The organism is Paenibacillus oenotherae, assembly GCF_019443105.1.
In the GTDB taxonomy this organism is placed as follows: Bacteria; Bacillota; Bacilli; order Paenibacillales; family Paenibacillaceae; genus Paenibacillus_Z; species Paenibacillus_Z oenotherae.
Map to the genome: position 1 here is coordinate 115,343 of NZ_JAHZIJ010000012.1, position 44,628 is coordinate 159,970.

A 44,628-nucleotide genomic window follows, 5' to 3' on the forward strand; every position below is an offset into this window, starting at 1 on the left:
AGTCTTCTCATGGCCATGGTATATTACTATTTGAATCGTCCTCTGGATGAACATACTAATTTGTAGCCCGTTAAACGGGGAAAGGAGTGCCCATAATGGACACAAACAAAGCAAAAAAGACAAGAGTTGTCGTCATCGGTATCGGTGCAGTCGGATCAACAACAGCGTATACGCTGCTGCTAAGAGAACGAATGGATGAGCTTGTACTAATTGATGCCAATCAGGCCAAAGCTGTCGGCGATGCGCTGGATATGAATCACGGGCTGCCTTTTCTCGGCAGAGTTCGTGTATGGGCCGGCACCTACGAAGATTGCCGGGAGGCGGATATCATTATCATTACGGCAGGCGCCGCGCAGAAGCCGGGTGAATCCCGCATCGACCTGCTCAAGCGGAATGTCGCTATATATGAAAGTATTATTGCAGAAGTGCTGAAAGTGAATGATCACGGTATTCTGCTGATCGCCTCCAATCCGGTAGACATCATGAGTTACTTCTCGCTTAAGAAATCGGGCTGGCCCGTCAACCGTGTCATCGGTTCGGGAACGCTGCTTGACAGTGCGAGGTTCCGTTACCTGATCGGGGAGAAGCTGAATCTGGACCCGCGCAGCGTACACGCTCATATTGTCGGGGAACATGGCGATTCCGAGCTTCCGCTGTGGAGTCTGGCGAATGTGGCGGGTACGGAGCTGGTGCTGGATGATGCGGACAAGGAAGAGATTTTTACCGGGACTAGAGATGCCGCTTACCAGATTATCGAAGCCAAGGGAGCGACCTATTATGCAATTGCGCTGGCGCTCGACCGGATATGTACGGCTATTCTGCGCAACGAAGGCGCTGTCCTGAATGTATCAACGATGCTGGATAATTACCATGGGGTCAGCGATGTATACCTGGGTGTGCCTTGTATCGTTGACAGAACTGGCGTGCGCGAGATTATGAAGGTGAACATCAGCGATTCCGAGCGCGAGCTTCTCCATCGGTCGGCTGATAAATTGAAGAATCTGATCCAGTCGCTCTCGGTTCAGTAATAATAGCTATCATCATAGAGGCCTTTCCTGTCAAGCTGCAGCTTTCAGGGAAGGCCTTTATTGTCGAACAAAGGCTGGATCACAAATTTCGTTTGTTATATGTGATTTATTTCACATTCAAATGATCCACCTGGAGGTATACTTGAGTCATAGAAAACGAAGAAGGTGATTCCGATGGAAAACATACGATCCGCAGCATCGGTGGCTGTGTCGTTCCTTTAATCAGACGTCCCGATTACTAAACGTTGAGGAGTGAACCGTCATGATGAAATTTTGGAGAGAGAATGTATGGGCAGCAGGTGTTGTGACCTTGATCAGGCTTTTGGTAGGCTATCAATGGCTTACCGCAGGATGGCACAAGATAACGGGCGAGAAGGCATTCGACGCTACGGGCTTCTTGAATGGCGCACTGGCCAAACCGGTTATAGACAAGGCGACAGGCGAAGCGGTCTATCCGACCTTCAACGCTTTCCTGGAACATTTCGCACTGCCGAATGTGAAGATCATTAATATTTTGATACCGTGGGGTGAATTCCTGGTTGGTCTTGGCCTTATCGTCGGAGCACTGACATTGACGGCCGCATTCTTCGGCTTGCTGATGAACTTCATGTTCATGTTCGCCGGAACGGTAAGCACGAATCCTTGGCTGCTGCTGCTGGGCATTGTAGTTGTTCTCGGGGGAGCCAACGCTGGACGCTTCGGATTGGATCGCTATGTTCTACCGTGGCTGCGCAAAGGCTTTGACCGCTTGATCAAGCGAAAAGCTGAGCATCCTGCGGCAGGCGCGAAACTCCAGCAATAGCAGCTGATGATGTTATCGATAGCGAATCAGCCCTCACTTATAACGGCCGGACTGTTCTCCTGTATGAGGCAGTCCGGTTATGCTCTCCGCGCAAGTGGTATCGCTTCCATTCCGCCATCGTACAGGAAGCGCGGCGGCATCCCGCAGCATTATGCGTCATGGTTAATGGCAGCTGGAGATGACAATATTCAGTGTATGTATAGAGGAGGTTGGATGATTGATGCACAAGGCAATCGATAGACGAATGGGAGAAGTGCTGGGGCCATCGCAGCTCGCAGCTATATTGGGACAGCTCAGGAAGGAGCATGTTGAACTGCGGCTTCATATGGAGCGCATCGAGTGGGCGGCTGATCAGGTGGAACGAATGGCCGATGCAGCAGCAGCTGTGAAGGAAATACAGGGCATCAAGGAGCTGCTGCGCCATTTCATGGAATCCTTGGAGCAGCATGCTGCTTGGGAGGAAGAGAGTCTAATTCCGGTGATAGAGGAGTACTTTCGGCGCTCCTACTCCAACAGGATCGACGACTCGATATGGACAATGGAAAAGGATCATGAGATGGGATGCATGTATTTGCGGCTCTTCCTCCAAAAAGAAACTGAACTGGATGCTCAGCCCGATGCCGACAAGGTGGCAGAGGCGGTACGGTGCCTGCTGCAGGGCTGCATTCTGCTCCGAGAGCATCTTCGCATAGAGGAGCAAATTGTGTTCCCGCTTATTGAGGAAGTACTTGCGATGGACCTGCACAGGGGATGATGCAGCTGAGGGTAAACGTTGTATAATGGGAGATAATGCTGCAGGGCAGCAGCGAGAGGTGCGCTTACTGGCCAATCTGGCGGAGGGCACTCCGCAGTTTATTCAATCCATCTATGTCTAGGGGTTGTTATCGAATATGAACAAAACAGATCGTCAGTTGGCCATTATCCTCGAACTGCAGCGTATGACCCTGCTTCGGGCAGAGGATTTGGCTGCAACGTTCGAGACCAGCGTACGGACGATCTATCGCGATATTGGGGCTCTCTGTGAAGCCGGAGTGCCGATCATTGGCGCTCCTGGTCAAGGTTATTGCCTCGTGGAGGGCTACTTTCTGCCCCCTGTCAGCTTCACAGCGGAAGAAGCGGTTACTCTGCTGCTAGGCATGGATTTCATAGAGCAGCAATTCGATGCCGCTTATCGATCCAAGGCAAGCTCTTCCCGGGGCAAGCTGGAAGTGATTCTGCCCGAAGCTGTGCGCAAGGAAGCGGACAAAGTGCGTGCTGGCATGCGGCTGATCACAGGAGGGGCCCTGCGCAACGGGCGGAGGGCGGAGGAACTGGCTTTGCTGCGCCAGGCGATTGTGGAGGAGCGAACGATTTATTTTCGCTACGAGGGAAGGGCGCCCGGTGCCAATGGAGAACGGATAACGAGCCGGGAGGCGGATCCGTACGGAATGGTTTTCGTGAGGGGAGCATGGATGCTGATTGCGTACTGCCATTTGCGCCGGGAGCTCCGACACTTTCTCTTAACCCGCATGAAAGATATCGAGCTGCTGGATGCAGTCTTTAGCCGGCCATCGGATTTTAACCTGCAGACCTATGCCCCGCCTGATGACCGCAATACGCTCGTACGCGTTCTGTTCCGGCAAGAGCTGGCGCTGAAGGTGAAGGAGTACAATTATTACTATGCCGATATGATGGAGGATACAGCGGAAGGGCTGCTCGTTACACTCCGAGTTCGTAAGCCTGAGGAGGTGCTCCATTGGGTGCTTGGCTGGGGGGAGGGAGCCGTAATTCTGTCACCCGATTCGTTGCGCATACGAGCCCGTGAAGAAATTGAAAGCATGCTGAAACGCTACTGACACACTGTTGTCAGTGGCGTTTTTGTATAGTTGGAATAACCAACGACGATAAGGGAGTGTGCTATCATGAATCAAAATATTGGCTTTGTACTGCTGCATGGCGCCGGACTGGGAGCCTGGATATGGCAGGATACGGTTTTGGCGCAGCCATTCCTGCTGCGAATGGCTCGTTTCTGTCCTGTTTTCCCGGTGTCCAAGGCATGTTCCTGAGACTTATGCTCACGCTTGCTGGCACAAAGCCGCCTGCAGCTGCTATTCGCAGCGGATTATGCAGCGAACTGGATGAAGTGCTGGCAGCGAAAGTCGTAGAGTCGTTCGTGCCGGAGTCGAAACGGCTGTACATGGATAAGCGGCGGCATTCAGAGCTTCCCCGCCATGCGCTGTATGTCCAGCTGAAGCAGGATCGCGAGTTTAATGCCGGAATGCAGCAGCGTATGATGGAGAATCTGCAAGCAGCGCAAGCCGCTGTGATGGATTCGGGCCATCTGCCTATGCTGAGTAAGCCGGATGAACTAGCCCGCATCTGCATGCAATATGCCGATACGCTGTCAAGCCAGCCGTTTCTACTGCAGTGGAACTAGAGTATTAATGATTTTTAATGGGAGCTTTAACAAGATCATGAAGGAATGATTCGGAATTTGTCGAATATGCTCTTAATGACCCATTAGGAGGCCTGCAATGATCCCGCTTGTAATGATTACAGCTGTTGTTCTCTTTTTGGCCGGATCGTTTTTACGGTTTTATTTGCCGCTATTTTGGAATAAGCTGCTGCTTTGTGTATGCTCGTTTGCACTTATGGAAGTGATTCTGAAAAACGATTTTGGCGATTTTTCATTATTTATATATGGAGCGTTCGTGCTGCTCGCCTCCTACAGCTTCTCATGGTACGGTGTGTGCGGCTCCGTTATTCTGATTGCGGCATTCTCTTCCGGCGGAACCGACATCCAGTGGTATCCGATGCCTTTGATTACGCTTCTGCTCACTGGTGTTGTAGGTACCATATTCCATCGCCAACTGAGAAGGAAGCTGGCTTTAGAGACAGTATGGCAGACGCAAATGTACAAGCAGTCGCGACATCTGTCTATTCTCAAAGAGATTGGGATTGCCATTCAAAGTACGATGGAACCGGGCAAGCTGCTCCATATTATTCTGACCGCTATTACGGCCGGATATGGTTTGGGCTTTAACCGTGCGCTTCTCTTCCTGATGGATGAAAGCGATTCCCGTTTGAAGGGTGAGCTTGGAATCGGCTCCATGAACGAGCAGGAAGGCATGTGCATCTGGAATGCTGTCGTTAGCGACCGGATGAATTTGGGTGATTTCATTGCGATGAAGGATAATACGCATGTCCGTGATTATGAGCTGAATGATTTGCTTAGGGCAACCGTTATTACGCTTTCTTCCAATCATTTTATACAACGGGCGATTACAGAGCAGAAGCCGTATCTGGTTCGCAGTATCGATCCGACAGACTATGTGCAGATCATGTTGTCCAAAATATTCCATATGAATTCATTCGCTGTTGTGCCTATGCTGAATCAGGGCAAAGCGGTCGGCATCATTGTCGTGGACAACAACATTAACCATGAGCCGATTGATATTGAGGAAGTGGACAGCATCATTCCTCTGGCGGCTCAAGCCTCTATTGCAATTGAGAACTCGCGGTTATACAAGCGAACGCAGCAGATGTCGATTACAGATGGTTTAACAGGCTTGTACAATCAGCGTTATATGCAGGAGACGCTTCATAATCTTGCTGTGCAGGCGGACAGCAAGGGCAGTCCGCTGAGCCTGATCATTCTGGATATTGATTTCTTCAAGCATTATAATGATACGAATGGACATCTGGAGGGCAACAAGGTATTGATTGAGCTTGCGGATATTATTACGGGCTCAGTTGGGAAGCTTCATGTGCCATGCCGGTTCGGCGGGGAAGAATTTGTGGTCCTGCTGCCGGAGACATCGAGAGATGAGGCACAGCGCGTTGCCGAGCTGATTCGTTCCAAGGTGGAGCGGCATCCCTTTCATAATGCGAAGGCTCAGCCTGATGAGAGGGTGACGGTCAGTGTCGGGTTGGCCGCCTATCGCCATGGCATGAGTATTCAGCAGCTGCAGGACAGAGCGGATACAGCACTCTATGAAGCGAAGCGAAGCGGCAAGAATCAGGTCGTCGTGTTTCGGGAAGGAGCGTGAGTGCAATCGGAACAGCATTGCAATCCGGAATTCTATTGCTGATTGCTGCGTTTGCTCTATTAAGCAGCAGATACGGATATTCATTGAATCTCCGTATGTTCGCCAAGAGGCAGATGAAGCGCTTTGGCTATAAGTCCTTAAAGGATCTGAAATTTTCATTTGATCGAATGATCTATGCCATTCCGCTTCCAACGAATCAACCATCCATTAAACAGGCCAAGATGGAAAGCTACCGCATCGTTGAAGATTTCGATTCCTGGATCTATCCGCAATTGAATGGCATTCGGGTGCTGTTAACGCCCAAGCAAGGGGAAGAGCTGCTTATTGCCTACGTATCTACAGAGCAATTCCGGATGCCGAGCCTTGATCAATTATTAATAGAGGGTAAAATTAATAGAACAACTTATCGTCGAATCAGCGCAACCAAGCTAACGATGCTCTCGACGAAGACTGAGATTATCGAGGAGGTATACTCCCAGATCCAGAATAAGCGATTCTCGTAATCTGTCACATGATCGGAGAAGGAAACATCATGAATTTACAGCTGCACACCTTCCTGTCTTTGGCTGATGCTGTTATTATCACCGATGAAACACATACGATATTGGCAGTCAATGAAGCCTATGAAAAGGTTACAGGGTACTCTGAAAGCATTATTGTCGGCAAGAAGGCAGGTGTTCTGCGAACCCCGGCTACTCCGCCGGAAACTTATGTCAGCATGAAAAAAGCGATTCATTCCGGCCGACCCTGGTCGGGTGTATTCACGAATCACAAGCAAAATAAAGAGCTGTGGCATTCCTCCATTACGATCACCCCCTTTAATATCGAAGGGGGGTCTACTTTGTCGGTGTATTCCGGGAGCTGGAACGGCTTGCCCGAGGCTACTATCTGGATGAAGCCAGGGTCAGGCAAATTCAAGGTTCATTGCTGAAGGTGCTGGCTATTTCCTGTGAAATTCGTGATCCGGGCATCGAATCGCATCTGTTGCGGGTGCAGGATCTGACGGGGAAGCTTGTTGCAAGGCATCATGCAAGGCTCGGCATTGGCATGTCGGATGAAGAGATGAACCGTATTGCCTATTCCAGCATTCTTCACGATATCGGGAAGTCGTCGATTCCGGAAGGCATCCTTTACAAACCTGGGCCGCTTGCCCATTATGAGCGGACTATCATTGAAATGCATACGCTGATCGGAGTAGATATTGTAGACAAAATCTACTCCGAGCTTGATGATGAATTGTTCGAGAGCGAGCTGTCCGTGGCCAAAAACATTATTCTCCATCATCATGAGAGATGGGACGGAACCGGATACCCGCACCGCCTCCAGGGGCAGGGCATTCCACTGGAAGCACGCATCGTCAGCGTCGTCGATGTATTCGATGCGCTGACCAGCAAGAGAGCTTATAAGGAAAAATGGAGCGTGGAGCGCTCTATCCAATATCTCGTGGAGCAGCGGGGCAAGCAGTTCGATTGGGACATCGTCGATTCCTTCGTAACGCTGTTCGAGGACGGGCAGTTCGATATTTAAGCGAGGCATGCATGTCGATGGTGGTTATGAACAAGCCCGTACATGCTGGATCGCAGAATTAATGCTCTATCGCGGCACCCGATTGTTTCTCGTAATTGACGAGAAGCAACAGGGTGTTTTTTGTTATGGAGCTGCAGTGAGACCGGGAGTAGGCGGCGCTATTGGTGCTTCAACCTTTTGTACAATACGGGTACTAGGCAAGGTTGGTACTGTGCGTTTTTCGTCAGGGAGAATATAGTGAAGGAAAGCTTGAAGGGAGATTATAGGCGTACTCCGCGCCAGAGGACGATCCGTCATTCAAAGGCGCCGGGAGACGCTCGGTACGGAAAAAAGAGCTGCGAGCTGCGAGCCAGGCAAAACATGCGAAACGGCATCTATTTTCTAGATTCGGGCCCCGTGAAGGTGAAATGCCTGCCAGACCGCAGGTATTTCACCTTCGTTTCTCCTTAACGGCCGATTTTTCCGAAAATTCATGCATGATCGCAGGAATTTAACCATTATGGCGCCTTGTAGTCAAAATTCATGCACATTCGCAGGCTTCTTACTCCGTCACTCTGCCTTCAAAACTTGGAGAATGGGTTGTCCAGTAAGTTGTTTGATGAACAACGTATTCAACACAGCTGCCCGTTGGATTAATGAGTTGTGTTATAATTTTTCGTAAATTTGAACATAAGCCTATTTCATTTGCTCTCGCAGTACTTTATTTTCTTCTGACACTAGTAAGTGTGCGGTAAAGGAGGTGACGGATACGAGTACGTTGGATGCCTTCTGTTAGGATGTTTCTCACCTCAATGAGCGGGGAAATATACGAACAGAATGCGAGGAGTTTAATATGATTAACGAGCTGCAAATCCAGCATTATGCTGCAATCCGCCCCTTGCTAAAGGGAATAGGCATCAATCCGGTTATAGAAGGCGTTGTTGACGGCACCAACCTTGGTAAAATCTATGCGGATGATGCCGTATCGCCATCAGCTGCTCTCATCTGGGCGAAGAATGAGATGTTCTATCTCGTAGGGGATGATAGCAACAAGGCATTTTATCAACAGCTGGAGAGTTTTATTGTTCGTGTTATTAAGCCTGAAGCGCTCGCTGCTGGCGAAAATGTAATGAATCTGGAAATTCCAGCCTATCATCAATGGCAATCGACGATTGAGAGCTATTTCAACAATAAGCTTAACAGGGGAGAACGGGTTCCTTTTACCTTTCGCAGGGAGACGTTCCAATCAAGGCGGAGCCAGGATTCGGGGGTTGTGTCTGTCAGCGGCTGCGAACTTAGAGCAATCGACGATAAGGTTATTGAGGCGGATACAGAGCAGACAATAACAACAGAAATTCTGAAGTTCTGGGAATCGATTGAGAAGTTTATGGATAAGGGCATCGGATATTGTGTGATGAAGGGGCATGAGGTGATCGGCACTTGCATCTCCGTGTTTGCAAGCTGTAATGATTATGAGATCGGCATTCATACTTACAGTACTGAATATCGTGGCAAAGGCCTTGCAACTGCGATGGCCGTTCAATTCATTAAAGCCTGTATTGCTAGAGGCGGCGTGCCGCATTGGACGACAGAGAGCTTTCGGGAGGATTCTATCGCGATCGCGAACAAGCTGGGGTTCGAGCAGGGAGCCAATTATCCGGTATACTATCATTCGTTTGAGGAATTGCTATAAGTAGTGGCATGGATCGCCGCCTGGATGACAGCCCCCCAAGTATATCATTTCTGGTATACTAATCCTATTCCATTAATTGAGCAGGTTAACACTCTTGTTGCTTGCGAAGGGGCAGTATGATGAGAATATTGGTTGTTTCTGATGAGGAATCCAAGTATATATGGGATCATTATGATCCTGAACGGTTTAAAGATGTGGAGCTTATTATCTCTTGCGGTGATCTGAAGCAGGAGTATCTATCCTTTCTTGTAACGATGCTCCCTGTTCCTCTCTTCTACGTACCGGGCAATCATGATACTACATATAAGTCAAAGCCGCCCGAGGGCTGTGTCAGCATTGACGGCAAACTGATTGAGTATAAAGGCATACGCATCATGGGATTGGGCGGGAGCAACAAGTACAGTTCAGGGGATTACCAGTACACAGAGAGCCAGATGAGAAGAAGGCTGCGCAAATTTAGATTCAAGTTGTGGAGAAATAAGGGAATCGATATTCTGGTTACCCATGCCCCAGCCTATCAGCTTGGAGATGGAGAGGATCTCTGTCATCGGGGTTTTAACTGCTTTGTCGATTTCATGGAACAGTATGCACCTAAGTATTTGCTCCACGGACATCAGCATTTGAATTATGGACGGGGCCAGCGCATCCATCAATACAAGAATACGAGAATAATTAATGGATTCGGCTATTATCTGCTGGATTTTTAAATCATAGAGAAGCAGTGGTTGAGTATATCAACCGCTGTTGCTCTGTGATTTTTTTGTTGTATGGCAGAGGCAAGACACTGTTTGCGTGAGGCGGACTATTTTTTTGATAGACTTGTTGAATGAGGGAATTTGTGCGATAGTAGCCTTTGTTGAATGAATCGCAGATTAGGAGAGTAAGAGAAATTATGGGCTCCAATAACAGCTTTGAATCGCAATCAAGGGTAAAAGGCATCATACTCGTTCTCACTGGCGCCGCATTATGGGGGATAGCGGGAACGGTGGCTCAATATTTATTTCAGCGGCTAGGCTATAGTCCGGAATGGCTGGTCGTTGTCCGGCTGCTGCTGGCTGGAACGATCCTGTTAGGTTTTGCCTTCGTGAAGGAGCGGCGCCGGACATGGCAAATCTGGCGTGACAAGCGTGATGTGGCAAGCCTTCTTTTGTTTAGCATACTGGGGATGCTGGCTGTCCAATATACTTATTTTGCCGCGATTCAGCATTCGAATGCTGCTACGGCGACAGTCCTGCAATATTTGGCGCCGGTTATGATTTGCTGTTATTTTGCCATTCGTAATCGGCGGATTCCGACTCCCAGAGAAATCATCGCTGTTGTTCTTTCGTTTGCAGGTACGATCCTGCTCGTGACACATGGCAGCCTCCAGCATCTATCGATCTCGGGGGCGGCACTATTCTGGGGCATTAGCTCCGCGGTTACGCTGGCCTTCTACACGCTGCAGCCCCTCAAGCTTCTGGCCAAATGGGGGTCTACTATTATTGTGGGATGGGGGATGCTGATTGGGGGCGTCAGCTTCAGCTTTGTTCACCCTCCGTGGCATTTTGCAGGGCAATGGTCGCTTAATGCGTTGCTTGCCATTATGTTTATCGTTGTATTCGGCACGCTGATCGCTTTCTACACCTATCTGGAGAGCCTGAAGCATATTAGTGCATCCGAGACCAGCTTGCTGGCTAGTATAGAGCCGTTGACAGCCGCGTTTATCTCTGTATTGTGGCTGCATGTAACGTTTGGATTAGAAGAGTGGTTAGGCACATTGTGTATCGTCAGCACGATCGTTATTTTATCCTTTGCGGGGAATAAGGATACTGTCCGCGGATCAGAGTGAATTCGTATCCAGCTCATGGAGCGAGCGTATTTTCAATTGCGGGCGACAGTTGAATGAAGAGAGGTATTATCAGCATGAAAAGCCTGGAGCAATTCTTTCTTCGGAAGTATAAAGAGATCGGCGTAGCGTTGAATGAGGTTCAGAAGCAGGCCGTCAGCCAAACGGAAGGGCCGCTGCTGCTGCTAGCGTCACCGGGATCGGGGAAAACGACCACGATTATTATGAGAATCGGCTATTTGATCGAGGAGCAGGGGGTAGATCCGGCCCGTATTAAGGCGGTAACGTTCAGTCGTGCATCGGCGACGGATATGCGGGAGCGGTTCAAGCGTTTCTTCCCGGAGCTGGCTCCGGTTGATTTCTCCACCATTCACAGTCTGGCTTTCGAGATGATGCGGGAGCATTTCTATAAGACGAGGACCTCCTTTCAAATTATTGAGGGGGCTATTGATGTTGAGGAACAGGAGCAGGAGCAGGGGCTGGCGCAAGGCCAGGTGGGCTTCGATTCCGACCATCCGCCGCTGCATAAGAAGCTTATTTTGCGCAGATTATTCACAACGATCAATGGCGACAATCCCACGGAGGAGGGGATGGAGTCGCTCTGTACGTATATCAGCTACATTAAGAACAAGCTCATTCCCGAGGAGCAGTGGGCGTCGGTCAAATGCGAGGTGCCGCGTGCGGAGCGTATTTTGCGTGAATACGAGCTGTTCAAACGGTCAGGCGCTGCAAAGCTGCTGGTGGATTATGATGATATGCTGACGATAGCGAATGAAGCATTGGCTGCGGATGAGAGGCTTCTTCACAAGTATCGGCAGAGGTATGATTATGTTCTGACCGATGAGAGCCAGGATACGTCGATGGTTCAGCATGCCATTATCGAGAAGCTGGTTCAGGTGCATGGCAATCTCTGTGTTGTAGCTGATGATGATCAGAGCATCTACACATGGCGGGCTGCGGAGCCGCAGTATTTGCTGGATTTCAAAGCGGTATACCCGGCTGCAAGCATTCTGTTCATGGAGCAGAATTACCGTTCCTCCAAAGATATTGTCGAGGTTTCCAACCAGTTCATCAAACGCAACAAGAACCGGTATGATAAAAATATGTTCACCGCCAATCCGTCTCATGGGCCGATTCGTTTCGTGACGCTGGAGGACAATCTGGTACAGGCCAAATATTTGGCAGAGCAGATCCGGGGGATTGAGAACCTCCGTGATGCGGCGATTCTGTACCGGAACAATTCGTCCTCCATCGTGCTCATGAACGAATTTGACCGTGCGGGCATTCCTTTCTATATGAAGGATGTGGACAACCGCTTTTTCTCCCACTGGGTGGTGGAGGATATTTTGAACTTTATGCGGATGTCCTTTACGGACAAGCGGGTGGATATTTTGGAAGCGATCCATACCAAGCTTCACGGATATATAACGAAGCATCAGATCGCGGTGCTGAAGGAAATCAACAATAATGAATCCGTCTTTGACAATCTGTTGAATTTTGTTCAATTGCAGGATTACCAAGGCAAGCAGCTGCAGGAGTGCAAGGAGACGTTCCAGCAGATGAAGGGCATGCCGCCCCATGAAGCGATCGGGGTTATTCGGGGCCGTCTTGGCTACGAGAAGGCGATTGACAAGATGAGTGAGCGGCTGGGATTCAATAAGGAATATTTGATTGGCATTCTGAACACGCTGGGAGAAATTGCTGCAACGCTGGAGACGATGGAGGAATTCGCGGGGCGTCTGAAGTATCTGGAATCTCTGTTGCGGCGATCCAAGCTGAACAAGAACCAGAATGCAGTCACGTTCTCGACGCTGCATAGCGCCAAGGGGCTGGAGTTCGAGCAGGTCTATATGGTGGATTTGATTGATGGCGTTATACCTTCGTCAAGCGATAGTGACAAAGGAAACGAGACACTCATGGAGGAAGCCGTCCGCTTGTTCTATGTCGGAATGACGAGGGCGAAGCTGGAGCTGGAGCTGGTCACTTACAAGGAGCGCGATGGCAAAAAGGTGAAGGAGTCGCCCTTCGTAGGGGCTGTCCGGCATATTCTCCATCCTCCTGCAGGAGTGACGACGACGGAAGGGATCGGCAAGGCGGCAGCCAGCGTGTCCGGACATGAGCCGGCAGCAGCGGCTGCGTACAATCCCAATGCGATTAGAAGCCGGGATGGATTGGTCGTGGGCCGGTTGGTGATGCACCGAGTGTTCGGCGAAGGCGAGATTGTCGGGCTGACCGGGGATCGAGTTCATGTTCGCTGTGAATCCGGCGTGAAAATATTGGCCCTGCAGACATGCCTGGAAAAGGGCATATTGGAGCCGCTAGAGACGGCTGTTCTGTGAGCGCGGAAACGCGGAATAGCAGAAACGCGGAAACGCAGAAACGCAGAAACGCAGAAACGCAGAAAGCGGAAAAGCGGAAAAGCGCAATAGCGCAATAGCGCAATAGCGGAATAGCGGAATAGCTCGCTTACAGCGGATTGCGGCGGGTATAGGCAGGCATGGGCGGTCTAGCGAGCTGAGAGCGGGAAAAATCGGCTTACAGCAGACCCCGCCCCGCGAACATGGCCCGAAACGAGGGAAAACCCACTTACAGAGCGGGAATGGGGCCAGAGCGAGTGGGTTAGCTGGCTGAGAGCGGGAAAAATCGGCTTACAGCAGATCCCGCCCCCCCGCGAACATGGCCCCAAACGGGGAAAAACCCGCTTACAGAGCGAGATTGAGGCCAGAGCGAGTGGGTTAGCGAGCTGAGAGCGGGAAAAATCGGCTTACAAGCAGATCCCTGCCCCCGCGAACATGACCTGAAACGGGAAAAACCCGCTTACAGAGTGGGATTGAGGCCAGAGCAAGTGGGTTAGCTGGCTGAGAGCGGGAAAAATCGGCTTACAGCAGACCCCGCCCCCGCGAACATAGCCCGAAACGGGGAAAAACCCGCTTACAGAGCGGGATTGAGGCCAGTGTGGCCGACTTTGGCGGGCGGGATTAGGGATGCGGCGCTCAAACTAAAATAGTGCCTGAAAATCCATCACCGGATTTCCAGGCACTCTGGAAGAACGCCAAGCGGCGTTCTTTATTATTCTTCGGGGGTTGGCGGAAGCTCGACCCATTGCTCGGCCCAGCTGCTGATTTCTTTGAATAAAGGCGCAAAGGCTTTCCCTTTGTCCGTTAATTGATATTCAATCCGCACTGGCGTTTCGGGATAGACATCTCGTTGGATGATTCCCTCCGCTTCCAATTCCTTCAGCCGCTCGGAAAGCACTTTACCGCTCAAGTTCGGCAGGGAGTTCTCAATCCAGACAAAGCGCTGAGGACCGGATTGCAGCTGGTAGACAATCTTGGCTGTCCATCGCTTGCTTAGAATTTCCAACGCTTTCTCAAATCGAGGGCATAATTGTGACTGTTCCATCGTTATCACCTCATTCTTCTGTTCATATTATAGCCCTTTACCCTCAAATAGACAATCTAACCAAACTTAATTTAATAACTTGACTTAATCAAATGAATAATATAATCTTAGTTACATAAAGTAAGTGATAAAGATTTGCATCGCTAGTAATTAACTATAAAAAAAGTAAATGAACTAAATTATACCGTCCTTATGAACAGGAGGAGCACGCATGCTGCCATCATTATTTATTAACCATGGAGCACCGACTTTAGCTCTAGTGGAGACAGACTACACCCGATTTCTTAAGGAGACGGGACAGCGTTTTACTCCCCAGGCAATCGTTATGTTCAGCGCGCATTGGGAGGAGGGGGTAACAACGATCTCCTTTGCTGAAGGGCCGCTAGAGACGATATATGATTTCTACGGATTCCCGGATGCGCTATATCAGATTACTTACCCGGCGCCTGGGTCGCCGAAGCTGGCGGAAAGGATCGAGGGACTGTTCCAGAAGGCGGGCATCCCGACGGAGAGAGACAGTAAGCGCGGGCTAGACCATGGCTCATGGATATTTCTGAAGCATATGTATCCTGATGCCAATATCCCCGTAGTGAGTGTGTCGGTGAATCCATTTTTGCCGAATGAAGAGCAGTATCGAATCGGCGAAGCCATTCGCGGTTTAGGGGCGGATAACATTCTTGTCATCGGCAGTGGCACGACAGTGCATAATTTTAATTATATAAAGATGGGCCAGCAGCATCCGGAGCAGTGGGCGGTCGAGTTCGACGACTGGATCGTTGACAAGGTGGAGCAGCGGGACGTGGACTCGCTTGTGCAATATGACCGGCTCGCTCCTTACGCATCAAGGGCTGTGCCGAGAGCAGAGCATTTCGTGCCATTGTTCCATGCAATGGGGAGCTCGGATCCTGCGGCTTCGAAGCCCAAGGTGCTGTATAGAGGATATGAGTATGGGACCTTTAGCTATAGCTGCTTTGAGTTTTAAGCCAGAAGCTCTCCATGCGGCTTTATAGTTAGCTTGAAGCAAGCAAACGTGTGTCGGTTTCTTATCGATGCCCGTTTGCTTTTTTGTGTTGCAAGCCAATACGAACATGTATAGAAGAATCCCCCGCGCCATCCTATTCATCATCAGTTTCGATAGAGCTCGGTTTGCATGTTGGAACAGATAGCTTCATAACAATCGTTCAAAAATATTTTTCGCATGATTGAACATATTACATGGCTTGGCCGTCATACAACAAACAATTAAACAATGATTGATCACACGACTATTATTGAAGGAGAGATCATCCGTTGAAACGTCCATCTAAAACGATTAGCAAAGCAGTAGTCGGAACTTCCTTAGCCGTGCTTTTGTCGATGCCTACAGTTGCTGGCGCAGTCCAGCATACAGTGCCCGGTGCGGAGGCGCAAGGCTCTGTGTCTGTCAGCTATAACGCCCCTGCTGTGCAGGCGAAGCAAGTAATGGTTCCCGCTAAAGCCGTAGCGGAATCACTAGGCGCCAAGGTGAAATGGGATGCGAAAAGCCGGGCAGCAACAATCGCACGTGGTGAAGTTATCGTTGTAGTAACAGTTGGCAAGGCGCAGGCTGTCATCAATGGGAAGCCGGCTAATGCAGGGCAGCCAGTCGCGATCAAAGACAGCAAAGTGATGGTGCCGCTGGCATTCATCAACGCCGCATTTGGAACGGATGTCCAGTGGAATGCTGCTGCCGGAGCAGCAAGCTTCGAGAAGGATGATTATATTGGTTTGGCTGGTGCTTATATTTACCATCTATTCAATGGCCAGAACGGCAAGGCCGCGGCGCTGATGAATGACGAGCTGAAGAAAGCTCTGCCGGAATCCGTCCTCACACTGTTGGCTCAACAAATACAGAGTGCTGTCGGACAGCCACTCATGCAGAAGTCTGCGAAAATTAAGGTCAATGCCGTACACACGAATGTGGAGATGACTTACGAAACGAAAGGTGCATCGGCTGATTTCACGATTCGATTCGATGCCAACGGCCGCATTGACGATCTGTCCATCAAGCCGGCAAGTATAGCAGCAGCTTATTCCAAGCCGGCCTATGACCTGAATAATTATACGGAACAAGAAGTCGCCATAGGAGAAGGGATATTTGCTCTCCCGGGAACATTAACAATGCCTAAGGGGGAGGGTCTGCATCCTGTCGTGATACTTGTCCACGGCTCCGGCCCGAATGATCGTGATTCGACAATCGGAGGCACGAAGGTATTCAAGGATATTGCAGCAGGACTGGCTTCGCATAACATCGCGGTATTGCGTTATGACAAAGTAACCAGGGAGCATCCTTTTAAAGTATCCACACAGCCGAAGTTCACGATCAAGAATGAATCGGTCGATGATGTCATCCAAGCCATACAATTAGTGAAAAATAAACCGGGGATTGATCCTTCCCGTATCTATATCGCAGGCCACAGCCAAGGCGGATATGTGATGCCGATGATTCTGGCTGATGATAGCGCGAAGGATATTGCTGGAGCGATCCTGTTGTCTGCACCCAGCGAGCAGATGACGGATGTATTGATTGAGCAGCAGAACAATGCACTGGAGCGGCTGCAGCAATTGGGAGCGCCGGAAGCGACGATAGCGGCGCAGAAGGGGGCGGCGGCAACGTGGAAGGGCATCGCTGAGCTGGTGCAGGACAGCCGCTATTCGAAGGATAACCTGCCGCAGAATTTCCCGGTTCCGCCTGCTTATTGGTGGTTTGAGCAGCGGGATTACATTCCGGCAGAAATTGCACAGGGACAAACAAAGCCGATGCTGGTGCTGCAGGGAGAGAATGACTGGCAGGTATCGATGAAGCAGTATGAGGGCTGGAAGGAAGCATTGAAGAGCCGGACCGATGTATCGTATCTTTCCTACCCGAAGGTGAATCATCTGCTTGTGGAATATGACGGTCTGTCGGTTGGTATGGAATATAACAATCCGGCGAACGTTTCTGCTGCCATTATTAAGGATATAGCTGACTGGATAGGGAAGAGCAGTTCCAAATAGAGAACAGTTCCCATCAAAAGGGGGGCAGACTATGATTCATGTCGAAGAGGTCGCGAAGAGCTTTCAAGGCAAGGAGATCCTTCGGAACGTATCCTTCAACGCAGACAGAGGGGAAGTCGTCGGCCTGCTCGGTCCTAACGGAGCGGGCAAGACGACCATAATCCGCCTGCTGAACGGTGTCATTTCGGCGGATTCAGGGACGATCCGGGTAGATGGACTTGACCCGCATACTAACGGGAACGACATCCGCAAGATCGTTGGCGTAGTAACGGAGAGTGCCGGCTTGTATCCGGAGATGAGCGGAAGGGAAAATTTGCTTTTCTTCGCCAAGCTGTACAATTGTGAGGATCGGAGCCGTATCGAATGGCTGCTTGAACTGCTTGGACTGGATAAGTACAGCGATAAGCCGGTTGGCGTTTACAGTACCGGTATGAAGAAACGGCTCGCGATTGCCAAAGCGGTGCTGCACGATCCCGCATTGCTATTCCTGGATGAGCCGACCAATGGTCTGGATCCCGATGGAATTCAGGATGTCATTGGTTACTTGCGCACACTCAATAAGGAACAGGGCACGACGATACTAATCTGCTCGCATATCCTGTACCAACTGGAGGAGGTGTGCAGCTCCTATGTATTTCTGGAGAAGGGGCGGATTATCGAACGTGGCACGCTTTCGGAGCTTGATGCCAGATATGTGGACGAAGTTATTTTGCATGTGGATACAGGACTTAGGACTTCCGACAATGAAGCGGCTGGATATTCCTATACGGTTGTAGGCGAGAACAAGCTGCAATTCAGACTTCCGTCCAAAGGGCATATACCGGAGCTGCTCCGCTCCATACTGAGCGAGTCATGGGTGCATTCGGCACAGATTATGAATAATAATCTGGAGGCGCTCTATTTCGAAGTGAGGAGGCGCTCCGATGAATCGTAAGCATGTTATGGCCATTGCCTCCAAGGATATGAAGCTGATCTGGAAATCGAGCAAAGTGTGGATCGGGCTGATCATTTTGCCTCTTATTATGGGGGTTATCATTCCGGCTGCGGCGATTCTTGTCGGTCGTTCCATCTCAATGGAGGACATGAATGGAGGAATGGGACTGCTGAAGCTGATTGATGAGATCCCATTCGAGGGAGTGGGAGGGCCCCTGACCATACATCAGAAGCTTATATCTTTCATTGTGAACTTCATGCTCCCGCCGTTGTTTATGCTGATTCCCGTGACCAATGCGATGATGATCGCAGTCAACAGCTTCGTTGGTGAAAAGGAGAGCAGGACGCTGGAGAGCCTGATGCTTGCCCCGCTGTCGATTCGGGACCTTTTCGCAGGCAAGTTGCTCGCTTCGTTTATCCCTTCTTATGCGGCTGCTCTCGGAAGTTTCCTGCTCTGCGGAATAGTGGTGAATCTACTGGCATACCCTCTGTTTCAGCATCTCGTATTTCCAAGTATGAATTGGATCGTGCTTATGCTATGGGTTATTCCTGCGTTCACGCTGACGGCAATTCTCTTCAGTGTATTAGTATCCGCCAGATCCAAGAGCTTTCAGGAAGCGCAGCAGGTTGCCGGTGTTATTGTGCTGCCGATTGTCGGGCTGCTGATCGGACAAGCAACAGGTGTGCTGCTTATCAGTCTGGCCATTATGGGGATTATCGGGGCAGTTCTGATGGGAGTGAATCTCGGCTTGCTCGCATGGATCGCGAAGATGAATCAACGTGACCAATTGTTCGAGAGCCAGATCCAATAAGCAGATACAGCAGCCAGAGTGAAGAAGCCTCCAAAACCACATGGCATGGGGGCTTCTTCATTTTGGCTGCCATCACGCTCAAAGTGGAATTGAAAGCTGAGCTTTAAGAGGCAGCTTGTGAAGCAGCAGGCGGATCGTGAGGCAAGAGGTGGCTCGTGAAGCAGCAGGCAGTTCGTGAGGCAAGAGGTGGCTCGAGAAGCAGCAGGCGGCTCGTGAGGCAAGAGGCGGCTCGAGAAGCAGCAGGTGGCACGAGAAGCAACAGGCAGTTCGTGAGGCAACTCTGTTCGAGCGGCTGCAATTCCCGCTTAATCAGGGAGGGTGTAATTCCATAATTGGCCAACATTCCTGCATTAAGGCATGCTTTTTCTCATTCCAGCCTACTAAAGACGAAATACCTGCGTAAGTGCAGGCATTTCGTCTTATTTGCCGCTAGTCGGCCCATTCTGCCTCAAATGCCTGCATTCTAGCAGGCATTGTGACGCTTACGGGTCCTTTTCAACGAAATTCCTGCACTTTCGCAGGATTGCTGCTCTCTGCTCTGCCCAGGCCGACCTAGGGCGGATCTCGGGTCGACACTCTGCTCCGCTGTGCCTAACCTCGGAGCGGATCTAGGCTCCGCTGTTCCTGACACCTAGGGGCCGATCTAGGCTCCGCTGTTCCCGACTTCCAGGCTGACCTAGTGTCTGCTGCGAAGACACTTCGCGCCGCTGTTCCCGACCACAGCTTTTCTACGCCCGATCTCGGGCCCTGCAAGGGCATCTCCACACCTCGTGCTAGGAGATGCATGTACCCTGCCGAGTAGTACAATCCACCCGCAGCCATCGTTTAAACCGACTATTTCAAGAAAACGTAAGATGTTCCTTTGATCTTGTCCAGATCGGCTTTATCCACTGTGAGCACATCTGTCTCGCTGCGCTCTGTAATGCCTAGCTCCTGCAGAATAACCTCGGCAGCTTCCGGCGTGTAATGAAGAGGGGACGCGATCTTCGGCTGCAGCTGTTGCAAAATTTTGACCGTCTTCGCAGGGGTGAACCCATTTTCAGTTACATCCGAGAATGGCAGGAAGGCGATATCCAGCTTGCCGATCTGCCCGATCTGTTCTTCCGTCAGCTCGTTTTGGGCTACATCGCCCATATGCGCAACTCTTAAGCCATCCACCTCATAGACATAGATTACATTGGATGGGGCATCCGGGGAAAAGATAGCGGAATGTCCGGATGAAATCCCTGTTACCGTTACATCTTTTACTGTGAACGTCTCCAAGGCGTACTCCGAATATTTGACTTCCCCAGCCAGCTTGTTCGCTTCAATATATGCTTCGTCGGTGTGATCGGAATGATTATGAGTAACTGTGATGATGTCGGCCTTGATCAGTCCTGTCGTATCGGTAGCCATTGTATTAGGGTCGGCGGCGATGACAGTTCCGCCTTTGGAGACGATGCCGATTGAGGCATGTCCATCACCGTTCTTGTTACTCGTGATGCTCCTAAATAATGTTTTGCCGGAAGTATTCGCTAACGTTGTCGTGTCTGGCGGAATCGGGTCCTCTACTGGCGGCTCCTCTGCCGCTGTCTCATTGTTCGGCTCCGCAGGGGTTTCATTTTGTACATTAGCTGTCGGGGCCGTTTCAGATTTATTTTCCTTGCTGGCACAGCCAGCGGTAATTGCAAGCACAACAACTGCAAGGAATAGGAATCTAAGCTTGGGCATCTGTGGGGTATCCTCCTCGGTTTTTGGGCAGCATGAAGCAACCCTTGCTAAGCAGTAGCAGGGATCTCATCCATCATATATCGAAACAAAAGGCTTGCTCTACGCTGGGAGGCTGCTTATGGCAGCCTCATGCGTACAGCTTATTTATTCTCATAGAAGCCGCTAATTTCGGCTTTATCAATGACATGCTCTGCTGCCAGCTTTTGAAAATCGTCATAGCTGATTTGCTCGGGTACATCCAACTGCTCAACATTCAGCGCATAGGCGATAAATTTATATTCGTGGTCGCCAGAGCCTGCTGGTGGCTGAGGGCCGCCGTAGCCAATCGTGTTGAATGAATTTTTGAGCTCCTTGCTCCCGCCGGGCAGCCCGTCTGTACGGGATGAGCCTTCAGCCAGCGACTTGGCGTCAGCTGGTATGTCCACTATAATCCAGTGCACCCATTCATCGGCGATCGGATGAAGATCCACCATCACTAGGGCTATGGATTTGGTTCCCTCTGGCGTGTTCGACCAAGCGAGAGGAACGCTAATATTGTCATTATCGTTCGTATGCTTAATATCGATCCGGCCGCTGTCTTTGAAGGCGGTTGAGGTGATTGCGAAAGGCTCATTAGTCATAGTCCCGGCAGATTCTGATGAATTGCCAGAGCAGCCAGCAAGTATAAATCCGACCGCTGCTATGAGCAGTATTAGTGCCATATGCCGAGCTAGGTGCACGCCTTTTCCAATTTGCATAATATCACCTCCTTACAGCATTATTCGTCCTTCATAAAAGCGTAGTAATAAGCGTCTTCGGGAATGCAATGATACAAGGTGGAAAAGTTGCGGTAGAACAGTTCCAGAACTTGTTGGCCCTGCCAATCAGGGGGCAGCAGCTCGGCCGGAAGCATGGGGTCCAGAATGATATATTCACTCATGGATTCGCCCAGCTCCAAGTACCGGATGAACAGCTGCAGGGCATTGCCTTCCTCCTTGAGCTTTTCTACGGCAGGCATATACTCATTGTAGAACCATAGTATTTTCTCTTTTTGAATGGCGCGGATGTTGTCCAGATTCCACATCTTGGCTGCAAGCTCGCGAGTGATGGCAAAGTGCTGGAACGATCCCTTCATCTGCGTGATATTGGACTGAAGCTCCAGATTGACTGTCAGCCGATTCACCTCATCGACATAATTCCATGGTGAAATGAAGGTGTTCTTGTACAAAGGGGCAAAACCCAGATTGATCAGACTGTTGCGCAGCTGATAGCGTTTGGATCGTTCGGAATCGGGAATTTCAAAGGTGACGAGCTGCCACTGTCCATCCCATTCCGCCCCGTAAAGGAAGCCTTTGCCCGCGATTGCGGATAATGTGCGCCGTCCATGGTCGGTAATGGCGTAGTTCGAGCGTTCTACTGTTTCGATATAGCCAAGCCCTTTAAGCCGTGACAGCACATTGCGAACAGATTGCTGCGAATAGCCACGTGCCGTGTAGATCTCAATGAACCGCTGGACAGTAATGCTTGGTACGCGAGTAAGCAAAAACAACATTTGTTTATCAATGGATAACATATTCTACCTCTTTTATACTATTATTTTTTCGATTCGTCAATAATTGATTATAAATTTCAGGAAGGATACTTTCGTCTGTTTCTGCTGGGCGTCGGATATTGACGCTTTTCGAGCCTGACAAGAGTGATGCCTAAAGGCCGCTACCTTCTAAATAACAATTCTACTTCCATTAGCCAACCACCTTCAATCCCAAAGGGCCTACAGTGATAAGTCAGTTGGGTGCCGGGCAGCCACTAGAGCTAGAATGGAAGTCTGTAGCCGGCAAGCCTGGCTGCAAGCGACATGAATGGCGGACGCCAGGCAGCAGCCATGCAACTCTGCTGTAATTGCACCTCAAAGGCGGGCTTACATGCAGCGCCCCAGCGCGTGCCGGGAGCAAAGGGAGCGTCCTGTGGATCTTTTAATAAGCTTTATTTTATGACATGATAAGCTCTGGGGGGATGCAGGATGTTTACTGACTTCAAGCTTATGGATGACCGTCCGGTCTCCATTCAGGTGAAGGACTATATGAAACGGCTGATCACCAAGGGCGGTCTGCAGAGCAACCAGCGGCTTCCGTCCACGCGCGAATTGAGCTCCTTATTGAACGTCAGCCGCAATACGGTGGTAATGGCTTATTCTGATTTGGAGGAAGAAGGGCTTATCTATGTCTTGAAGGGGAAAGGGAATTATGTTGCTCAAGCGGCAGGCAGCGTCGCGGATGCCGGGCAACGGTGGCAGGTGGATTGGAAGCAGCAAATGAATGATCATGCGCGTATAGCCGAGGAGCAGGATTTGATGAAGCGGGGTATACGCTCGTCACAGGGGATGATCTCGTTCACAAGCATCGCACCGGACGAGAAGCTGTTTGATATAGATAATTTTCGCAGAGCATTTCTGGATCGGATGTCGCTTGAGGGCGAGGTCCTCTTGAATTATGGTTATGCCAAAGGCTATAAGCCTCTCATCGATTATTTGATGCATGATATGGAGAACAAGGGTGTCGATATGGCGGGCAAGGACATTCTCATTACGAACGGCTTTACAGAAGGGCTGGATATTCTGTTATCGGTATTAACCAAGAACAGCGGCCGCATTCTGTGCGAGAATCCCACTCACCATACAGCAATCAAAAATTTCAAGCTGCATGGCTTCAGCATTACCGGCATAGACATGGAGGCAGGCGGCATCAGTTTGCAGAAGCTGGAGCAGGCATTGTCCCGGGAGCGGTACGATTTGGCCTATCTAGTGCCCTCCTATCAGAACCCGACAGGAATTGTCATGTCTCCCGAGAAAAGAAGGGCTGTCATCGAGCTGATGTCACGTCATCAGGTTCCGATTCTGGAGGACGGATTCAACGAGGAATTAAGATATTCCGGTGCACATGTGGCCCCGTTAATTGCTAGCGGCGGCGGCAACAGTATTGTCTACGTCGGCAGCTATTCCAAGATTCTGTTCCCCGGTCTGCGGGTAGGTTGGGTATTGGCGGACAAAGAGTTGATTGATTATCTGGTGAGCGTCAAGCGGGCGCGAAGCATCCATACGTCTACGCTGGATCAGTCCGTCCTCTATCAGTATCTTCATAATGGCTATTTCGAGAAATATCTCAAACGGGCAAAGTCCGAATATAAGCGAAAATACGAACTAGCTGTTCAGTGCTGCCAAGCGGACATACCGTTCCGCGACCTCTCGGGGGACGGCGGGCTGCATCTGTTCCTCGCGTTCGAAAACGGCTTCGATACGAGGCAGTTGTTGAACATCTGCCGAGAGAGAGGGGTTATCTTCACCCCTGGAACGATCTTCTATACCGATGGCGGCGGGGGAAATACGATGCGGCTTGGCTTCTCTCGCGTTGCCGATGCGGATATTGTTAAAGGCATTGGAATTATTGGACAAGCTGTGAAGGAGCAGATGTGACACTGAGAGGCGGTTTAGCGGATGGAATCCGCTCTTGCAGCTAGAAAGGCGGCGGTTAGAGTGGAGAGCCTGCGAAAGCGCAGGAGCTTCATCAGGCAAAATGCCTGCGAAAACGCAGGAGCTTCATCAGGCAAAATGCCTGCGAAAGCGCAGGAATTTTGGCCAAAAGGAGCTCCATCAGGCAAAAAGCCTGCGAAGATGCAGGAATAGTCACGCGTAATTAGCAGATAGGGGCAAATGAGGCGAAAAGCCTGCACTTTAGCAGGCATTCGTTCTTCAGCATGCCAAAATGAGATAAAGCCTGTTGTTACGCAGGAATTCGCTGTAATCCGCAAAATCCGCAGCTCCCCGCTGGCAACCGGCCATCGCGGCATAGTCCGCAGTCCCCTATCGGGAGAAGGGGAACAGCAAGGTACGTTCCGCCGCAGCAGCAGCAGGCAGACGGTACACTGAATCACGGAATCGCCGCGTGACAGCGGGTCGTGTCAGCAGATATGATAGTGTGTGAGAAAGAGGATCATTAGAGGTATGCGGAGGGTCTGGAAATGTCCTTTAAACTGGTTGTTTTTCAAGGTCCCAGCGGATCGGGAAAAAGCACGCTGCAAGCCATACTGGGCTTGCCCCGGATCATCACCTGGACATCGCGTGCGCCAAGGCCGGGCGAGACAGACGGGGAAGATTATCATTTTGCCACCAAAGAGCAGATGGGGCTCATGTATGAAGGGCAGAAAATGCTGGAGATGGCGGAGTATCAGGGCAATTATTACGGCACCTCGCTTGCTGCCATTCACAGCGCGGCTGAGAGAGCGGAGCCCAGCGCCATTGTGATGGAAGCGCGCGGAGCCCGGCGGATCAAAGAACTGCTGCAGGACAAGGCGCTTATAATCGGTATCTCTGCGGCCAAAGAGGAGTGCCGGCAGCGTCTCATTCTGAGACATACATCCGAGGCGGAGCTGGAGCGCAGATTGCGGTCCTATGAAGAAGAGATAGCGGGCTTGTCTCATTGCGATATCGTGGTTCACAATACGGATGACAACCGATTGAAGGCAGAGGCGATTATGAAGCTCATTGGACAAGGAATGGTGAGAACAGCGGATGAACTATGATGAACGGACATTGGAGTATGTGAAGGAATCGTTAGCCCGGTCGGACAAGCTGGATTTCCGGCTTCATTCTGATGATGACGACGGCCGCGTAAGAGAGGAATATTCGCGGGATTATGCCCGTGTATTGTATTCCTCCTCGTTCCGGCGGCTGCAGGGAAAGATGCAGCTGCTGGGCATCGACCACAATCTGTTCTTCCGCAATCGGCTGACGCACAGCATGGAGGTGGCGCAGATTGCCAGAGGCATCGCGACCGATCTGCAGATCGGCAATACGTTTATTGTAGAAGCCTGCTCGCTTGCGCATGATCTGGGCAATCCTCCTATTGGACATTACGGGGAACGCGTTCTCTGCGAGCTTGTTGCGGATATCGGCGGGTTCGAGGGCAATGCACAGACGCTTCGCATCATCCGCAAATTAGAGAAGCGGCATCATGCTTACCGGGGAATGAACCTGCTGTTCCGCACACAGCTTGGTGTTGTCAAATATTTTCGGCGATACGGGCAGGGGGTCAACAGCAAGTTTATCTATGATGAGGACTACGACGATATTTTGCTGCATTTGGAGCGCAGTGGACTGACGGAACGGGATGCGCGAAGCATCGAGATGGAGATTATGGATCTGGCGGATGAGATCGCTTATGCGGCGCATGATCTGGAGGATTGCTTGAGCCAGAGCTTGTTCACCATCGATGAGCTGCTGTTCGAATTCAGCAGGACTGAAGATTACGGCGACAGCTACAAGACCTTCGAGAAAATGGTGGACAAATGCAGAGATTTCGCGCGAAAGGGCGAGCGCCTTCACTCCTCCGAGGAATATTCGTTCCTGTTCCGCAAGGAATTGACGTCCACTATTGTGAACACGCTAATCCGGGACATAGGCTACCAGCCCGGAGACGACCGGCTCGGGTTTACGAAGTACGGCCTGCTGTCCAAGGGTCTCAAAAAACTGGTATTCCAGCTCATTAACCGCAGGCCGTCCGTCCTGATCTACGAGAGGAAGGGCGAGAAGGTGCTGCGCGGTCTGTACGAGGTGTACACGGATGAACGGTTGAATCCGCAATTGATGCTGCTGCCGCCGGAATACCGCGTCTACGCCACAGATGGGGAGCGCCGGCGCAATGTCGTAGATTTCATTTCAGGCATGATGGATCATTTTGCGATGCAGGAGTATGGCAACTATTACGGAAGAAGCGAGCTGGACAAGCTGGTATAGGCAAACAAAAGCATCACCGGTTCCTCCTTGAGCGTGTCGCCAAGTGATGCCGCTCCGCGCGGGGTTCAAGTGCGGGCGGCATTGCATGACGGCGTTCAAGCGCAGGCTGGAGATGCTCTTTTTAATTGCGGGGCGCCAGTGCGATAATGGTTCCCGCGGGGAGCGTTTATGCGATATCCCGGTGTTCGATATTGCGGATGGACCAGAAGGCGAACAGAAAGCCTATGGCAGCCACGGCAAGCGGGATAGCGATGAAGGAGCTCAGCGTGAAGCCCGGATTGTTGGAGTTGAAGATGGCCACAACGAGGATGGAGGACACGATCGTTGCCGGAACGGACTTTTTACGCATACCGAAGTAGATCGGAATAAGACCCATTCCGGCGGCAGATACGGCGTACAGCAGCATTCTAGCCGTCTCTTCAATGAGGAAATCGGCGGTCAAGGGATCGCTAACGTAGTGCATGTAATGATTCGTGATCAAGAATCCGCACACGACAATAATATTGGAGATAACCACGCTCAGGAAGGTCACCACGCTGATGATGAGAATTTTGGACAGCATTAATCGGGTGCGGTTAATAGGATAGGTGAACAGGACGGTGATGGTCTTGCTTTTGTATTCATCAATAATTAATTTGGCAACGAGGACGGCGGCGAACACGATAAAGGTGGCTCTGACGAAGGTGCCGATGGCCATGAACGCGCCAGCCATATCGGAAAACACTTGACTCTCCGTCTCCTCCACATAGGGCAGCAAGCCTACGGAGACAATTATGACCAGAGTGGCAATTAACGCGCCCTTCCAATACCAGCCCAAATTACCCTTTTTCAGCTCAAGTCCAATTAATTTAAGCATGCGCTTGCCCTCCTTCAATCAATTGCAAGAAATATTCCTCTAATGTGGTATGCCGCTTATTGATAGATTCAATCTCGATATCGTTCATAATGAGTGTTTTGGACACTTCTGCTTGCGACAGGTCCGTCTCATAGATGCGGATCATCGAATCGTTAATGATTCTGAAATTGGACAGCTCCAGAATATGCTCCAGCACATAAGCGGCCTTCTTGATATTCGTAGTTACGAGCTCCACATAGACTGTATGCCGGCCTCGAAGATCGTTCATAGCACACTCCTCGATGAGCCTCCCGCCGCTAATGACGCCAATCGTATCGGCGATCTGTTCGATCTCCCCCAGAATATGGCTGGAAATCAGCAGCGTCATTCCATATTGCTTGCTGAGCAGACTGAACAGGCCGCGCAGCTCCTTAATGCCGACAGGGTCAAGGCCGTTAATAGGCTCATCGAGAATGAGCAGCTCCGGCTTCGTTGCAATCGCTCTTGCGATGCCGAGCCGCTGCTTCATGCCCAGCGAGAAGTGGCTGACGGCTTTGCCATCCACATTCGTCAGCTGCACCAGCTCCAGCGCTTCGTCTATTGCCTTCCTGTTGTGCAGGCCCATGTACTGGCAGTGCAGCTCCAGATTTTCCCGTGCGGTTAGCTTGTCGTAGAAGACGGGGTACTCGATAATGCTTCCTATCCGTTTGAAAACCTCATACGATGTAGGCGTCAGCTTCTGGCCGAACAACGTGATCTCACCGCTGGAGGGCTTGACCAAATTCAGCAGCATCCTCATGATGGTCGTTTTGCCTGCGCCGTTAGGTCCCAGAAACCCGTAGATTTGCCCCTGCTTCACCTTCATATTCACATTGGAGACAACTTCTTTCCCCTCGAACTGCTTCGTCAGATGTGTCGTATTTACAATATAACTCATGTTCCTTCTCCTTCTCTCGTGGGCTGATAATTATATTGTAAGGCGCATCGCTTTCATATTTGTTGCCCATTTCTTAAGAGAATCTTACGTTGCCGCCGGGTCGCCTTCATATACGGCACGCGGGAGCTTCACCGTGAAGGTGGTCCGCTCGTAGGGCTTGCTGTGCAAGGTAATCCCGCCGCCTATATTCTCGACCAGCCGCTTCGTAATTGTCAGTCCAAGCCCGCTGCCCTGAAAGGCTTTGTTCCTGGAATCGTCCAGTGTGTACATTCGCTCGAATACGAGATCCTGATGGCGCTCATGAATGCCGCGGCCGCGATCCCATACATCGATATAGACGGCCTGGTCCTCTGTTCTCAGCGTAAGGCCCAATACCCGTCCGTCCCTTCCATGACGGATCGCGTTGGCGAGCAGGTTGTTCAGAATCCGGTTCAGCGATTCTTCATGGCTGTACACATAGATCGGTGTATCCGGAATCTCGATTGCAGCCTCAAGCCCTTGGCTGCTGGCAGATTCATAGAACATGAGCATATTATTCCTGCAAAGCTCGTTCATATGGACGATTGTCAGCGGCAGCTCCGTATCCCCGGATTCCAGCTTGGCAAGATCGAAGAAAGAATTGATCAGCCCGACGATCTCCACCGCCTTGTCATTCACCTTCCGCAATAGGCGCTCCTGCTCCTTGGGACTGTTGATGTGCTGATGAAGAAGCGTCTCGATGTAACCCAGCACGACAGTAAGCGGCGTCTTGAGATCATGGGAGATATTCGAGAGCATTCTTCGCATCGACTGCTCTGTATCGTTATAGTGCGCCATATTCTGATGATTGTGGTCCAGCAGACGATTTATGGCATTAAGCAGCTCCTGAAGCTCCTTGTCATCGGTTACGAGCAGAAGGCGTTCCATCGATCTGTCGGCTATAAGCTGGTCCAGCTTGCTGGATATGTATTGAAGGCTGCGGCTTCGTGTTCTTTTCGCCCGAAACTGCGCGTAGTTAAGGAGGAGCAGCAAGAGGATGAGGAGAAGCAGCGTTATGCTCATGCTACTGTTCTCCTAACCGATAGCCGATTCCCCACAGCGTCTTAATATATTTGGGCTCGGAGGGGGTATCCTCGATCTTCTCCCGCAGCCTGCTCATATGGACATTAATGATGTTCTCATCGCCATAATAGTCGTCATTCCAGACAGAGCGATAGATCTGTTCTTTGGTGAAAATCTTCTTGGGATTCGTAAGGAACAGCCTCAGAATATAGAGCTCCTTGGAGGTCAGCTTCAAGGAACGCCCATTCTTGCTCACCGTTAAGTTGTCGAGATCCACTTCAAGCTCATGAAAATGGATGACAGCAGTCTCCGCTCCCTTGCCCGTGTCGGAATAGCGTGTTGCTCGTCTTATGGCGGCTCTCACTCTGGCCAGCAGCTCGATCATGGAGAATGGCTTGGCAATATAATCATCCGCTCCGAAACCAAGACCGAGCGCTTTATCCACATCGCTGTCCTTGGCGGAGATGATGAGGATCGGGACGGAACTCTTCTCCTTCTCCCGGATCAGCTTCAGAAAGTCGATCCCGGTCAGCCCTGGCAGCATGAGGTCGAGAAGAATAAGGGAGAAAGCAGGATTTCCTGTTGCTTCTGCTGCAGCGAAGAGCCGCAGCGCCTCCTCGGCACTGGGCGCATGGACAACGCGGTATCCTTCCATTGTGAGATAATTCGTGACCATGGTGCCGATTTCGAGGTCATCCTCGACAAGCAATATTTGATCTGCGATAGCGGACATATTGGTTACCATCCTATCTGTTGTAATTGCATCTATGGTATCATTTCAGACGCCAAAAGTAATGAGGCAAATGGGCCTTCACATTCCCCTGCCAGTATGGGCGCAACAATAAAGCTTGACTCTGCTGCCATTATGATATAAATTATTCGCAAATCATTTGCATATCGAAACTAGCGATGAGCAAGGAATAATGTTCAGCTCCGGTCGTAACAGAGAGGAAGCCCGCCGGCTGCAAAGCTTCCCGATTCGGTTGAATATTTCCCGCCTTGCGAGCTGTAGCGGCGAACCTCCAGTAGCCGTTGCCGGGCATATCCCGTTATCCAGCAGAGGAGCATGTATGGATCATGCTCGAATTAGGGTGGTATCACGAACACATTCGTCCCTGACGAGTGTGTTTTTTGCGTTTTTTGCCGGAGTAAACGAACGAATGGAGGGGTTTCCATGCGCCAGAACGAGTATTTAATTCCAACCTTGCGTGATGCGCCTTCGGATGCCGAGGCGGTCAGCCATGGACTGCTGCTGCGTGCCGGATTTATTCGTCAGGTTGCGGCAGGCAAGGATGCCGATCTGATCGGGATTCCGATCCGGATTACGGTCGGCAAGCAGTCGAAGGAAGGACTAGTCGAGTACAGGGAGCGGGGGAGCACCGAGCTAGCCATAATTAGCGCCGCCGCCGCCGTTGCTAAAGTTACTCGCGATTACGCGCATATGAATAAGAATGGTGGTGGCGGGAATGAGTGAGAAGCCGAAGGTATATATTACGGAACAAATATGGGCAGAGGCTGTTGATTGGCTGCAGCAGTACTGCGATTGCACGGTCTGGGCGGGTGAGGGAAAGGCGCCGCGGGAGCATCTGCTGCAGGTGCTTGGCAATTATGACGGACTCATTACTACCGGCAGTGCTGTTACTATAGATGAAGCTTTGCTGGCTGCAGCCCCGCGGCTGAAGCTTGTGTCTACCATCTCTGTAGGGTACAACCATTTTGACCTTGAAGCTATGAGGAAGGCTCATGTTATAGGGACACATACGCCGTATGTATTGGATGAGACGGTAGCGGATTTGGTCATGGGCCTGATGCTCAGTGTGGCGCGCAGAATGCCTGAGCTCGACAGGCTGGTGAAATCAGGCGGATGGAACAGCGCGGCGGGGGAAGAGCTTTTTGGCATTGATGTTCATCACAGCACCCTTGGAATTATCGGCATGGGCAGAATTGGCGAAGCGATTGCCAGACGTGCAGTGGATGGGTTCGGGATGAAGCTGGCGTATTATAACCGCAGCCGCAGGCCGGAGCTGGAGGAGCGTTACGGAGCAGACTACATGCAAGTAGAGGAGCTGCTGCGGCAATCCGACTATGTCGTGCTGATGATTCCGCTTAGCGATGAGACGAAGCACTTTATCCGTGCGGAGCATTTTGCCATGATGAAAGGGAGCGCGATCTTCATTAACGCCTCCCGTGGAGCGACGGTTGATGAGGAGGCCTTGATCGAGGCGCTGCGCAGTGGACAGATTCGCGGAGCAGGTCTGGATGTGTACGAACGGGAGCCAATCGCCCGCAATAATCCGCTGCTGGGCATGTCCAATGTGGTCGCGCTGCCCCATATCGGATCGGCCACCCACCGGACGAGACAGGACATGATGATGCTGGCTGCGCGCAACGCGGCTGCCGTATTAACCGGTCAAGGCGAAGCTTATATCGTGAAGGAGCTTCAGCCGTAGAGCAATAGGAACGAGCAGCAGTGAATTTGTATACAAAGGGAGCGGTCATATGGGTAAACTATTCGCGAACATAGAGCCTCAGCACGAAGCTTTTATTAAGCGACAGCGGATTTTTTTCGTGGGGTCAGCGCCGCTGGATGCGGAAGGGCATGTTAACATCTCACCCAAGGGCCATGACGTATTGCGAATATTCTCGCCGACGGAAGTCGCCTACCTGGATTTAACGGGCAGCGGTAACGAGACGAGCGCACATATGCTGGACAATGGACGGATCACCTTCATGTTTGTCGCCTTTGAGGGTGCCCCGATGATTATGAGGCTGTATGGCAAAGGGCGTGTAGTGCTGCCGGAGACGCCGGAGTGGGCGGAGCTTATCGGACATTTTGACCCCTTGCCTGGTGCCAGGCAGATCATCTGCGCAACGATTGATGCGGTGAAAACCTCCTGCGGCTTCAGCGTCCCCTTCTTCACCTACGAGGAGGAGCGAACCACGCTTCAGAAGTGGGCGGCACAGCAGGGGGCGGAGGGGCTTACAGCTTACAGGCAGGAGAAGAATGCCGTAAGCATGGATGGCATTGTAACTCCTCTGGGCCGTGTTGGTTCATAGCCCTTGCCAGCGGTCGGGCTTCTTGTAAACTGGTAATAAATAGGTTGACTTACAATACAAAGGGCTGTCCCGCTAGTCACTTTTCGATGACTTAGGGGACAGCCCTTGCTTGTATGAGTCAGGCTACATCGCCTGCAGACCAGCTTGATTCAGCAGGTTCCATGGCTTGTTATAGTGGGGCTGGAAGAAGAAATCGACAAAGCTGAGCTGATCCATCGTCATCCCGTTCTGGATACAGACCGAGATTGTGTTGATCGTCTGGGTCAAATCCACTTTCGAGAGCACCTGGGCCCCTACGATACGGCCGGTTGCTTGCTCGTATACAACCTTGAGCAATACCTTCTCATAGGTAGGCATGAACTCGGGCCTGTAATTCTCATGCAGGGTAACGGCCTTCACTTCCATGCCTGCAGCAAGCGCGGCTTGCTCGGTCATGCCGGTCGAGGCGATATTATAATCATAGATTTTGATGCCCGAGGTGCCTTGTGTCCCCATATAAGGAACAGTCGGTTTCTCCAGATTGCGGGCAATGAGCGTGCCCATCCGCACCGCATTGGTCGCAAGCGGTATATAGGCATGCTGGCCGGTAGGGTTGTACATAATGGCACAGCTGTCGCCTGCAGCATAGATATCCTCATTGCTGGTGCGCATATAGCGATCAACCATGATAGCCCCGCTTGGCAGCATCTCCACCTGTCCCTTGAGCAGATCGGTGTTAGGTCGGAAGCCGATGCACAGAACGACCATGTCGGTCTCATACTCCCCGCGGGTTGTCGCAACACGAGCCACTTTGCCATGCTCGCCGCTGAACAAGGTGACCGTTTGTCCAAGCTCCAGCTTGATGCCTTTGGCCCGAAGCGCTTCCTCGGTTCTTTCTGTAAACTCGCGATCCAAATATTTGAACAGCACACGATCCGTATTATCAATAAGCGTCACTTCCTTGCCAAGCTGCTGGAAGGCCTCAACGAGTTCGATGCCGATGTAGCCTGCGCCAATGACGGTAATACGCTGCGCTTCTTTAGCCTTCTGGATAATCGTCTGGGCATGGGCATAGTTTTTGCACAATAAAATGTTGTCGAGTCCCATTCCCTCCATCTGCGGGATAATCGGCCACGAGCCGGTCGTCATCACCAGCTTGTCGTACTGATCCTCAAGCTCGCCGCCTGTCTCCAGATTACGGACATGAACCGTCTTGTTCACGGTATCAACCGCAAGCACATCATGGCGCATTCTTGTAGTGACACCCAATTGTGCCAACTGGTCGGGGGTAGCGTAGAAGAGCTGCTGTGCATCCTGCACAACACCTCCGACGTGAAGCGCGATGCCGCACGAGAGGAAGGAAATAGTATCGTTGCGTTCGTAAACGGTAATGTCCGCATCAGGATGAAGCTTGGCGATTCCAGTAATAGCAGCCGTTCCGGCATGTGTACAGCCAATAACAATAATTTTCATAGGGAGTGCCTCCTCAACGAAGTATTGTGATTTAATTCACCAGAGAACCCATAAAATTGTGATTTATTTCACAAATAAACAAACAGTTTAATGTGATTATTTTCACAAACACGACAACAATGTGATTTAATTCACAATATGCTGTTGGCACTATCATATGACGAACGGAGAGGAATGGCAAGAGCTAAAAGTGGATTTTCACTAATATTGTGACAATTTTCAGAATTCTTGAAACGAAATGTTCATTTTTGTCGGAGAGGGAAGAAGGTGATTGACAAAATTGGATTACAATTGTAATCTATATTCAGGATTACAAACGTAGTCAAAAAAGGAGGGTGAAGAAGATGGCGAAGCAAGTGCCTAGAATATCGGATGCGGAATGGGAAGTCATGAAGGTGCTCTGGTCACGATCTCCGCTTACGGCAAGCGATGTCGTCAAGGAATTGGAAGGCAGCAAGGAATGGAATCCCAAGACGGTAAGAACGCTTATTAAGAGGCTGGTCGAGAAGGAGGCGGTGAGCTGCAATCCCGATGGCCGGAATTATCTGTATGCGCCGCTTGTCAGAGAAGATGAATGTGTGCGCTCCGAGACCTCATCCCTGCTGCAGCGTATTTACGGCGGGGCCATGAAGCCGATGCTTGTAAATTTTCTCAAGGACGAACGTCTGACGAAGGAAGACATAGCGGAATTGAAGGCGATCCTGGAGCAGAGAAAGGAGTAAGCGGATGCTGGCCCTATTGACGCAATCCTTTCAATGGATTCTGGCAACTTCCCTGATGGCAAGCGTCTTGATTCTGTTCATCCTGGCAGCGAAGCTGCTGCTGGGAGAGCGTTTGCAGCCGAGATGGACGTATATGCTGTGGATGCTTCTGCTTGCAAGACTGCTGCTGCCATGGACGCCGGAGAGCTCATTCAGCATCTTCAATTTCTTGACGCCACAGAGCTCCTTCAGCGTCTTCGACTTCTTGACGCCGGACACAAGCCTGCGAACGAATGAGGCGCCATCGGCAACGCCTCCTGAAGAACCGGAGCGGACATCACAAGCGGCCGCTGCGCCGCATCGAGAGCCTGCTCCCCATAACTCCAGCAGCCCGCAATGGGCTCCTCCACAGAATACTGCTGAGATCAGCAGCTCCATCAAGAATGACCGCACGCTGGGTTACATCGAGATTTTGTCCATCATATGGCTAATAGGTGCTCTGGCAGCAGCGGGCACGATGCTTCGAGTCAATATCCGTTATAGTATCCAATTAAAGCGCGAGCCTCGAACTGCGAGCGGAGATATTCTGCCCCTCTTCGAGCAATGCAAGGCGGAGCTGGGCATCAGACGTTCAGTTGCTCTGGTGGAATCAAGGCATGCGGCGAGTCCGGCGCTGACCGGTGTTTTCAGACCGAAACTGTTGATGCCCGTCGGAATGATGAATGTACTGAGCGCGCAGGAGCTTCGGCATATTTTTGTACACGAGCTGTGCCATCTGAAGCGCAATGATCTTGCAGTCAATGGAATGATGAACGTCCTGCTTGTTGTGCATTGGTTCAATCCGCTGCTCTGGTTCTCCTACCACAAGCTGCGGGAGGATCAGGAGCTGGCCTGTGATTCCATGGTGCTGGCACATATGGGCCAGCGTGAAGCAAACGATTATGCGCACACCATTATCAAGCTGCTGGAGCTATTCTCGGCGCCAACCCGTATCGCGAGTACGGTCGCTATCTCCGGCAGCAAGAAAGAATTGAAAAGGAGAATCATGATGATCCGATCAAAGCAAACGAATGGATACAAATGGTCTTTGCTTGGCATCGCGCTCATGCTATTGTTAAGCGGCTGCACGCTGACCAATGCCAGTAACGGCACAGTGCAGACTATTCAGGGAGCTGCCAGTTATGAGGCTGGCTATATGAAGCTGGATGGGAAGAGCACAGAACAACTGCAGGAAGTGGAGGATTCCTCGGCGACAAGGGAGGAAGTGCTGCTGTATGATTACCGTTACGATGGCGTGTTCTTGTATGGCACAAGGGCAGAGGATGGGACTTTTGATGGCATGACTGTCCGGACGAGAAACAAGCAGAAGCATTTCCCATGGCGGCATCCTGTGAAATTAAATCATAATCCCGTACCGTATTTAAGGATGGCGGATGTCGATAAGGACGGGCAGAAGGAGATCATTGTTCTTCTGGTTTCCAGCCTTACTGAGCGAAAATATAACGATGACTTCCAGAGCGAGATCCACGTGCTGAATCAGTCCGATCTTAGCGAGCTTGAGGTTGAGAATCCTATGAAGGCGATTCATGAAAAGGTAACATCCTCTATTGAGGTGAAAGACGGCAGGGCCGTAGTCAGCATTGACACCGGAGATGAGCAGAAGGAACGGAGCTACGCAGCCTTGATGGATAGCTATGGCGAGCAAGTCGAATTTGGCGAACATTTTTATTATGAGATTACTGAAGATGGTGTCCAAGCGATCGTTACAGGTTCTCTCAGTCCGCGGGGATCAGCGACGCAATTCCGGCCGATACTGCTGGTTGTCGAATATGATTCCGCTCTTAAGGTGAAGCGGATCGGCGTTGAACGTTTTTCATGACCCGCATCTAGGTTGGAAGGCAAGAGGGGCTGTCCCGACTTAGTGGGCGAGCATGAACCAAAAAGCGCGAGTGACAGGGGCGAAATGCCCCTGTCCCCCCCGCTTTTTTACACTGTCCTAAACGATAAATAATCTGCTTATGAGGCAGTCTCTTTTTCGGATTCGTCCACCAGTCAGCGGTATATGGCAATTGTTGCATGATAACGGCTCCGGCTGCATATTATCTTGGGAGATGAGGGATGACAAGCTCCCTTCAGATAGACAATAGGAGCTTCATTGTATAGTATGTAATATTACAGGAAGCTGCGCTTCCAATTGTGTTGAGAGCTATAGCGCATACTATTATTAAGGACGGATATCGACTAATGAGAACACGCATTTCTGCAATCCTGATCATTCTGCTGGGCACAACGCTTGCTGCGGGCTGCAGCATTTTTGGCAAACCGGATATAGAGACTGCCGATAGCGGGATTTCCGGCACAATCAAGGTGATGTATTGGGATGAACAGAGCTTTATGAATAAATACGGCTATTTGTTCATGGCTGAACATAAGAACATCGATATCGAGGTGGTCTCGACATCCGGCTTGCATAACTATGATTCCAGTGAGATTCCGAATCTCAACGCTGCCTATCACAAATTGATCGAGGAAGAGAAGCCGGACGTTATTATGGTCGGCATTGACGATCTGGAGAAATTGGCTGCGGACGGAGCTTTATACGATCTGGAGCCTTCCATTATGAGGGATAAATTCGATATCGAGAATATTCACCCTACCATTATTGAATATTTGCGGAAGAAAGGCGGGGGCAAGCTCTACGCCCTTGCTCCGAATTTTACTAGCCAGGCGCTCTTCATTAACAGGGACTTGTTCCAGCAATATGGCATCGAGCTGCCTCCTGAGAAATTGAGCTGGGAGGAGCTGTTTCTTACGGCGATGCGGTTCCCCGTAACTGGCGGTGACAGGGACAGAGTTTACGGCTACCACAATGGCGAATACCGGAACACGCCCTATCATCTGCTGCTTACGGTAGCAGATGAGATGGGGCTCAGGATGGAGAACCAGGGAACGGCTACGATGCAAACCCCGAGCTGGAAGCGTGCAGTTGAGCTGGTTGCGCAGCTCTATAAGAGCGGTGTTGTGCAAGTAGGCGAGCTGCCGAAAACACCGGACATGACCTATACAGAGATGTGGATGCTGGATCATCTCTTCCTGGCTGGCCGAGTCGCGATGACGATGGGAGACCCTGATCTGATGCGGGATTTGAATGAAATCGGAGCAACTGAGAAGGAACTGAAATTCAACTGGGAGATTCTTCATGCCCCCAGCTCTGCTACCGGCCATTCGCAGAACTTTTCTCTGAATGAAGTATTCGCCATCAATGCCAAATCAACGAATTTGAAGGCGGCGTGGGAATTTATCCGATACAGCAGCGGTGACGAGATTGCGAGAATCCGTTCCAGAAATCCGGATGAGATGTGGTCTCGCATTACGCATATGAAGACGAAGGACAACAAGTCCATCGAGCCCTTCTATCAGCTTTCGTTCGATCGGAATGCGGCGCCGGTCAATACCGTCTACGCTGAATTGCCGCAAATGATGGAGACGGCAATTACGACGGAATTGAACGAAGTGATTGCGGATCGCAAATCTGTAGAAGCGGCGCTGGAGGCGATCGAGCTGGAGGCCCGGAAGCAGATTCAGCAGCTGAACATACAGAACAAGTAGCAGCTTGCGCAAAGATTGCCCGTCCGCTAGAAGGGCGGGCAATTTGCTTGGCAGCTGAAGCGGAGAGGGGGAACTGCAGTGAAGCAGTACATATTGGCAGTGGACGAAGGGACGACGTCCTGCCGCGCGATTCTGTTCGACCAGAAGGGAAGAGCTGCAAGCATGGCCCAGAAGGAGTTCAGGCAGTCTTTTCCCCAAGCGGGCTGGGTGGAGCATGATGCCGCCGAGATCTGGCAGACGCAGCTGCAAGTGATGCGGGAAGCGGCGGCCGACGCCGGGGCCGGGGAGATTGCCGCCATCGGCATTACGAATCAGCGGGAGACCGTTGTTGTATGGGATGCGGTTACCGGCGAGCCGCTGCATCCTGCAATCGTATGGCAGTGCCGCCGCACGAGCGCCTTCTGCGAGAAGCTGAAGGCGGAGGGCTGGGAGGGCGAAGTCCGCGCAAGAACGGGGCTGCTGCTTGATCCTTATTTCTCAGGGACGAAGCTTAAGTGGCTGCTTGATGAGGTGCCGGGGCTGCGGGAGAAGGCGGAGCGCGGAGAAGCCTTGTTCGGCACTATTGACAGCTGGCTGATCTGGAAGCTGACAGAGGGTGCGGTGCATGCAACCGATGTGTCCAACGCCTCGCGGACGATGCTGTACAACATTCATAAGCTGGAATGGGATGAGCATATTCTCGGCAAGCTGGGCATACCTAGAGCAATGCTGCCGGAAGTCAAGCCGTCAAGCGGCTTATACGGTCATACGCGTCTGCTGCATGAGAGCGGCGTTGAAGTGCCGATTGCCGGCGCTGCCGGTGATCAGCAGGCGGCCTTGTTCGGTCAGGGCTGCTATGACCCCGGTATGGCGAAGAATACTTATGGCACAGGCTGTTTTCTTCTTAAGAATATAGGGAAGAGCCCCATTCCATCTCAGAAGGGGCTGCTCACGACGATTGCCTGGCAGCTTGACGGTGAAACCACATATGCGCTTGAAGGAAGTGTATTCACTGCCGGATCAGTCATCCAGTGGCTGAGAGACGGACTAGGACTGATTGCCCATGCTTCCGAGAGCGGGGCTATAGCTGCCACGGTACCCGATACAGAGGGAGTGTACTTCGTACCTGCGTTTACCGGGCTTGGAACTCCTTATTGGAAGCCGGATGCCCGCGGTATGATTACCGGACTGACGCGGGGGACGACATCAGCACATATCGTTCGGGCGGCCTTAGAGTCAATAGCCTATCAGACAGCAGATGTGCTCGGGGCAATGGGCAGCGAGTCAGGGATCGGGCTGAGGGAGCTGCGCATTGACGGCGGGGCTGTGGCGAATGATCTGCTTGTGCAGTTTCAGGCGGATCTGCTTGGTGTGACGGTTATTCGGCCGAGGATGCTGGAGACAACTGCGCTTGGAGCGGCTTTTTTGGCGGGCCTGGGGGTTGGATTCTGGGACAGTACAGAGGAGCTCAGAGAGCTGTGGGAATTGGATGCAACATTTTTGCCCCAGCGCGATGAGGCGTGGAGGCGCAGCGTATATTCCGGCTGGCTTCAGGCAGTGGGCTATCAGGCTTGAGGCCCGGACAAACTTTATAAGTGATCATAATCCCTCTGCTGGTATGGGCGTAGCAGGGGGATTATTTTGCGTGGTTTGCAGGGGGGATAATCCCTATTATTTACTGTTCGGATGGGCATCGATAATAAATAAGTGAAAATAAGGAATTATGAGAGAGTTATCATCGGATTCTAAGACTTTTCTAATAAATATGGGCAATTTGAACCAGATGACTTTAACTAAACTTTAAAATCGGGAGATAAAATAGAATTATGATGTAAGCGTTTACAATACTGGCTTTCATTCATCGAGTAAAGGGGAGATTTGCATGAAGAAACAAGCAACAAGAGCATGGAGTATTGTTCTGTTTGCTGCTATGCTGCTGCAAGCTTTGAGTTTGTCAGCTGTAGTACCGCCTGGCACGGTACAAGCAGCAGGAGAGGAGTATGGCCTCCCGGCAAATACGAAGGATGGGGTCATCTTCCATGCGTGGAACTGGTCCTTTGACAACATTACGAGCAACCTTCCAGCTATCGCAGCTGCAGGGTTCAAATCGATTCAAACTTCTCCGATTCAAGCGAGCAAGGAAGCTTTGACGGAAGGAAGCAAATGGTGGGTTCTGTATCAGCCGATCAACTTCAAAATCGGCAATACCCAATTGGGTAACAGAGATCAGTTCAAGAGACTGTGTGAGGAAGCAGAGAAATACGGCATCAGCATCATCGTTGACGTCGTTGCCAACCACACGGGTAACGCTGGTGGCGGAGACTTAGAGGTGCAGCCTGCATCCAATGTCGATCCAGCCATCAAAAACAACTCGAATTTCTGGCACCAAGCCAAAAAGGTTTCCGATTGGAATGACAGATGGCAAGTGACGCAATGGGGTATTGGTCTTCCTGACTTGAATACCAGCAACCAGGAATTGCAGAACATGATTATCGCATTCCTGAATGATGCGGTTGCACTAGGAGCCGACGGGTTCCGGTTCGATGCTGCGAAGCATATCGAGCTTCCGGATGATCCAAACGGATCTGCATCGAATTTCTGGCCTCGCGTACTGGGTTCCTTGACGAACAAGGACAAGCTGTACATCTACGGTGAGATCCTTCAAGGCGGAGCAGACAGATTTGCTGCATACGCGAGCTACATGAACCTGGCTGCAGACAAGTACGGACACAACATCAGAGATGTAATCAGCAGCAAGAACGTTGAAGCTGCGAAGTCCTATGACGCTGCTGGTGTTAGCCCGTCCAAGCTCGTAAGCTGGGTAGAATCCCATGATACGTATGCCAATGACAAGAACGAATCGACGTTCCTGAATGAATGGCAGCTCAAGATGGGCTGGGCGATCATCGCGGCTCGTGCAGAGACGACTTCCCTGTTCTTCAACCGACCAGCTGGAAGCGGCAAGTTCGGAAGCCCGCTCGGTCAACCGGGTAACGATCAGTGGAAAGATGCGGATGTAGTAGCCGTCAACAAATTCCACAATGCGATGGTCGGTCAAGGCGAGTTCCTGCGCACGCAAGGCGGCCAAACGCTGCTGATCGAGCGTGGAACGAAAGGGGTAACCATCGTCAACATGGGCGGGGATATCCAGATCAATTCCGAAACGAAGCTTGCAAACGGCACGTATACGAATAAAGCTTCTGGCGGCGGAACGTTCACCGTATCCAACGGCAGAATTACGGGTAATCTTGGCAGCGGCAAAATCGCTGTATTGTACGAGGCAGCGGCACCAGTGCCGGCAATTTCCATCGATAAGCAAGAAGGCGGATTCTACACGGACGCTCTGAATGTGAAGATGACCTACACGGGCTCTGACACAGCAACGTACTCCGTGAACAACGGAACGCCTGTAACGTTCAGCTCTGGCACGACAGCAACCTTCGGAGCTGGCGCAGCATTCGGTACAGCGTTTGTATTGAAAATTACGTCGAGCAATTCAGCAGGACAAGCAGTCAAAACGTATACGTTTACGAAAGAAGACCCTGATGCAGCGCTGAAAGTTCATTTCTACAAGCCTGCAGGCTGGGGAACGCCGAACATCTATTACTACGATGAATCCGTAACACCGACCAAAGTTGGCGTGCAATGGCCGGGAGCGGCAATGAAGGATGACGGGAACAACTGGTATTCCTATCAGATCCCGGCTTGGACCAAGGCACAAGTTATCTTCAACTCCGGAAGCAATCAAGTACCGGGCGCAAGCCAACCGGGCTATCAGGTAACGGGCGAGAAATGGATCAAGGACAATGTGGTTCATGCCACCAATCCGGATGGTCCATCTGATCAAGCTCCTGCTGCACCGACGAATGTACAAGGAACAGCAGGCGGCACGACATCTGTTACGCTGACCTGGACTCCTTCTACAGATGATAAAGGTATCGTGAAATATGAAGTGTACCGTGACGGCGTACTGATCGGCGAAACGACGACCACTTCTTACACCGATACGACTGTAACTGCAAACAAAACGTACTCGTACACAATCAAAGCAGTGGATACAATCGGACAAAAATCAGCATTCAGTGCGGCAGTTTCAGTTATCATTGGCGGCGGAACACAGGATCAACTGCCAACTGCACCGACGAATGTACAAGGAACAGCAGCAGGCACGACAACTGTCAATCTGACCTGGACTGCTTCCACAGATGACAAAGGCGTTGTGAAATATGAAGTATACCGCGATGGCGCACTTATCGGCCAGCCGACTGGAACTTCCTATTCCGATACAACGGTAGCGAATAATAATACGTATTCCTACACGGTCAAAGCAGTCGATACAATTGGACAAAAATCAGCATCCAGCGCGCCGGCTACAGTCAAGATCGGCAACGGCGGACAGCAGCAGCAACAAGGCATCCCGTTCAGCTGGGATAATGCCAACGTTTACTTCGTAATGACAGACCGTTTCAACAACGGCAATACGAGCAATGACGGCGCATACGGAAGACCAAAAACCGATGCATGGGGCTCTAATGTCGGTACCTTCCACGGCGGTGATATTAAAGGCTTGACGCAGAAGCTCCAGGACGGCTACTTTACTGATCTTGGAACCAATGCCATCTGGATTACAGCTCCATGGGAGCAAATGCACGGCTGGGTAGGCGGCAAAGACGGCGACTTCGCTCACTACGGCTACCACGGCTACTATGCGCTTGACTTCACTGCAATGGACAAGAGCTACGGAACGATTGACGAAATGCGTGAATTCGTTGATCTCGCGCATACAAAAGGCATCCGCGTCGTTCTCGACGTTGTTATGAACCACGTGGCCTATCCTACGCTTGTAGATATGGCAGAATACAACTACGGTGACCGCGGCGGACTTGCTGGCAACTGGACACCTAACAAGGGCAGCGGCCAAAACTGGCATACGCACAACAACATCATGATTACGACCAATGCAAGCGCCTGGTCCTCCTGGTGGGGCAGCAGTTGGATTCGTGCTAATAACATTGCAGGCTACGATCTTTGCGGCGGAGGCGATACGACACTTTGCGTAGGTTTCTTGCCTGACATCAAGACCGAATCCACAAGCGGAACAACCTTGCCGCCAATTCTGAAAACGAAGTTTGGCAAAGAAACGAGCGGTTTTGACAACTGGATCGTTCCAGCTGCCAAGCAATACCGCAAAGATTTGAACGTAGCTCCTAAGGATTACATGATCAAATGGTTGTCCTCATGGGTTGAAGAATTCGGAATCGACGGCTTCCGCGTCGATACAGCGAAGCACGTAACAGCAGACAAGTGGAAGGAGCTCAAAACAAGCGCAAGCAGCGCTCTTGCCAAATGGAGACAGAACAACCCGACGAAACCGGGAGCAGCTTGGAATGACGGCTTCTGGATGACTGGTGAGGTATGGGGCCAAGGTCTCGGCAGAGACACCAATTATTTCAATAACGGCTTCGATTCCTTGATCAATTTCTCGTTCCAGTCAGCGAACTTCTCTGATTTGGAAAGCCTGTTCTCCCGTTATGCAACCGAGTTTAACGGCAGCGCAGCGAACTACAACATGCTCAGCTATATTTCGTCTCACGACAAAGGGCTTTATAACCGCGGCAATCTGATTCAAGCAGGTACTGCACTGCTGCTCTCCCCAGGTGGAGTGCAAACCTACTATGGCGATGAGTCCGGTAGACCGTTTGGAGCTACTGGTTCCGACCCTGACCAAGGGACACGTTCGGACATGAACTGGAGCGGCACGAACACTGCCCTTCTGCAGCACTGGCAGAAGATTGGCCAATTCAGAAACAATCACATCGCAATCGGTGCAGGTCAACATGCCAAAATCGCAGACGCTCCGTACACGTTCTCCCGTACGTATGAGCAAGGCGATATTCTGGATAAAGTTGTTGTAGCGGTAGGCGCTTCAGGCTCTGTAGCTGTGAACGTAGGCAGCATCTTCCCGGACGGCACGACCGTACGCGATGCGTATACGAAGAGCGAAGCGGTTGTAAGCAACGGCAAAGCTACCTTCACCGCTGGCGCTAACGGCGTTATTCTCATCGAGAATGTTGGCGTGAACAAGAAATTCCCGGTTCTGACGGCATCCCCGGCAGGCGGCAAGCTCAAGACGGAAACAACGACCGTTACCCTGTCGGTTAAGAACGCAGACAGCGGCAAATACACGCTGGATGGCAGCGATCCGGTTAACGGAATCGCATTCACGGACGGAACCACGATCACGATTGGCGCAGGCATGGCGATCGATGATACGAAAACATTGAAAATGTATGCAACCAACGAGAACGGTCCTGGTACGGCTTCGTTCACCTTCACGAAGGGCGATCCGAACGCCAAGCTGCAAGTGTACTTCAAGAAGCCAGCAGGCTGGGGAACACCGGCACTGTACTTCTACGAAACAGCACCTAAGGAAGCGAATGAGCCTACATGGGCGACAGCTCCTGCAATGACAAGCGTTGGCGGCGACTGGTACGTC

Annotated in this window: 39 protein-coding genes (1 of these 39 running past the window's edge); 29 read left to right on the forward strand and 10 right to left on the reverse strand. The window is 51.1% G+C overall.

The window, feature by feature from the left end; all coding sequences use genetic code 11:
• The 14 genes from K0T92_RS16630 to K0T92_RS16690 form a co-directional block, all read left to right on the forward strand.
• Positions 1 to 66, forward strand: partial view of a formate/nitrite transporter family protein gene (locus K0T92_RS16630; RefSeq protein ID WP_219873598.1) — the 3' portion only. The gene continues 723 nt to the left of window position 1, outside the view; the window shows 66 of its 789 coding nt (coding positions 724-789); the start codon falls outside the window, past its left edge; the stop codon is at positions 64 to 66.
• Between the two features lie 29 nt (positions 67 to 95).
• Positions 96 to 1,028 carry an L-lactate dehydrogenase gene (locus K0T92_RS16635; protein WP_219873599.1) on the forward strand — a complete coding sequence of 311 codons (933 nt, stop codon included), beginning with the start codon at positions 96 to 98 and terminating at the stop codon, positions 1,026 to 1,028.
• A 262-nt stretch (positions 1,029 to 1,290) separates the two neighbouring features.
• Entirely contained in the window at positions 1,291 to 1,830 is a 540-nt protein-coding gene (locus K0T92_RS16640; RefSeq protein ID WP_219873600.1) for a DoxX family membrane protein, read from the forward strand.
• Positions 1,831 to 2,050: 220 nt separating this feature from the next.
• Positions 2,051 to 2,584: a hemerythrin domain-containing protein gene (locus K0T92_RS16645; RefSeq protein ID WP_246628221.1), complete on the forward strand. Its 534-nt coding sequence runs from the start codon at positions 2,051 to 2,053 to the stop codon at positions 2,582 to 2,584.
• A gap of 136 nt (positions 2,585 to 2,720) precedes the next feature.
• Entirely contained in the window at positions 2,721 to 3,665 is a 945-nt protein-coding gene (locus K0T92_RS16650; RefSeq protein ID WP_219873602.1) for a helix-turn-helix transcriptional regulator, read from the forward strand.
• 122 nt (positions 3,666 to 3,787) lie between these two features.
• A complete protein-coding gene (locus K0T92_RS16655; protein ID WP_219873603.1) occupies positions 3,788 to 4,246 on the forward strand; it encodes an alpha/beta fold hydrolase in 459 nt (152 codons plus the stop codon).
• Between the two features lie 97 nt (positions 4,247 to 4,343).
• Complete coding sequence (locus K0T92_RS16660; protein WP_219873604.1) at positions 4,344 to 5,858, forward strand: GGDEF domain-containing protein; 1,515 nt, start codon at positions 4,344 to 4,346, stop codon at positions 5,856 to 5,858.
• Positions 5,855 to 6,361, forward strand: coding sequence for a hypothetical protein (locus tag K0T92_RS16665; RefSeq protein WP_219873605.1), 507 nt, complete (start codon positions 5,855 to 5,857; stop codon positions 6,359 to 6,361). Before K0T92_RS16660 ends, K0T92_RS16665 begins: the two co-directional genes overlap by 4 nt.
• Positions 6,362 to 6,390: 29 nt before the next feature.
• Complete coding sequence (locus K0T92_RS25090) at positions 6,391 to 6,789, forward strand: PAS domain-containing protein (RefSeq protein ID WP_246628213.1); 399 nt, start codon at positions 6,391 to 6,393, stop codon at positions 6,787 to 6,789.
• A gap of 2 nt (positions 6,790 to 6,791) precedes the next feature.
• Positions 6,792 to 7,385, forward strand: coding sequence for an HD-GYP domain-containing protein (locus K0T92_RS25095; RefSeq protein WP_343223728.1), 594 nt, complete (start codon positions 6,792 to 6,794; stop codon positions 7,383 to 7,385).
• An 832-nt stretch (positions 7,386 to 8,217) separates the two neighbouring features.
• Positions 8,218 to 9,057, forward strand: coding sequence for a GNAT family N-acetyltransferase (locus K0T92_RS16675; RefSeq protein WP_219873606.1), 840 nt, complete (start codon positions 8,218 to 8,220; stop codon positions 9,055 to 9,057).
• A 116-nt stretch (positions 9,058 to 9,173) separates the two neighbouring features.
• The gene (locus K0T92_RS16680) at positions 9,174 to 9,764 is read left to right on the forward strand and encodes a metallophosphoesterase family protein (RefSeq protein WP_246628214.1); all 591 of its coding nucleotides are present in this window, start codon (positions 9,174 to 9,176) and stop codon (positions 9,762 to 9,764) included.
• A gap of 185 nt (positions 9,765 to 9,949) precedes the next feature.
• Positions 9,950 to 10,885, forward strand: a complete 936-nt coding sequence (locus tag K0T92_RS16685; protein WP_219873607.1) for a DMT family transporter — start codon at positions 9,950 to 9,952, stop codon at positions 10,883 to 10,885.
• Positions 10,886 to 10,959: 74 nt separating this feature from the next.
• Positions 10,960 to 13,221, forward strand: a complete 2,262-nt coding sequence (locus K0T92_RS16690) for an ATP-dependent helicase (protein ID WP_219873644.1) — start codon at positions 10,960 to 10,962, stop codon at positions 13,219 to 13,221.
• A gap of 730 nt (positions 13,222 to 13,951) precedes the next feature.
• Here the strand turns inward: K0T92_RS16690 and K0T92_RS16695 are convergent.
• On the reverse strand, positions 13,952 to 14,284 hold the full coding sequence (locus tag K0T92_RS16695) for a winged helix-turn-helix transcriptional regulator (RefSeq protein ID WP_219873608.1): 333 nt from the start codon (positions 14,282 to 14,284) through the stop codon (positions 13,952 to 13,954).
• Between the two features lie 211 nt (positions 14,285 to 14,495).
• Between K0T92_RS16695 and K0T92_RS16700 the strand changes: the two genes are divergently transcribed.
• From K0T92_RS16700 to K0T92_RS16715, 4 genes are all read left to right on the forward strand, one after another.
• On the forward strand, positions 14,496 to 15,266 hold the full coding sequence (locus K0T92_RS16700) for a dioxygenase family protein (RefSeq protein WP_219873609.1): 771 nt from the start codon (positions 14,496 to 14,498) through the stop codon (positions 15,264 to 15,266).
• Between the two features lie 308 nt (positions 15,267 to 15,574).
• Positions 15,575 to 17,299, forward strand: a complete 1,725-nt coding sequence (locus K0T92_RS16705; RefSeq protein ID WP_219873610.1) for an alpha/beta fold hydrolase — start codon at positions 15,575 to 15,577, stop codon at positions 17,297 to 17,299.
• A 31-nt stretch (positions 17,300 to 17,330) separates the two neighbouring features.
• Positions 17,331 to 18,233, forward strand: coding sequence for an ABC transporter ATP-binding protein (locus K0T92_RS16710; RefSeq protein ID WP_219873611.1), 903 nt, complete (start codon positions 17,331 to 17,333; stop codon positions 18,231 to 18,233).
• Entirely contained in the window at positions 18,223 to 19,044 is an 822-nt protein-coding gene (locus tag K0T92_RS16715; RefSeq protein ID WP_219873612.1) for an ABC transporter permease subunit, read from the forward strand. Before K0T92_RS16710 ends, K0T92_RS16715 begins: the two co-directional genes overlap by 11 nt.
• An 834-nt stretch (positions 19,045 to 19,878) precedes the next feature.
• Here the strand turns inward: K0T92_RS16715 and K0T92_RS16720 are convergent.
• The 3 genes from K0T92_RS16720 to K0T92_RS16730 form a co-directional block, all read right to left on the reverse strand.
• Positions 19,879 to 20,754 carry an MBL fold metallo-hydrolase gene (locus tag K0T92_RS16720; RefSeq protein ID WP_219873613.1) on the reverse strand — a complete coding sequence of 292 codons (876 nt, stop codon included), beginning with the start codon at positions 20,752 to 20,754 and terminating at the stop codon, positions 19,879 to 19,881.
• A 140-nt stretch (positions 20,755 to 20,894) separates the two neighbouring features.
• Positions 20,895 to 21,491 carry a YbhB/YbcL family Raf kinase inhibitor-like protein gene (locus K0T92_RS16725; RefSeq protein ID WP_219873614.1) on the reverse strand — a complete coding sequence of 199 codons (597 nt, stop codon included), beginning with the start codon at positions 21,489 to 21,491 and terminating at the stop codon, positions 20,895 to 20,897.
• A 20-nt stretch (positions 21,492 to 21,511) separates the two neighbouring features.
• Positions 21,512 to 22,306, reverse strand: a complete 795-nt coding sequence (locus tag K0T92_RS16730) for a PaaX family transcriptional regulator C-terminal domain-containing protein (RefSeq protein WP_219873615.1) — start codon at positions 22,304 to 22,306, stop codon at positions 21,512 to 21,514.
• A 447-nt stretch (positions 22,307 to 22,753) separates the two neighbouring features.
• Here K0T92_RS16730 and K0T92_RS16735 point away from each other — a divergent pair, with 447 nt between their 5' ends.
• Positions 22,754 to 24,202 carry an aminotransferase-like domain-containing protein gene (locus K0T92_RS16735; RefSeq protein WP_219873616.1) on the forward strand — a complete coding sequence of 483 codons (1,449 nt, stop codon included), beginning with the start codon at positions 22,754 to 22,756 and terminating at the stop codon, positions 24,200 to 24,202.
• A 14-nt stretch (positions 24,203 to 24,216) separates the two neighbouring features.
• Here the strand turns inward: K0T92_RS16735 and K0T92_RS16740 are convergent, their stop codons facing one another.
• Positions 24,217 to 24,537: a hypothetical protein gene (locus K0T92_RS16740; RefSeq protein ID WP_219873617.1), complete on the reverse strand. Its 321-nt coding sequence runs from the start codon at positions 24,535 to 24,537 to the stop codon at positions 24,217 to 24,219.
• A gap of 210 nt (positions 24,538 to 24,747) precedes the next feature.
• On the opposite strand from K0T92_RS16740, the gene K0T92_RS16745 reads away from it, so the two are divergent.
• Both K0T92_RS16745 and K0T92_RS16750 read left to right on the forward strand, forming a co-directional pair.
• On the forward strand, positions 24,748 to 25,308 hold the full coding sequence (locus tag K0T92_RS16745) for a guanylate kinase (RefSeq protein WP_219873618.1): 561 nt from the start codon (positions 24,748 to 24,750) through the stop codon (positions 25,306 to 25,308).
• Positions 25,298 to 26,521, forward strand: coding sequence for a deoxyguanosinetriphosphate triphosphohydrolase family protein (locus K0T92_RS16750; RefSeq protein ID WP_219873619.1), 1,224 nt, complete (start codon positions 25,298 to 25,300; stop codon positions 26,519 to 26,521). The genes K0T92_RS16745 and K0T92_RS16750 overlap by 11 nt, the downstream gene beginning before the upstream one ends.
• A gap of 166 nt (positions 26,522 to 26,687) precedes the next feature.
• Here K0T92_RS16750 and K0T92_RS16755 read toward each other — a convergent pair whose 3' ends face one another.
• The 4 genes from K0T92_RS16755 to K0T92_RS16770 form a co-directional block, all read right to left on the reverse strand.
• Positions 26,688 to 27,377 carry an ABC transporter permease gene (locus tag K0T92_RS16755; protein WP_219873620.1) on the reverse strand — a complete coding sequence of 230 codons (690 nt, stop codon included), beginning with the start codon at positions 27,375 to 27,377 and terminating at the stop codon, positions 26,688 to 26,690.
• On the reverse strand, positions 27,370 to 28,293 hold the full coding sequence (locus tag K0T92_RS16760) for an ABC transporter ATP-binding protein (protein ID WP_219873621.1): 924 nt from the start codon (positions 28,291 to 28,293) through the stop codon (positions 27,370 to 27,372). The genes K0T92_RS16755 and K0T92_RS16760 overlap by 8 nt, the downstream gene beginning before the upstream one ends.
• Before the next feature lie 84 nt (positions 28,294 to 28,377).
• Entirely contained in the window at positions 28,378 to 29,334 is a 957-nt protein-coding gene (locus K0T92_RS16765) for a sensor histidine kinase (protein ID WP_219873622.1), read from the reverse strand.
• Position 29,335: 1 nt separating this feature from the next.
• A complete protein-coding gene (locus K0T92_RS16770) occupies positions 29,336 to 30,067 on the reverse strand; it encodes a response regulator transcription factor (protein ID WP_219873623.1) in 732 nt (243 codons plus the stop codon).
• Between the two features lie 588 nt (positions 30,068 to 30,655).
• Between K0T92_RS16770 and K0T92_RS25100 the strand changes: the two genes are divergently transcribed.
• From K0T92_RS25100 to K0T92_RS16785, 3 genes are read left to right on the forward strand one after another with little or no spacing between them, the layout of a single operon-like run.
• Positions 30,656 to 30,808: a hypothetical protein gene (locus tag K0T92_RS25100; RefSeq protein ID WP_425517661.1), complete on the forward strand. Its 153-nt coding sequence runs from the start codon at positions 30,656 to 30,658 to the stop codon at positions 30,806 to 30,808.
• The gene (locus K0T92_RS16780; RefSeq protein ID WP_219873625.1) at positions 30,801 to 31,784 is read left to right on the forward strand and encodes a 2-hydroxyacid dehydrogenase; all 984 of its coding nucleotides are present in this window, start codon (positions 30,801 to 30,803) and stop codon (positions 31,782 to 31,784) included. The genes K0T92_RS25100 and K0T92_RS16780 overlap by 8 nt, the downstream gene beginning before the upstream one ends.
• Before the next feature lie 49 nt (positions 31,785 to 31,833).
• On the forward strand, positions 31,834 to 32,391 hold the full coding sequence (locus K0T92_RS16785; protein ID WP_219873626.1) for a pyridoxamine 5'-phosphate oxidase family protein: 558 nt from the start codon (positions 31,834 to 31,836) through the stop codon (positions 32,389 to 32,391).
• Between the two features lie 123 nt (positions 32,392 to 32,514).
• On the opposite strand, the gene K0T92_RS16790 is transcribed toward K0T92_RS16785, so the two are convergent.
• Positions 32,515 to 33,843, reverse strand: coding sequence for an FAD-dependent oxidoreductase (locus K0T92_RS16790; protein WP_219873627.1), 1,329 nt, complete (start codon positions 33,841 to 33,843; stop codon positions 32,515 to 32,517).
• Between the two features lie 344 nt (positions 33,844 to 34,187).
• On the opposite strand from K0T92_RS16790, the gene K0T92_RS16795 reads away from it, so the two are divergent.
• From K0T92_RS16795 to K0T92_RS16815, 5 genes are all read left to right on the forward strand, one after another.
• A complete protein-coding gene (locus tag K0T92_RS16795) occupies positions 34,188 to 34,565 on the forward strand; it encodes a BlaI/MecI/CopY family transcriptional regulator (RefSeq protein ID WP_219873628.1) in 378 nt (125 codons plus the stop codon).
• Between the two features lie 4 nt (positions 34,566 to 34,569).
• Entirely contained in the window at positions 34,570 to 36,423 is a 1,854-nt protein-coding gene (locus K0T92_RS16800) for a M56 family metallopeptidase (protein WP_219873629.1), read from the forward strand.
• A gap of 365 nt (positions 36,424 to 36,788) precedes the next feature.
• Complete coding sequence (locus K0T92_RS16805; protein ID WP_219873630.1) at positions 36,789 to 38,153, forward strand: ABC transporter substrate-binding protein; 1,365 nt, start codon at positions 36,789 to 36,791, stop codon at positions 38,151 to 38,153.
• A gap of 78 nt (positions 38,154 to 38,231) precedes the next feature.
• Positions 38,232 to 39,707: a glycerol kinase GlpK gene (gene glpK, locus K0T92_RS16810; protein ID WP_219873631.1), complete on the forward strand. Its 1,476-nt coding sequence runs from the start codon at positions 38,232 to 38,234 to the stop codon at positions 39,705 to 39,707.
• Between the two features lie 307 nt (positions 39,708 to 40,014).
• The coding region (locus tag K0T92_RS16815) for an alpha-amylase family glycosyl hydrolase (protein WP_219873632.1) at positions 40,015 to 44,628 on the forward strand (4,614 nt) is incomplete at its 3' end.

Excerpts from the sequence above, each read along its gene's own strand:
- K0T92_RS16655 (WP_219873603.1), top strand. The coding sequence starts at position 3,788 with ATGGCAGGATACGGTTTTGGCGCAGCCATTCCTGCTGCGAATGGCTCG.
- K0T92_RS16735 (WP_219873616.1), top strand. The coding sequence starts at position 22,754 with ATGTTTACTGACTTCAAGCTTATGGATGACCGTCCGGTCTCCATTCAG.
- K0T92_RS16720 (WP_219873613.1), bottom strand. The coding sequence starts at position 20,754 with ATGCCCAAGCTTAGATTCCTATTCCTTGCAGTTGTTGTGCTTGCAATT.
- K0T92_RS16785 (WP_219873626.1), top strand. The coding sequence starts at position 31,834 with ATGGGTAAACTATTCGCGAACATAGAGCCTCAGCACGAAGCTTTTATT.
- K0T92_RS16635 (WP_219873599.1), top strand. The coding sequence starts at position 96 with ATGGACACAAACAAAGCAAAAAAGACAAGAGTTGTCGTCATCGGTATC.
- K0T92_RS16690 (WP_219873644.1), top strand. The coding sequence starts at position 10,960 with ATGAAAAGCCTGGAGCAATTCTTTCTTCGGAAGTATAAAGAGATCGGC.
- K0T92_RS16725 (WP_219873614.1), bottom strand. The coding sequence starts at position 21,491 with ATGCAAATTGGAAAAGGCGTGCACCTAGCTCGGCATATGGCACTAATA.
- K0T92_RS16650 (WP_219873602.1), top strand. The coding sequence starts at position 2,721 with ATGAACAAAACAGATCGTCAGTTGGCCATTATCCTCGAACTGCAGCGT.
- K0T92_RS16760 (WP_219873621.1), bottom strand. The coding sequence starts at position 28,293 with ATGAGTTATATTGTAAATACGACACATCTGACGAAGCAGTTCGAGGGG.
- K0T92_RS16770 (WP_219873623.1), bottom strand. The coding sequence starts at position 30,067 with ATGTCCGCTATCGCAGATCAAATATTGCTTGTCGAGGATGACCTCGAA.
- K0T92_RS16640 (WP_219873600.1), top strand. The coding sequence starts at position 1,291 with ATGATGAAATTTTGGAGAGAGAATGTATGGGCAGCAGGTGTTGTGACC.
- K0T92_RS16710 (WP_219873611.1), top strand. The coding sequence starts at position 17,331 with ATGATTCATGTCGAAGAGGTCGCGAAGAGCTTTCAAGGCAAGGAGATC.
- K0T92_RS16675 (WP_219873606.1), top strand. The coding sequence starts at position 8,218 with ATGATTAACGAGCTGCAAATCCAGCATTATGCTGCAATCCGCCCCTTG.
- K0T92_RS16700 (WP_219873609.1), top strand. The coding sequence starts at position 14,496 with ATGCTGCCATCATTATTTATTAACCATGGAGCACCGACTTTAGCTCTA.
- K0T92_RS16695 (WP_219873608.1), bottom strand. The coding sequence starts at position 14,284 with ATGGAACAGTCACAATTATGCCCTCGATTTGAGAAAGCGTTGGAAATT.
- K0T92_RS16745 (WP_219873618.1), top strand. The coding sequence starts at position 24,748 with ATGTCCTTTAAACTGGTTGTTTTTCAAGGTCCCAGCGGATCGGGAAAA.
- K0T92_RS16730 (WP_219873615.1), bottom strand. The coding sequence starts at position 22,306 with ATGTTATCCATTGATAAACAAATGTTGTTTTTGCTTACTCGCGTACCA.
- K0T92_RS16795 (WP_219873628.1), top strand. The coding sequence starts at position 34,188 with ATGGCGAAGCAAGTGCCTAGAATATCGGATGCGGAATGGGAAGTCATG.
- K0T92_RS16645 (WP_246628221.1), top strand. The coding sequence starts at position 2,051 with ATGCACAAGGCAATCGATAGACGAATGGGAGAAGTGCTGGGGCCATCG.
- K0T92_RS16800 (WP_219873629.1), top strand. The coding sequence starts at position 34,570 with ATGCTGGCCCTATTGACGCAATCCTTTCAATGGATTCTGGCAACTTCC.
- K0T92_RS16685 (WP_219873607.1), top strand. The coding sequence starts at position 9,950 with ATGGGCTCCAATAACAGCTTTGAATCGCAATCAAGGGTAAAAGGCATC.
- K0T92_RS16755 (WP_219873620.1), bottom strand. The coding sequence starts at position 27,377 with ATGCTTAAATTAATTGGACTTGAGCTGAAAAAGGGTAATTTGGGCTGG.
- K0T92_RS16750 (WP_219873619.1), top strand. The coding sequence starts at position 25,298 with ATGAACTATGATGAACGGACATTGGAGTATGTGAAGGAATCGTTAGCC.
- K0T92_RS16680 (WP_246628214.1), top strand. The coding sequence starts at position 9,174 with ATGATGAGAATATTGGTTGTTTCTGATGAGGAATCCAAGTATATATGG.
- K0T92_RS16790 (WP_219873627.1), bottom strand. The coding sequence starts at position 33,843 with ATGAAAATTATTGTTATTGGCTGTACACATGCCGGAACGGCTGCTATT.
- K0T92_RS16715 (WP_219873612.1), top strand. The coding sequence starts at position 18,223 with ATGAATCGTAAGCATGTTATGGCCATTGCCTCCAAGGATATGAAGCTG.
- K0T92_RS16780 (WP_219873625.1), top strand. The coding sequence starts at position 30,801 with ATGAGTGAGAAGCCGAAGGTATATATTACGGAACAAATATGGGCAGAG.
- K0T92_RS16660 (WP_219873604.1), top strand. The coding sequence starts at position 4,344 with ATGATCCCGCTTGTAATGATTACAGCTGTTGTTCTCTTTTTGGCCGGA.
- K0T92_RS16805 (WP_219873630.1), top strand. The coding sequence starts at position 36,789 with ATGAGAACACGCATTTCTGCAATCCTGATCATTCTGCTGGGCACAACG.
- K0T92_RS16765 (WP_219873622.1), bottom strand. The coding sequence starts at position 29,334 with ATGAGCATAACGCTGCTTCTCCTCATCCTCTTGCTGCTCCTCCTTAAC.
- K0T92_RS25090 (WP_246628213.1), top strand. The coding sequence starts at position 6,391 with ATGAATTTACAGCTGCACACCTTCCTGTCTTTGGCTGATGCTGTTATT.